This window comes from Chromobacterium sp. FG22 (assembly GCF_057809415.1).
In genome coordinates, this window is sequence record NZ_JBMDJX010000032.1 from 1 (window position 1) to 45113 (window position 45113).

General features: G+C 66.3%; 35 protein-coding genes. 32 read left to right on the forward strand and 3 right to left on the reverse strand.

Annotation, left to right across the window (positions count from 1 at the left end):
• The 6 genes from infB to ACODSD_RS21815 all read left to right on the forward strand — a co-directional run.
• The coding region (infB, locus tag ACODSD_RS21790; protein ID WP_488878314.1) for a translation initiation factor IF-2 at window positions 1-2032 on the forward strand (2032 nt) is incomplete at its 5' end.
• A 210-nt stretch (window positions 2033-2242) separates the two neighbouring features.
• Window positions 2243-2662, forward strand: a complete 420-nt coding sequence (gene rbfA, locus ACODSD_RS21795; protein ID WP_107800119.1) for a 30S ribosome-binding factor RbfA — start codon at window positions 2243-2245, stop codon at window positions 2660-2662.
• Window positions 2659-3582 carry a tRNA pseudouridine(55) synthase TruB gene (gene truB / locus ACODSD_RS21800; protein WP_235089520.1) on the forward strand — a complete coding sequence of 308 codons (924 nt, stop codon included), beginning with the start codon at window positions 2659-2661 and terminating at the stop codon, window positions 3580-3582. The genes rbfA and truB overlap by 4 nt, the downstream gene beginning before the upstream one ends.
• Window positions 3583-3703: 121 nt before the next feature.
• On the forward strand, window positions 3704-3973 hold the full coding sequence (rpsO, locus tag ACODSD_RS21805) for a 30S ribosomal protein S15 (RefSeq protein ID WP_019104449.1): 270 nt from the start codon (window positions 3704-3706) through the stop codon (window positions 3971-3973).
• A gap of 193 nt (window positions 3974-4166) precedes the next feature.
• Entirely contained in the window at window positions 4167-6311 is a 2145-nt protein-coding gene (gene pnp, locus ACODSD_RS21810) for a polyribonucleotide nucleotidyltransferase (protein WP_107800117.1), read from the forward strand.
• 85 nt (window positions 6312-6396) lie between these two features.
• Window positions 6397-6936, forward strand: a complete 540-nt coding sequence (locus tag ACODSD_RS21815; protein ID WP_488878315.1) for an STM3941 family protein — start codon at window positions 6397-6399, stop codon at window positions 6934-6936.
• Window positions 6937-7123: 187 nt separating this feature from the next.
• On the opposite strand, the gene ACODSD_RS21820 is transcribed toward ACODSD_RS21815, so the two are convergent.
• Complete coding sequence (locus tag ACODSD_RS21820; RefSeq protein WP_488878316.1) at window positions 7124-7801, reverse strand: DUF3313 domain-containing protein; 678 nt, start codon at window positions 7799-7801, stop codon at window positions 7124-7126.
• Window positions 7802-8083: 282 nt separating this feature from the next.
• On the opposite strand from ACODSD_RS21820, the gene ACODSD_RS21825 reads away from it, so the two are divergent.
• From ACODSD_RS21825 to ACODSD_RS21895, 15 genes are all read left to right on the forward strand, one after another.
• The gene (locus ACODSD_RS21825; RefSeq protein WP_488878317.1) at window positions 8084-10705 is read left to right on the forward strand and encodes a family 20 glycosylhydrolase; all 2622 of its coding nucleotides are present in this window, start codon (window positions 8084-8086) and stop codon (window positions 10703-10705) included.
• Window positions 10706-11087: 382 nt separating this feature from the next.
• The gene (locus ACODSD_RS21830) at window positions 11088-12302 is read left to right on the forward strand and encodes an aspartate aminotransferase family protein (protein ID WP_227107499.1); all 1215 of its coding nucleotides are present in this window, start codon (window positions 11088-11090) and stop codon (window positions 12300-12302) included.
• 159 nt (window positions 12303-12461) lie between these two features.
• Window positions 12462-13493 (forward strand): arginine/ornithine succinyltransferase subunit alpha, encoded by a 1032-nt coding sequence (aruF, locus tag ACODSD_RS21835; RefSeq protein ID WP_253315265.1) that lies wholly within the window; start codon window positions 12462-12464, stop codon window positions 13491-13493.
• Complete coding sequence (gene astA / locus ACODSD_RS21840) at window positions 13490-14524, forward strand: arginine N-succinyltransferase (RefSeq protein ID WP_488878318.1); 1035 nt, start codon at window positions 13490-13492, stop codon at window positions 14522-14524. Before aruF ends, astA begins: the two co-directional genes overlap by 4 nt.
• Window positions 14524-15984, forward strand: a complete 1461-nt coding sequence (gene astD, locus ACODSD_RS21845) for a succinylglutamate-semialdehyde dehydrogenase (protein ID WP_253315267.1) — start codon at window positions 14524-14526, stop codon at window positions 15982-15984. The genes astA and astD overlap by 1 nt, the downstream gene beginning before the upstream one ends.
• A 214-nt stretch (window positions 15985-16198) precedes the next feature.
• Entirely contained in the window at window positions 16199-17545 is a 1347-nt protein-coding gene (gene astB / locus ACODSD_RS21850; RefSeq protein WP_488878319.1) for an N-succinylarginine dihydrolase, read from the forward strand.
• A 600-nt stretch (window positions 17546-18145) separates the two neighbouring features.
• Complete coding sequence (locus ACODSD_RS21855) at window positions 18146-19456, forward strand: lysine N(6)-hydroxylase/L-ornithine N(5)-oxygenase family protein (protein WP_488878320.1); 1311 nt, start codon at window positions 18146-18148, stop codon at window positions 19454-19456.
• Window positions 19453-20505 (forward strand): NAD(P)/FAD-dependent oxidoreductase, encoded by a 1053-nt coding sequence (locus ACODSD_RS21860; protein WP_488878321.1) that lies wholly within the window; start codon window positions 19453-19455, stop codon window positions 20503-20505. The genes ACODSD_RS21855 and ACODSD_RS21860 overlap by 4 nt, the downstream gene beginning before the upstream one ends.
• 6 nt (window positions 20506-20511) lie before the next feature.
• The gene (locus ACODSD_RS21865) at window positions 20512-22530 is read left to right on the forward strand and encodes a class I tRNA ligase family protein (RefSeq protein WP_488878322.1); all 2019 of its coding nucleotides are present in this window, start codon (window positions 20512-20514) and stop codon (window positions 22528-22530) included.
• A complete protein-coding gene (locus tag ACODSD_RS21870) occupies window positions 22527-24149 on the forward strand; it encodes an AMP-binding protein (RefSeq protein WP_488878323.1) in 1623 nt (540 codons plus the stop codon). The genes ACODSD_RS21865 and ACODSD_RS21870 overlap by 4 nt, the downstream gene beginning before the upstream one ends.
• 36 nt (window positions 24150-24185) lie before the next feature.
• Window positions 24186-24791: a GNAT family N-acetyltransferase gene (locus ACODSD_RS21875; RefSeq protein WP_107800104.1), complete on the forward strand. Its 606-nt coding sequence runs from the start codon at window positions 24186-24188 to the stop codon at window positions 24789-24791.
• Window positions 24792-24826: 35 nt separating this feature from the next.
• Window positions 24827-25555, forward strand: coding sequence for an alpha/beta hydrolase (locus ACODSD_RS21880; protein WP_235089503.1), 729 nt, complete (start codon window positions 24827-24829; stop codon window positions 25553-25555).
• 132 nt (window positions 25556-25687) lie between these two features.
• Window positions 25688-26659, forward strand: a complete 972-nt coding sequence (locus ACODSD_RS21885; RefSeq protein WP_107800102.1) for a cupin-like domain-containing protein — start codon at window positions 25688-25690, stop codon at window positions 26657-26659.
• Between the two features lie 47 nt (window positions 26660-26706).
• Window positions 26707-27924: an ATP-grasp domain-containing protein gene (locus tag ACODSD_RS21890; RefSeq protein ID WP_488878324.1), complete on the forward strand. Its 1218-nt coding sequence runs from the start codon at window positions 26707-26709 to the stop codon at window positions 27922-27924.
• Window positions 27925-27961: 37 nt separating this feature from the next.
• Complete coding sequence (locus ACODSD_RS21895) at window positions 27962-29179, forward strand: MFS transporter (RefSeq protein ID WP_253315274.1); 1218 nt, start codon at window positions 27962-27964, stop codon at window positions 29177-29179.
• A 396-nt stretch (window positions 29180-29575) separates the two neighbouring features.
• On the opposite strand, the gene ACODSD_RS21900 is transcribed toward ACODSD_RS21895, so the two are convergent.
• Both ACODSD_RS21900 and folE read right to left on the reverse strand, forming a co-directional pair.
• On the reverse strand, window positions 29576-30001 hold the full coding sequence (locus tag ACODSD_RS21900; RefSeq protein WP_107798585.1) for a BLUF domain-containing protein: 426 nt from the start codon (window positions 29999-30001) through the stop codon (window positions 29576-29578).
• A 144-nt stretch (window positions 30002-30145) separates the two neighbouring features.
• Window positions 30146-30841, reverse strand: a complete 696-nt coding sequence (folE, locus tag ACODSD_RS21905; protein WP_227107517.1) for a GTP cyclohydrolase I — start codon at window positions 30839-30841, stop codon at window positions 30146-30148.
• 496 nt (window positions 30842-31337) lie between these two features.
• On the opposite strand from folE, the gene ACODSD_RS21910 reads away from it, so the two are divergent.
• From ACODSD_RS21910 to ACODSD_RS21960, 11 genes are all read left to right on the forward strand, one after another.
• Window positions 31338-33251 (forward strand): thiamine pyrophosphate-binding protein, encoded by a 1914-nt coding sequence (locus ACODSD_RS21910; RefSeq protein ID WP_486636832.1) that lies wholly within the window; start codon window positions 31338-31340, stop codon window positions 33249-33251.
• Window positions 33252-33282: 31 nt separating this feature from the next.
• Entirely contained in the window at window positions 33283-34878 is a 1596-nt protein-coding gene (locus ACODSD_RS21915) for a flavin monoamine oxidase family protein (protein ID WP_488878325.1), read from the forward strand.
• Between the two features lie 269 nt (window positions 34879-35147).
• Window positions 35148-36800 (forward strand): ATP-binding cassette domain-containing protein, encoded by a 1653-nt coding sequence (locus tag ACODSD_RS21920; RefSeq protein ID WP_488878326.1) that lies wholly within the window; start codon window positions 35148-35150, stop codon window positions 36798-36800.
• A 328-nt stretch (window positions 36801-37128) separates the two neighbouring features.
• Window positions 37129-37578 carry a hypothetical protein gene (locus tag ACODSD_RS21925; RefSeq protein WP_107798579.1) on the forward strand — a complete coding sequence of 150 codons (450 nt, stop codon included), beginning with the start codon at window positions 37129-37131 and terminating at the stop codon, window positions 37576-37578.
• A 92-nt stretch (window positions 37579-37670) separates the two neighbouring features.
• Window positions 37671-38666 carry a radical SAM protein gene (locus ACODSD_RS21930; protein WP_227107525.1) on the forward strand — a complete coding sequence of 332 codons (996 nt, stop codon included), beginning with the start codon at window positions 37671-37673 and terminating at the stop codon, window positions 38664-38666.
• A 27-nt stretch (window positions 38667-38693) separates the two neighbouring features.
• Complete coding sequence (locus ACODSD_RS21935; protein ID WP_227107527.1) at window positions 38694-40196, forward strand: radical SAM/SPASM domain-containing protein; 1503 nt, start codon at window positions 38694-38696, stop codon at window positions 40194-40196.
• Entirely contained in the window at window positions 40193-41089 is an 897-nt protein-coding gene (locus ACODSD_RS21940) for a hypothetical protein (RefSeq protein ID WP_107798576.1), read from the forward strand. The genes ACODSD_RS21935 and ACODSD_RS21940 overlap by 4 nt, the downstream gene beginning before the upstream one ends.
• Before the next feature lie 23 nt (window positions 41090-41112).
• On the forward strand, window positions 41113-41931 hold the full coding sequence (locus ACODSD_RS21945) for a hypothetical protein (protein ID WP_253315278.1): 819 nt from the start codon (window positions 41113-41115) through the stop codon (window positions 41929-41931).
• Window positions 41915-43066: an aKG-HExxH-type peptide beta-hydroxylase gene (locus ACODSD_RS21950; protein ID WP_488878327.1), complete on the forward strand. Its 1152-nt coding sequence runs from the start codon at window positions 41915-41917 to the stop codon at window positions 43064-43066. Before ACODSD_RS21945 ends, ACODSD_RS21950 begins: the two co-directional genes overlap by 17 nt.
• Window positions 43063-44298, forward strand: coding sequence for an aKG-HExxH-type peptide beta-hydroxylase (locus tag ACODSD_RS21955; RefSeq protein ID WP_488878328.1), 1236 nt, complete (start codon window positions 43063-43065; stop codon window positions 44296-44298). The genes ACODSD_RS21950 and ACODSD_RS21955 overlap by 4 nt, the downstream gene beginning before the upstream one ends.
• Window positions 44299-44307: 9 nt before the next feature.
• On the forward strand, window positions 44308-45113 hold an 806-nt coding region (locus ACODSD_RS21960; protein WP_488878329.1), incomplete at its 3' end, for a 2OG-Fe(II) oxygenase.

Below are 45113 nucleotides of genomic sequence, written 5' to 3' on the forward strand. Positions count from 1 at the left end.
GCGTCCGGCTGGCGATAACCGCGGTCCGCGCCCGGCTGCTGCCGGCGCGCCCGGCGCCCCGGCGGTGCCGGCCACCGTGGCCGGCCGTCCCGACGCCAAGAAAGGCGGCGGCGGCAAGAAGGGCGGCGATCGCTGGGACGAAGGCAAGAAGGGCGGCCGCGGTCTGAGGACCAAGGGCGGCGATGCCGGCAACGACTGGAAATCCCGCGGCGGCAAGAACCGTCACAAGCAGAACAATCAGCACGCCTTCCAGGCGCCGACCGAACCCATCGTGCATGAAGTGCTGGTGCCGGAAACCATTTCCGTCGCCGATCTGGCGCACAAGATGGCCGTCAAGGCCGTCGAGGTGATCAAGGCGCTGATGAAGATGGGCATGATGGTGACCATCAACCAGGTGCTGGACCAGGAAACCGCGATGATCGTGGTGGAAGAAATGGGTCACGTGCCGAAGGCGGCTCAGGCCGACGATCCGGAAGCCTACCTGGAACTGGGCGGCGCCGAGTCCGCGGTGGAAGTCGTGGAACTGCCGCGCTCCCCGGTGGTGACCGTGATGGGTCACGTCGACCACGGCAAGACCTCGCTGCTGGACTACATCCGCCGCGCCAAGGTCGCCGCGGGCGAAGCCGGCGGCATTACTCAGCACATCGGCGCTTACCACGTGGAAACCCCGCGCGGCATGATCACCTTCCTGGACACCCCGGGTCACGAAGCGTTTACCGCGATGCGTGCCCGCGGCGCCAAGGCCACCGACATCGTGGTGCTGGTGGTGGCGGCCGACGACGGCGTGATGCCGCAAACCATCGAAGCCATCCACCACGCCAAAGCGGCCAAGGTGCCGATGGTGGTGGCGGTGAACAAGATCGACAAGCAGGGCGCCAACGTCGAGCGCATCCGTCAGGAACTGGTATCGCATGAAGTGGTGCCGGAAGACTGGGGCGGCGACACTCAGTTCGTCGAAGTGTCGGCCAAAATGGGCCAGAACATCGACGCGCTGCTGGAAGCCATCCTGCTGCAAGCCGAAGTGCTGGAGCTGAAGGCTCCGGTGGAAGCGCCGGCCAAGGGCATCATCGTCGAGGCTCGCCTCGACAAGGGCCGCGGCCCGGTGGCCACCTTGCTGGTTCAATCCGGCACCCTGAAGAAGGGCGACGTGGTACTGGCCGGCACCGCCTTCGGCCGCGTCCGCGCCATGATGGACGAAAACGGCAAGGCCATCGAATCCGCCGGTCCGGCGATTCCGGTGGAGATCCTGGGTCTGTCCGACGTGCCGCAAGCCGGCGAAGACGCGATGGTGCTGACCGACGAGAAGAAGGCGCGTGAAATCGCCCTGTTCCGCGCCGGCAAGTTCCGCGACGTGCGTCTGGCCAAGCAGCAGGCGGCCAAGCTGGAGAATATGTTCGCGCAGATGGCGGAGGGCGAGGTGCAAACCCTGTCCATCATCATCAAGGCCGACATGCAAGGTTCCTACGAAGCGCTGGCCGGCAGCTTGCAAAAGCTGTCCACCGACGAAGTGCGCGTGGGCATCCTGCACTCCGGCGTGGGCGGCATCTCGGAATCCGACGTCAACCTGGCGATCGCCTCCAAGGCCATCGTGATCGGCTTCAACACCCGTGCCGACGCCGCCGCCCGCAAGCTGGCGGAGAGCGAAGGCGTGGACATCCGCTACTACAACATCATCTATGATGCGGTGGACGAAGTGAAAGCGGCGCTGTCCGGCATGCTGGCTCCGGAGAAGAAAGAGCAGATCCTGGGCACGGTGGAAATCCGTCAGGTGATCCCGGTGTCCAAGGTGGGCAATATCGCGGGTTGCATGGTGACCGACGGCATGATCAAGCGCACCGCTTCGATCCGTCTGATCCGCAATCACGTGGTGGTGCACACCGGCGAACTGGACTCCCTGAAGCGCTTCAAGGACGACGTGAAGGAAGTGAAGCAGGGCTACGAATGCGGCCTGATGCTGAAAAACTTCAACGACATCCAAGAAGGCGACCAGCTGGAAGCGTTCGAAATCGTGGAAGTGGCGCGCTCTCTGTAAGCGAGACGCCAAGGGCGGGCGCCGGTCTGACCGTGAGGTCGGCGGGCGCTCGCCTTTTTTCTTGTTTGAATTAGCCACGGAAGTACACGGAATGAATGGCGCTGAATGAGGGGGCCTGATTCGGTGGACAAGGGGGCGCGCCGCCGATGCGCGCTTTCCGTGCCGTTCCGTGTGCTTCCGTGGCTAATTAATCAATTTATTGGAAATGCTATGGCCAAAGCCAAAAAAGGTTTCTCCCGTTCCGACCGCATCGCCGAGCAGATTCAGCGCGAACTGGCGGAACTGACCCGCAAGGGCCTGAAAGATCCGCGCGCCGGTTGGATCACCATCACCCTGGTGCAAGTGACCCGCGACTATTCGCACGCCAAGGTGTTCTACACCGTGATGGACGAGAAGACGCGCGAAGCCACCCAGGAGGCGCTGGAAAGCTCGGCCGGCTATCTGCGCTCCGAGCTGGGCCGCAGCATCAAGATCTTCACCACGCCGCAGCTGCACTTCGTCTACGACGAATCGGTGGAGCGCGGCATGCATATGACCAGCCTGATCAATCAGGTGGCGCGCGAGGACGCCGAGAAGTTCGGCGGCCAGGAAGCCGCGGCCGGCGAGGACGGCGCCGAGGGCAAGGAATGAGCAAGCCGCGCAGCAATCGCCGCCTGATAGACGGCGTGCTGCTGATCGACAAGCCTTACGACATCTCCAGCAACGGCGCGCTGCAAAAGGCGCGCTGGCTGTTGAACGCCGCCAAGGCCGGCCATACCGGCGTGCTGGACCCGCTGGCCACCGGCCTGCTGCCGGTCTGCCTGGGCGAGGCCACCAAGTTTTCCTCCTATCTGCTGGACGCGGACAAGGGCTACCGCGCCACGGTGAAGTTCGGCGTGGTGACCACCACCGGCGACGTGGAGGGCGAGGTGGTGTCCGAACGTCCGGCGGCTTTCGACCGCGACGGCCTGCTGGCGGCGATGGCGGCCTTCCGCGGCGAAATTTCCCAGGTGCCGCCGATGTATTCGGCGCTCAAGCACCAGGGCAAGCCCTTGTACGAGTATGCGCGCGCCGGCATCGAAATCGAACGCGAGGCGCGGCGGGTGCATATCCGCAAGCTGGAGTTGATCAGCCTGGACGGCGACACCGCGGTGATCGAGGTGCTGTGCAGCAAGGGCACCTATATCCGCACTCTGGCCTGCGACATCGGCGAAGCCCTGGGCTGCGGCGCGCATCTGACCGGCCTGCGCCGCACCGCCACCGGCGGTTTTTCGCTGGACGAGGCCTTGCAACTGGCGGATATCGAAGCGCTGGAAATGCCGCAGCGCGAGGCCTTGCTGTTGCCGGCGGACATCCTGGTGCGCCATCTGCCCGAGGCGGAACTGGCGGCCGAGGAGGCCGGTAAATTCATGCACGGACAGCCCGTGCGTTTTACCGAAAAATGTGCGAAAATGCAGCGTTTCCGGATTTACCGCGAGGGAAGCCGGGAATTCTTGGGGCTGGGCGAGGCGCGCGACGATGGTCGCCTGCATCCGATCCGGCTCCTGGCGAGCAAGACGGCGACGTCTTGAACGCCGACGGCCGCAAGGCCGCTTTACCGGAGTGTTGATGGGTTGCGAGGGTTTCGGCCTTGGCTGCTCGCTGCACTTGTCGGGTTGAAAGACCCCTACTGATAATTTGGAGTTACCCCAAATGGCAATGACCGCCGCTCAAAAAGCAGACATCGTTAAAGACTTCCAGCGCAGCGAAGGCGACACCGGTTCGTCCGAAGTGCAAGTGGCTCTGTTGACCGCTCGCATCAACGACCTGACCCCGCACTTCAAAGCCAACACCAAGGACCACCACAGCCGTCGTGGCCTGTTGAAGCTGGTAAGCCGTCGCCGTCGTCTGCTGGATTACCTGAAGCGCACCGATGCCGATAGCTATCGCGCATTGATCGCTCGCCTGGGCCTGCGCAAGTAAGGTTGGGTTTTGGAAAAGTCGCAGCGTGCTGCGACTTTTTCATGCCGCATGCAAGATCGCGAGCATTATTGCTGTAACAACGGGGGGAGCCTCTAAAAATTCGGATCGGCGCTGTTGGTCGGAATTTTTAGGGGTTCCCGTTGTTTTTTCGGCTTGCGATTATTTGTCACACACAAAGAAATAGGGAAACCCTGTGTTCAATAAAATCACCAAGTCTTTCCAGTACGGCCGTCACACCGTCACCCTGGAAACCGGCGAAGTCGCCCGTCAGGCGTCTGGTTCCGTCATCGTCTCCGTTGAAGACACCGTCGTGCTGGTCTCCGTGGTGGGCGGCAAGAACGTCAAGCCGGGCCAGGACTTCTTCCCGCTGACCGTGGACTACCTGGAGCGCACCTACGCCGCCGGCAAGATCCCGGGCGGCTTCTTCAAGCGCGAAGGCAAGCAGTCCGAGAAGGAAGTGCTGACCAGCCGCCTGATCGACCGTCCGATCCGCCCGCTGTTCCCGGAAGGCTTCTTCCACGACGTGCAGATCGTCGCCACCGTGATGTCGCTGAATCCTGAAGTGGATTCCGACGTTCCGGCGATGATCGGCGCTTCCGCCGCTCTGGCCATTTCCGGCCTGCCGTTCGCCGGCCCGATCGGCGCCGCCCGCGTGGGCTACGCCAATGGCGAATACATCCTGAACCCGACTCGCACCGAGCTGGCCGCGTCCGAAATGGACCTGGTGGTCGCCGGCACCGAGCGCGCGGTGCTGATGGTGGAATCCGAAGCCAAGGAACTGCCGGAAGCCGTGATGCTGGGCGCCGTGGTGTTCGGTCACGAGCAGATGCAAGCCGCGATCAAGGCCATCAACGAACTGGCCGACGAAGTGAACCCGGTGATGTTCGACTGGGCCGCTCCGGTAGCCGATGAGGCGCTGATCGCCCAAGTGCGCGCCATCGCCGGCGAGCAACTGGCCAACGCCTTCCGCCTGCGTCAGAAGCAAGCCCGCACCGTGGCGATCAACGAAGCCTGGAGCGCGGTCAAAGCCGGTCTGATCGACGAAAACACCGACACCCTGAAGGCCAATGAGATCAAGGGCATCTTCAAGGGCCTGGAAGCCGAAATCGTTCGCGGCCAGATCCTGGCCGGCGATGCGCGCATCGACGGTCGCGACACCCGCACCGTGCGCCCGATCAGCATCCGCAACAACGTGCTGCCGCGCACCCACGGTTCCGCGCTGTTCACCCGCGGCGAAACCCAAGCCATGGTGGTGACCACGCTGGGCACCAAGCAGGACGAGCAGATCATCGACGCGCTGGCCGGCGAATACACCGAGCGCTTCATGCTGCATTACAACTTCCCGCCGTACTCCACCGGCGAAGCCGGCCGCATGGGCCCGCCGAAGCGCCGTGAAATCGGCCACGGCCGCCTGGCCAAGCGCGCGCTGGTTGCCGTGCTGCCGCCGGAATCGGAATTTGGCTATTCGATGCGCGTGGTGTCGGAAATCACCGAATCCAACGGCTCCTCGTCGATGGCTTCCGTGTGCGGCGGCTGCCTGTCGCTGCTGTCCGCCGGCGTGCCGCTGAAGGCGCACGTGGCCGGCATCGCCATGGGTCTGATCCTGGAAGGCAACCGCTTCGCGGTGCTGACCGACATCCTGGGCGATGAAGATCACCTGGGCGACATGGACTTCAAAGTGGCCGGTACCGCCGCAGGCGTGACCGCGCTGCAGATGGACATCAAGATCCAGGGCATCACCAAGGAAATCATGCAGGTGGCGCTGGATCAGGCCAAAGAAGGCCGCATGCACATCCTGGGTCTGATGAAGGAAGCCGTGGACGGCCCGCAAGAGCTGTCCGCTCACGCTCCGCGTCTGTACGTGATGAAGATCAACCCGGACAAGATCCGCGAAGTGATCGGCAAGGGCGGCGAAACCATCCGCTCCATCACCAAGGACACCGGCTGCGAGATCAATATCGAGGAAGACGGCACCATCACCATCGCTTCGGTCAGCAACGAAGGCGCGGAAGCCGCCAAGAAGCGCATCGAAGAGATCACCGTTGAAGTGGAAGTGGGCAAGGTGTACGAAGGCACCGTGGTCAAGATCCTCGACAACAACGTCGGCGCCATCGTGTCCATCCTGCCGGGCAAAGATGGTCTGGTCCACATTTCCCAGATCGCCAACGAGCGCATCAAGAACGTGGCCGACTATCTGAAAGAAGGCCAGGTCGTGAAGGTCAAGGCCATCGAAATGGACGACCGCGGCCGCATCCGCCTGTCCATCAAGGCCCTGCTGGAAGAAGAAGCCAAGACCGCGCAGGCGACTGCCGATTCCTTCGGTCTGAAAACCCAGTAAGCCAGCCTGAGCGCCGCTCCGATGCGGAGCGGCCGCCGGCTAGCATCACCCCCTGCCATGGCAGGGGGTTTTTTACGACTGCGAGATGAGCGCGATGGATGAGACGCGTATTGAGTTCGGCGGCGGCAAGGTGCTGTTGCTGATCGTCGCCGGCCTGGCTTTTGTCGCCGTCGGCTATGCGATGTGGACTGCGCCGGACACGGATATCAGCCTGGTCCGGCGTTATGGCGCCGGAGGCGCGGCGATGGTCTTCTTCGGCGCTTGCTGCCTGCTAGGCCTGCGTCAATGCCTGCAGCGCAAGCCGGCCCTGGTGTTCAACGCGCAGGGGCTGTCGGACCATTCCAGCCAGATCGCCGTCGGCTTGATCGCATGGACGGATATCGTGGGCTGGGAAGTCTCGGCGGGGCGCGGTCAGCAGTTTTTGATCATCAAGGTGAGAGCGCCGGGCAAGTACCTGAGCCGGCTGGGGCCGGTGGCGCGGCTATTCAGCCATTTCAATTTCATATGCTATGGCAGTCCGATCGCCATTTCCTCCACCGCCTTGCAGGCGAGTTTCGATGATTTGCTCGCGTTGCTTGGGCGCTATCATCAACGCTATGGCTCGGTGCCCGCCGGGTGGGCTTAGTCATTGCCGCGCACGCCGAGCGCTTTGCGCCTCGGCGTGTTTTGGCTTGGTTCTCAGGGGCTGTTTACGATCTCGCGAGCTAAGGCGAGACAAGGCGTAAGCGGAGTGTGCAAGTGGTGTATGAGCATTCTGAAGCCGTATACACCGTGTAAGGCTCCACGACGCGCAGTAGATCGTAAGCCGGCTCTCAGGGCTGGGCCGGCTTGATGGCCATGCCGCGCGCCAATAGCCGGGCGCTGTCGCGGCACCAGTCGTCGATCAGGCTTTCCAGGCTTTCCAGCTTGACCGCCTCGCCGCGCTGGCGGCTCTTGTCGCTTTTGCGCAGATTGACGCTGCCGGCCAGCAGCTTGCCGTTATTGGCGTCTTCCAGTTGTCCCATGCTGGCCACCTTGGTCAGATAGGGTTCCTTGCCGGCGGCCAGCCGGCCCAGATTGAACACCGCCTTAATCGGCAGGATGTCCAGCGGCTCCACGCCCGGCCGTTCCTGAGCCATGCCGGTGACGGCCACGCGCAGGCGGGCGCTGTCCGGCAGCGCCTCGCGGCTGACCGGAATGCCTACCTTGTGCAATTCCTCGGTCATCCGCCGCTGAAAATAGGCGGCGATCCGGTTTTCCTCGCCGCTTTGCAATAGTTGCCAATCGCCGTCCGGCTGGTGGCGCATGAAGTACAGCGGTTCCACCACGATGGATTTGTAAGCGCTCAGCTGCGCGTCCGGCGCCCGGTACAGCTTTTGCGAGGCGTCGCGGTCCGCGGCCTTGAAGGCGGTCAGCGGCAGGCTGAACACGGTCTGCGGGGCCGCGGCGTCCTGGGCCAGGGCGGGCAGGGCGGCGAGCAACAGCAGGCCGAAGGTGAGGGTCTTGCGCATGAGGCGTTCCTGTTTCATGGGGTATGAGGCTTGCGGCGATGCTTGCGGCAACCGCGGCTAGACCGGCGGCGCGGCGCGGGCGTTCCCCGGCTTCACACATCTTTGCATTCCGCCATCATCATGCTAGCAGCCGGCCAGGGCGATGCGCGATTTTGATCTTGAGCATTGAATACCACATTAATACCAGTTAGCCTGTGCCCACGGTGGCATGCGGATGACGATTGGGAGTCGCGGCGATAGCGTTTCGCCGAGCGGCGCGCCACGCAAATCGCAGAGGTGAGCATGAGGACGAAACAACTATTGGCGGCGGGCCTGTTGTCGGCCAGCGCGCTGGCTTGGGCGCAGCCGGATGTCGCGGCGATGGCGCGGGACCTGTCGCTGGCGGTGGCGGTGGACAGCAATAAGGGCGCGGCCGCCGGCGCGCGCTGCGTGGAACTGGGCGCGGACTGGGGCAGTTGCCTGAAAGGGCGGCTGATCCTGCAAAACCATGGCCGATCCGCGGTGCCGGCCAAGGACTGGACCTTGTATCTGCACAGCATCCGGCGGCTGTTGAAGCTGGACAGCCCTGACTTCGAACTGAGCCATCTGACCGGCGATCTGTACCGGCTGACGCCCAAGCCGGGCTTCGCCGGCATCGCCGCCGGCGCCAAGCTGGAACTGCCCTTGGTGGCCGAGTATTGGATGTTGCACAACAGCGACGTGTTGCCGCGGCCCTATCTGGTAACCGACGGCCAGGCGCCGGCGGTGCTGGCGCGCAATGACGACGACGACGCCAGCTATCTGCTGCCGCTGCCGGGCGATGAATGGAAGTCGCCGGCGGGCGAGGCGCGGCCCCTGATGGACGCCGCCGAGCGTTATCGCGAATTCGCGCGCCGCGGCCCGCAACTGGCCGCCGCCGATGTGGCGGCGCGGGTGATTCCCGCCGCGCTGCGGGTCAAGCCGGACGGCGGCAAGACGGCGGCCGCGGGGCTGAGCTGGCGGTTGCCGGCGCTGACTCCGGACGCGTGCGCGGCGCTGGCGCAACGCAGCCGCCAGCTGGGCCTGGCCGGGCAGGGCCTGCCGGTCAGCGGCGAGGTGGTCAAGGGTTTGCCGGCCGACATCGCCGTCGCCGGCGGTTACCGCTTGCGGGTGGGGCGCGGCGGCGCGCGCATAGACGCGCATGACGCCGCCGGCCTGTTCTATGGCGCGCAGACCCTGCTGGGCCTGATGCCGCAAGGCGGCGGCGAGATCCCGACGCTGACGGTGGAGGACGCGCCGCGCTACGCGCACCGCGGCTTCATGGTGGACGTGGCGCGCAATTTCCGTCAGCCGGCCACGCTCAAGCGTCTGATCGAGCAGATGGCCGCCTACAAGCTCAACAAGCTGCATCTGCATCTGTCCGACGATGAAGGCTGGCGCTTGCAGATCAACGGCCTGCCGGAATTGACCGAGGTCGGCGCGCGCCGCTGTCACGATCTGAACGAGGACCGCTGTCTGCTGCCGCAACTGGGGTCCGGTCCGGACAACCGTTCCGGCGGCGGCTATTTGAGCCGCGAGCAGTATGTGGAATTGCTGCGTTACGCCAAGGCGCGCTTCATCGAGGTGATTCCGGAAATCGACATGCCGGCGCACGCGCGCGCGGCGGTGATGGCGATGGAGCGGCGTTATCGCCACCTCAGCCAGTTGGAGCAGCCGGAAGCCGCCTCCGCCTACCGGCTGATCGATCCGCAAGACCGTTCCAACACCTTGTCGGTGCAGTTCTACGACCGTCACACCTATGTCAATCCCTGCGTGCCCGGCGTGCCGCGCTTCGTCGACAAAGTGGTGTCGGAAGTGGCCGCCATGCACCGCGAGGCCGGCGCGCCGCTGGCGGTCTGGCACTTTGGCGGCGACGAGGCCAAGAACATCTTGCTGGGCGGCGGTTTCCAGGACCTGTCCGGCCAGGACCCGGCCAAGGGCAAGATCAAGCTGGCGGAGCAGGACAAGCCCTGGGCGCGCTCGCCGGCCTGCCGCGCGTTGCTGGCGGAGCGGCCGGGGAAAACCGTCGCCGATCTGCCCTTGCAGTTCGCCGAGGACGTCAGCCGCATCCTGGCGCGGCACGGCATCGCCACGATGGGCGCCTGGCAGGACGGTTTGAAAGGCGCGAAATCGCCCAAGGACTTCGCCACCGCCAAGGTGATGGTGACCGAGTGGGACGCCTTGTTCTGGGGCGCGGCCAAGGAAGCGCACGAGTTCGCCAACAAGGGTTTTGAGACCGTGCTGGCGATGCCGGATTATTTGTACTTCGACTTCCCCTATGAGTTGAACCCCAAGGAACGCGGCTATTACTGGGCCTCGCGCGCCACCGACAGCTATAAGGTGTTCAGCTTCGCGCCGGACAATCTGCCGCAGAACGCCGAGGTGATGACGGACCGTCAGGGCAAGGCCTTCGAAGTGCCCAGCGAGGCCGGGCCGGCGCGCTTCGCCGGCATACAGGGCCAGGCCTGGAGCGAGGTGATGCGCAGCGACGCCCAGTTCGAATACATGGCCTATCCGCGCTTGCTGGCGCTGGCCGAGCGGGCCTGGCACCGCGCGGGCTGGGAACGGCCTTATCGTCAGGGCGAGCGTTATCAGCTGGGCGTCAGCCATCTGGTGGACCGCGCGGCTTTGAACCGGGATTGGCAGCAGTTCGCTGCGGTGCTGGGTTGGCGCGAGGCGGCCAAACTGGAAGGCGCCGGCATCGGCCTGCGCATCGCGCCGCCGGGCCTGGCGAGCGGGGCGGCGGCTGTGCTGACGGAGTTCCCCGGCCAGGCGCTGCAGTTCTCGCCGGACGGGCGCAACTGGACGCCGTACCGGCCGGGCCTGGGCGCGAAAGCGCCTTATTGGCGCGGCGTCAGCGGCGACGGCGCGCGCTTTAGCCGGCAGGAGGCGCGCGGCGGCGACTGAGCGCCGATGCGGGCAAGGTAAGGACGCTCGGGCCGCCGGCCCGGGCGTTTTTCATGGATGAGCGGTTTCCCGGCGTTGATAAGACAATAGAGTTGATCTATCTTGATGATCCCGCAGCGCGCCGGAGGGCGGCGTTTACAGCCGGATTGAGCACAGTTGCCCTCTGTAATGGATGTTGTCGGACAAAATTTATTGCGCTGTATCAAAGAATGTATACGCCGGTGTCGCAAACCGGATATGGATTTGCGACGGGCTTACCTTAGAATCATTGAAACTTCATGAAATCATCGATAAAGCCGGCATCACGACCGGTCCGGCCAGCCGCTTGGGATTTCATGATACGGATAAGAAACGACGATAGAGCAGGAAGGGAACCATCAAGATGAGCAATACTGTAACGCGCGCCGATTTCGACCAGGTCATGGTCCCCAATTACGGTCCGGCCGGTTTCATCCCGGTCAAGGGCCTGGGTTCCCGCGTATGGGACCAGAGCGGCCGCGAATTCATCGATTTCGCCGGCGGCATCGCCGTCAACTCGCTGGGCCATTGCCACCCGCAGCTGGTGGCGGCCTTGACCGAGCAGGCTTCCAAGCTGTGGCACGTGTCCAATGTGTTCACCAACGAGCCGGCCTTGAAGCTGGGCAAGCTGCTGACCGAGTCCACCTTCGCCGAGCGCGTGTTCTTCTGCAACTCCGGCGCGGAAGCCAATGAAGCCGCCTTCAAGCTGGCGCGCAAATACGGTTCCGATCACTTCGGCCCGGAAAAGAACCAGATCCTGGCCTGCAAGAACTCCTTCCACGGCCGCACCCTGTTCACCGTCAGCGTCGGCGGCCAGCCCAAGTACACCGAAGGCTTCGGCCCGGTGCCGGGCGGCATCGCCCACTTCGAATACAACGACATCGAATCGCTGAAAGCGGCCATCTCCGACCAGACCTGTGCGGTGGTGATCGAACCCATCCAGGGCGAGGGCGGCGTGATGCCGGCCGACAAGGCCTTCCTGGAAGCCGCGCGCCAGCTGTGCGACCAGCACAATGCGCTCTTGGTGTTCGATGAAGTGCAAAGCGGCGTCGGCCGCACCGGTTCGCTGTTCGCCTATCAGGAATATGGCGTGACCCCGGACATCCTCAGCTCCGCCAAGGGCATCGGCGGCGGCTTCCCGATCGGCGCGATGCTGACCACCGAGAAAGTGGCCAAGAGCTTCGGCATCGGCACCCATGGCTCCACCTACGGCGGCAACCCGCTGGCCTGCGCGGTGGCGCACAAGGTGCTGGAACTGGTCAAGGAGCCGGCGGTGCTGGACGGCGTGCGCGCCAAGCACCAGCGCTTCGTCGACGGCCTGAACGCGATCAACGCCAAATACCAGGTGTTCAAGACCGTGCGCGGCATGGGCCTGCTGCTGGGCTGCGTGCTGACCGACGCTTACGCCGGCCGCGCCAAGGAGTTCCTGAAAGCCGCTGAAAAGCAGGGCCTGATGTTGCTGGTGGCCGGTCTGAGCGTGGTGCGCCTGGCGCCGTCGCTGGTGATCGAGGATCAGGACATCGACGAAGGCCTGGCGCGTTTCGACGCGGCCATCGCCGAACTGGTCGCCGGTCGATAAGCGCCCGCGGCACTGATTCCGGGCGGCCGCCGGCCGCCCTTGCTCCAAGACACAATACCGTTATCCGCCCACGCTCCCGCCCCTGGCAGGCGCGCGGGTGATGCTGCGCCGCGGTCCCGCCGCGGCCCGGCCGGATTTCAGCGATAGGGGAGATGTCCCATGCTTACCGTGCGTCCCGTCCGCACCTCCGATCTGCCCGCCATCGAACGCATGGCGGTGGCCAGCGGCATCGGCGTCACCAGCTTGCCCAATAACCGGGAAAAGCTGTTCGAGCGCATCCAGCAGTCCGTGTCCGCCTTCGAGCACGAGGCCACCGGCGACTCCGGCTGCGAATACTATATGTTTGTGCTGGAGGAGGGCGGCCAGGTGCTGGGCACCGCGTCCATCAACGCTTCCGCCGGCTTCGACGAGCCCTTCTACAGCTACCGCAGCGAAATCTTCGTGCACGCCTCGCGCGCGCTGAAGGTCAACAACCGCGTGCACGTGCTGAATATGTGTCACGACCTGACCGGCATGGTGCAGCTGTGCGGCTTCTACGTGGACGGCCATCTGGAGCCCTTGGCCGCCGAGCTGCTGTCGCGCGCCCGGCTGCTGTTCATCGCCAGCAAGCGCGAGCGCTTCGGCCGCCGCGTGATCGCGGAGATGCAGGGCATTCACGACGACGCCGGCCAGTCGCCGTTCTGGAACGCCATCGGCCGCCGCTTCTTCAATATGGATTTCCTGCAGGTGGAACAGGCCTTCGTCAGCCACAGCAAGACCTTCATCGCCGAGCTGATGCCCAGCTATCCGATCTACGTGCCCTTGCTGCCGGACGAGGCGCAGCACGCCATCGGCCAGATCCACGCCAGCTTCGAGCGCTCCTGCCAGCTGCTGTGCAACGAGGGCTTCGAAGCCGACAACTATATCGACATCTTCGACGGCGGCGCGGTGCTGACCGCCGAGGTGGACCGGCTGAAAACGCTGGAAAACAGCCGCTGCTACCCGGTGGAAGTGCTGGCCAGCCTGCCGGAGCAGGCGCAGCCGCAGTTGTTGAGCAATCTGGAGTCCAGCGAGTTCGCCGCCGCGGTGTGCCGCGTGGCGGTGGTGGACGGCGTGGCCTTCATCAATCCCGACGCCGCCCGCGCGCTGGGCCTCGCCAGCGGCGGCCAGGTTCAAGTGGCCGGTTTGCAGCAGAAGGAGTCCGCAGCATGATGTTCATCCGCCCCGTAGCCCACAAGGACCTGGACGGCCTGATGAATCTGGCGCGCAGCGCCGGCGTCGGCCTGACCTCGCTGCCGGTCAACGAAGAGCGGCTGTCGCGCCGCATCGCCCGCTCGGTGCTGTCTTTCGCCGGCGAACTGGACAAGGCCGACCAAGGCTATGTCTTCGTGATGGAAGACGGCGCCACCGGCGCCATCGCCGGCATCTGCGCGCTGGAAGCCGCGGTGGGCCTGAAGGAGCCGTGGTACAACTACCGCGTCGGCACCATCGTCCACGCCTCGGAGGAGTTGGGCGTCTACTCGCGTCACGACACCTTGTTCCTGTCCAACGACCACACCGGCTATTCCGAGCTGTGCACGCTGTTCCTGCACCCTGACTACCGCGCCAACCGCAACGGCGGCCTGCTGTCCAAGAGCCGCTTCCTGTTCCTGGCCCAGTTCCCGCAACTGTTCGGCAAGCTGGTGGTGGCCGAGATGCGCGGCGTGTCCGACGAGGCCGGCCGCTCGCCGTTCTGGGAAGGACTGGGCCGTCATTTCTTCTCCATAGACTTCGCCCACGCCGACTATCTGACCGGCGTCGGCCAGAAAGCCTTCGTCGCCGAGCTGATGCCCAAGCACCCGGTCTACATCGACTTCCTGCCGCCGGAGGCGCAGGCGGTGATCGGCCAGACCCATGAAAACACCCGCCCGGCGGTGGCGATGCTGGAATCCGAAGGCTTCCGCTACGAGGGCTATGTCGACATCTTCGACGCCGGCCCGACGGTGCAGACCTATACCAGCGAAATCCGCGCGGTGAAGGAAAGCGCGACGGTCGCGGCGCGGCTGGCGGACCCGCTGCCGGAAGGCGACAAGAACTTCTACCTGGTGTCCAACGACTCGCTGGCCGGCTTCCGCGTCGTCCTGGCCGAGACGCTGGCGCCCACCCATGAAATCCTGCTGACGCCGGAACAGGCGCAGGCGCTGAACGTGGAAGAGGGCGGCCATCTGCGCTGCGTCGCGCTCTACCCCAAGGAGAATGCATAGTGAGCAGCTTATTCATCAACGGTCAGTGGCAGGAAGGCGCCGGCGCGGCGCTGAGCAAAACCAATCCGGCCGACAATAGCCCGCTATGGCAGGGCCGCGCGGCCGACGCCGCCCAGGTGGACGCCGCCGTGGCCGCCGGCCGCGCCGCGTTCAAGCACTGGGCGCGCACGCCGCTGGACGCGCGGGTTGCGGTGGCCAAGCGCTTCGGCGAACTCCTGAGCGCCAATAAGGACGCGCTGGCCCGCGTCATCGCCCAGGAAACCGGCAAGCCGCTGTGGGAGGCGCAGACCGAAGTGACCACCATGGTCAACAAGGTGGATATTTCGCTGAAGTCCTACCACGAGCGCACCGGTGAACGCGCCGCCGCCATGGGCGACGCCCAGGCGGTGCTGCGCCACAAGCCGCACGGCGTGGTGGCGGTGTTCGGCCCCTACAACTTCCCCGGCCACCTGCCCAACGGCCATATCGTGCCGGCGCTCTTGGCCGGCAACGCGGTGATCTTCAAACCGTCCGAACTGACGCCGTGGACGGCGCAGGAAACGGTGCGTTTGTGGGCCGAAGCCGGCCTGCCGGCTGGCGTGATCGCGCTGCTGCAAGGCGCGCGCGACACCGGCGCGGCCCTGGCCGGCCATGCCGGCATCGACGGCCTGTTCTTCACCGGCAGCTCCGCCACCGGCGCGCTGCTGCACAAGAACTTCGCCGGCCATCCGGACAAGATCCTGGCGCTGGAAATGGGCGGCAACAATCCGCTGATCGTGGAAGGGGTTCAGGATATCGACGCCGCCGTCCACCACATCGTCCAGTCCGCCTTCGTCTCCGCCGGCCAGCGCTGCACTTGTGCGCGCCGGCTGCTGCTGCCGCAAGGCGCCTGGGGCGACGCGCTGCTGGCGCGGCTGGTGGAGGTGGCGGCCAAGCTGCGCGTCGGCAAATACGACGCCGAGCCGGCGCCCTTCATGGGCGCGGTGATCTCCAGCGCCGCCGCCGAGGCGTTGCTGCAAGCCCAGGCCGCGATGCTGGCCGCCGGCGGCAAGGCGCTGCTGGAAATGCGCCGCTTGACGCCGGACGCGGCGCTGTTGAGCCCGGGCATCATCGACACCACCGCCGCCGCGCGGCCGGACGAGGAATACTTCGGCCCGCTGCTGCAAGTGATACGCTACGCCGATTTCGATCAGGCCATCGCCATCGCCAACGACACCCGCTTCGGCCTGGCCGGCGGCGTGCTGTCCGACGAGCGCGCGCTGTACGAACGCTATCTGCTGGAAAGCCGCGCCGGCGTGGTGAACTGGAACAAGCCCTTGACCGGCGCGTCCAGCGCCGCGCCCTTCGGCGGCGTCGGCGCCTCCGGCAACCATCGCGCCAGCGCCTATTACGCCGCCGACTACTGCGCCTATCCGGTGGCCTCGCTGGAATGCGACAGCCTGGCCGTGCCGGCGCAGCTGTCTCCCGGCATGGTGTTTTAAGAGCGCCCCCTCTCCCCAACCCCTCTCCCGCAAGGGGAGAGGGACTGAAGGCTGAGTGCGACGCCCGTTCATTCGTGCAGTCAGCGCGGGCGGTGCGGTTTTCTCCCCTCGGGGAGAGGGGGCGTGTAGTCAACGCAAAAGAGTTAGGTGGCGAGAAGGGGCCAGATGGCCGTCCCGCCATTCAGATGGATTGAGGCAAGGGAGCATTCTCCAAATGAACGCCTATGAAGTGAATTTCGACGGCCTGGTGGGCCCGACCCACAATTACAGCGGCCTGTCCTTCGGCAATGTGGCGTCCACCAGCAATGTCAGCGCCGCGTCCAATCCCAAGCTGGCCGCCAAGCAGGGGCTGGCCAAGATGAAGGCCTTGCACGACCTGGGCTTCAAGCAGGGCGTGCTGGCCCCGCACGAGCGTCCGGACGTGGCCAGCCTGCGTCTGCTGGGCTTTGGCGGCAGCGACGCCGAGGTGGTGGCGCGCGCCGCCAGGGAAGCGCCGGCCATCCTGGCGGCGGCCTGCTCGGCCTCCTGCATGTGGACCGCCAACGCCGCCACCGTCAGCCCGTCCGGCGACACCGCCGACGGCCGCGTGCATTTCACCCCGGCCAATCTGAACAATAAATTCCACCGTTCGATCGAGCATCCGACCACGGGCCGGCTGCTGCGGGCGATGTTCGCCGACGAGTCCCGCTTCGCCGTGCATCCGGCGCTGCCGGCGCAGATGCATTTTGGCGACGAGGGCGCGGCCAACCACACCCGTTTCTGCGCCGAGTACGACGGCGCGGGGGTGGAGTTCTTCGTGTTCGGCGCGGCGGCTTTCGACGCCCGCTATCCCAAGCCGGCCAAGTTCCCGGCGCGCCAGACCCTGGAAGCCTGCCAGGCGGTGGCGCGCTTGCACGGCCTGAGCGCGGAGCGCGTGGTCTACGCGCAGCAGGACCCGGACACCATAGACGCCGGCGTGTTCCACAACGACGTGATCTCGGTGGGCAACCGCCAGGTGCTGTTCCACCACGAGAAATCCTTTGTCGACCAGCACAAGGTGCTGGCCGAGCTGAGCGCCAAGCTGGCGGCGGTCGGCGGCCGCTTCGTGTCGGTGGAGGTGCCGGCGGCGGAGGTCAGCGTCGAGGAGGCGGTGAAGAGCTATCTGTTCAACAGCCAGCTGCTGTCCAAGCCGGACGGCAAGATGATCATCGTGGTGCCGGAAGAGTGCCGCAATCAGCCGCGCGTCTGGGCCTACCTCGGCAAGCTGGTCGCCAGCGGCGGTCCCATCGACGAGGTCAAGGTGTTCGATCTCAAGCAAAGCATGCAGAACGGCGGCGGCCCCGCCTGCCTGCGGCTGCGCGTGGCGCTGTCGGCGGCGGAAATCGCCGCGCTCAATCCCAAGGTGCTGATGAGCGACGCGCTGTTCGCCACGCTCAACGGCTGGGTGGATCGCCATTATCGCGACCGCCTGAGCAGCGAAGACCTGGCCGATCCGCAGCTGCTGATCGAAAGCCGCACCGCGCTGGACGAGTTGAGCGGCATCCTGGGCCTGGGTTCGGTGTACCCCTTCCAGCGGGTTTGAGCCAGCGATACCCACGCCTGATTTCGAGTCAGGCGCTCTAGCGAAACAGGCCGGGATTCCCGGCCTGTTTTGCGTTTGAAGCGGCGGCGTCCGCCCGGATGCGCCGCTCTTGTCGTCGGGATGATGACAGCCTTTCTTTCACCGAAAACTGTCCTGATTAATGGTATCTATTTGACGAATATCATCTATTTTTGGTTTTTAATGTTGTTTGACATGACAAAAGTCATGTGATAGCTTGAATGACATTGGAATATATTGATCGATACGGCTTGGGGATTTCGGCCTCCTAGCCACGGAGGACGCGGGTTTGCGGCGCGGCCGTCCGCGGCGGCGCAGCGGATTGGCGTTTGGCGAGGGCGGAGACGAAACGAGGCCTGAGGCGTTTCTACAACGGGATACGGCCTGGCCTTTGGTACTGGTCTGGACGAAATAGCGGAGGTTCATGCCGGAGCGGGCGGCGTTTCGCCCCCGGCGATGTTTTGGCGGTTTTGCGGTTGTTGTTGATTGCGAATGAGAGTGCCGGTTGGATTTTCCGCCGCTGCGATACGCAGTTCATCGCGGCTCCTTTTGTCTTGCATACACTTCAAGTGCCAATACACCATGAAATATCACTGCATCGGCATCGGCAGCGGGCCGTCCAATCTGAGCGTGGCTTCGCTCTTGCATGGCCAGCACGACATCAAGAGCATCTTCTTTGAACAGAAAGCGGCGTTCACCTGGCACGACGGCATGATGATTCCCGGCGCGGGGCTGCAAGTCTCCCTGTTCAAGGATCTGGTCACGCTGGCGGACCCGACCAACCGCTTTTCCTTTGTGTCCTATCTGCACCAGCACGGCAGATTGCTGCAGTTTCTCAATGCGCGTTTCGATCAGGTGTCGCGGCTGGAGTTTCGCGATTACCTGAAATGGGCGGCGGAGAGCAACGGCAATATCTGCTTTGGCGAGCGGGTGCTGGAGGTCGATTTCGACGGCGGCGCCTTCGTGGTGCAGACCACGAAGCGGAGGGTGCAGGGCGACAATGTGGTCGTCGGCGTCGGCATTGTGCCGGAGGTGCCGGACTTCGCGCGCTCCTGTCTCGACGACAGCACGCATTTCCACGTCAATGAGTTCGCCGCCAAGGCCGGCGTCGCGGCGGGCAAGCGCGTGCTGGTGATAGGCGGCGGCCAGTCCGGCGCCGAGGTGGTGCTGGATTTGCTGCGCCGCGGCGGCGGCCAGGCGCCGGCGGCGCTGAGCTGGCTGTCGCGGCGGGAGAATTACTTCCCGCTCGACGATTCCCCGTTCACCAACGATCTGTATACGCCCACCCATTCCAATTATTTTTACGAGCAGGACGAAATCTTCCGCAGCGCCTTCATCAAGCGCAATCTGCTCAGCAGCGACGGCATTTCCGAATGCACCTTGCGCAGCCTCTACCAACAGATCTACTCGCTGCGCTTCATCGAACGCTCGCCTATCGACATCCGCCTGCTGCCCTTCCGCGAGGTGCGCGCCATCGGCCGGAACGGCGAGCGCTGGTCCATCGCCGCCCGCCATCTGGGCGCCAACGCGCCGGAAACGCTGGAAGCGGACGTGGTGATCTGGGCCAGCGGCTTCAAGCCGGCGCCCACGCCCTTCCTGCAGCCCCTGCGGGAGCGCCTGGAGCGCGAGGGCGAGGAAATCGCCGTCGACCGCGATTACGCGGCGCTGGGCAAGCTGCCGCGCAATCGCAGCCTGTTCATCCTGAACGCCATCCGCCAGCAGCGCGGCCTGGCCGATCCCAATCTCAGCCTGACCGCCTGGCGCAGTCAGATCGTCATCAACCGCATGCTGGACGCGCCGCGCGCCGGCGATGTCGACGCCGCCTTCGTGTCCTGGGCGCCGCTGGCCTCGGCGCGCGCGGACGAGCGCAAGAACAAGAGGGAATGGGCATGACGGCGCCCCGCATCGTCGTCGTCGGCGGCGGCATCCTCGGCTGCACGATAGCCGCGCGCCTGCTGGAGCGCGAGCCGCGGGTCCGGCTCACCCTGGTGGACCGCGGCCTGGTCGGCGCGGGAGCGTCGATGTATTCCGCCGGCGTCCATTTCCCGGTGGGACGCTCCGAGCGCGTGCGCCAACTGAGCGCGGCCAGCGCGGATTACTACCAGACCTTGCGCGCCCGCCATCCGCAGTTGCCCATGCACGGTTTCGACTTTTTCGTCGCGGCCGGCGCGGCCGACGCCGATGAGGTCCGCGCCCGCTGCGCCGGCCTGCTGCCCTTGTCGGCGGAGGAACAGGCGCGCGTCGCGCCGGATCTGCCGGCCGGCCGCGAGCTGTGGCGGATGCCGGATTGCCATGTGACGGATGTGCAGGGGCTGGCCTTATGGCACGCGCAGCGTCTGCGCGGCCGCGCCGAGGTGTTGGAGGGGATTGGGGTCGAGGCGCTGGACGAGAGCGCCGACGGCGTCCGCCTGACCCTGTCCAGCGGCCGGGAGCTGGCCGCCGACGCCGTGGTGCTGGCCCCCGGGCCGTGGGTCAACGAGGGCTGCTGGAGCGGGTTGACCGCCGGGCTGGGGGTTCGCGTCAAGAAGGTGGTGGCCCTGCATCTTCAGCGGCCGGCGGAGGAGGGGGCCGCGCTGTTCTTCCCCGCCGAGGACGCTTTTCTGGCGCCGCTGCCGCACCGCGGGCACTGGCTGTTCAGCTACACCTGCCAGCAATGGGACGTGTCGCCGGAACAGTGCCGGCAGGCCGGGGTGGAGGCCCGCGAGATCGCCGAGGCGCGCGAGGCGCTGCGGGGCGTTGCGCCGGCGCTGGCGCCGCTGCTGAGCTCGGGCCGGGTGTTCTGCGACGCCTACAGCCCAAGCCGCGAGCCGCTGGCGCAATACCTGGGCCGTCATCGACGCGTTCTGTTTGTCGGAGCGTGCAACGGCTCCGGTTACCGGCTGGCGCCCGGCGTCGCCGCGGAAGCCGTCGCCCTGCTCAATCACACTCTCACCAAGGGATAGCCGATCATGCACATCATAGAATTGAACGAAGCGCAGCGGTCGCCGGCTTTCGGCATCGAGATGGCGTCCATCGCCGGCCTGGGCGAGCAGGAGCAGGTGCGGCTGGCCTACGGCGTCGTCGAGCCCGGCGGGGAAAGCCAGCCGCACAAGCACGACGAGCTGGAAGCCTTTCTGATTCTGAGCGGCGAGGGCGTCATCGACGCCGACGGCCGCTCCCAGCCGGTGCGCGCCGGCAGCCTGGTGCTGTTCAAACCGTTTGAAAAACACGTGTTGCGCAATACCGGCGGGCAGCCGCTGCGCTTCTGCGACTTCTACTGGCGGGACGCGGCCAAACGCGAGGCCGCCGCGCAGGACAACGGCGCCGCGCGCCTGAAAGGGCGGCCGGTATTCGTGTTTTCCACGCCGCCCACGCCCAACGGCGACCTGCACCTTGGCCATCTGTCCGGTCCCTATCTGGGCGCCGACGTCTATGTGCGCTTCCTGCGCGCCAGCGGACACGAGGCCTACCACCTGACCGGCAGCGACGATTACCAGAGCTATGTGGTGGGCCGCGCCCGCCAGGAAAACAGCAGTCCCCAGCAAGTGGCCAGCCATTATTCGGCGGCGATCCAGTCCACGCTGGATCTGATGGACATCCATCTCGATCAATACACCGTCACCACCCGCGACCCGGCTTACGCGGCCGGCCTGCGCGATTTCTTCTCGCGCCTGGTGCGGGGCGGCGCGCAGCTGCGTTCCGACGCGGCGCTGTTCGACGCCGAAACCGGCGATTATCTGTACGAGGTGGACGTTTCCGCCAAGTGTCCAAGCTGCGGCTCGCCCTGCGGCGGCAATATCTGCGAGGAGTGCGGCGAGCCCAACAACTGCGTGGATCTGGACGCGCCGCGCTCGCGGCTGTCGGACGCGACGCCGGTCACCGGCGCCATCCGCCGCTACATGATCAATCTGTCCGCCTTCAAGGAGGCGGTGGAGCAGCATCAGCGCCTGGGCAAGGTGTCGCCGCGCTTGCAGCAATTGGCTGAGCGGGTGCTGGCGCGCAAGGACTATTGGGTGCCCATCACCCATCCGGCGCAATGGGGCGTGCCGCCGGCGGAGGAGGTCGAGGGCGAGCAGGTGATCTGGGTGTGGCCGGAAATGGCTTACGGCTTCCTGTACGGCATCGCCGAACTGGGCGGCCGGCTGGGCAAGCCCTGGCAGGCCGACCGGCCGCAGCCGGACTGGAAGATCGTCCACTTCTTCGGCTACGACAACAGCTATTACCACTCCATCCTGTACCCGGCCTTGTACCGGATGGCCTTCCCGGATTGGCAGTGCGACATCGACTACAACGAGAACGAGTTCTACCTGCTCGACGGTCTGAAGTTCTCCACCAGCCGCCGGCACGCGGTATGGGGCAAGGACATCCTGAGCCCTGACAGCGTGGACGCGGTGCGCTATTACCTGGCGCGCACGCGCGGCGAGCAGGAGCGGACCAATTTCACGCTGGAGGATTTCCATGCGTGCGTGGAGCGGACGCTCTTGGGCCAGTGGCAGGCCTGGCTGAGCGGCCTGGGCGAGCGCTTGCGGCAGGATTTCCAGCAGCGCGCGCCCGACGCCGGCAACTGGACCGCCGCTCACACCGCCTATTTCGACGCGCTGAGCAACCGGCTGACCAGCCTGAGCACCCATTACGGCGCAGACGGTTTCACGCTCAACCGCGTGACGGAAGAGCTGGACGGGCTGGTGGCCGGCGCGCTGCGCTTCGCCAAATCGAACGAGCGCATCCGTCGGAATCCGGCGCTGCGCGACGAATACCGGACCGCGGTCGCGCTGGAGCTGGCCACGGCCCGCCTGCTGGCTCAGGCCGCCGGCCCGCTGATGCCGCGCTTCGCCCAGCGCCTGGGCCGCGCCCTGGGCATGGAAGGCGTCGACGTCTGGCCGGAAAGCGTGGAGCTGTCGCCGCCGGGCGCGGCTCTGGACTTGGCGGAGCAGCGCTTTTTCACGCCGCTGCGCCGGGCGGGCGCGGCGGAGGAAGGGCGGTCATGAGCGGGCTGGGGTCTCAAGCGCCGCGCGGCCCGGACGTCGATCTGGTCAACGCCATCGCGCTGCGCGGATGCGATGACGAGCGACATGTGATCCGCTTCCGGCAAGACGGCGCCGTGCAGGCCTGGACGCTGGCCGAGCTGGACCGCAAGGCGGCGCGCGTGGCCCGGCGCTTGCATGCGCTGGGCTTGCGTCCGCGCGACCGGGTGGGCATTTTGTCCCGCAACCGGATCGAATTCGTGCTGCTGGATCTGGCCGTCCTGAAACTGGGGGCGGTGACCGCGGGCTTCGAGGCCGGGCGTTTCGAGCCGGCGCGTATTGTGGACAGCTACGGCTTGAAAGCCTTGTTCGCCGAGGGCGTGGACCGTTCGGGCGCGGTGTTCGACATCGCCGAAGTCCAGGCCTGGGCCGAGCGCGCCGAGGCGGACGCGGCGGAGCGACCCCTGCACGCAGGCTACGACCCGGCCGACGTGCTGGCGATCAAGTTCACCTCGGGCAGCACCGGCGCGCCCAAGGGCCTGGAAGCCACCGTCGCCAGCGTCAACAGTTCCATCAATGAAGTGCAGGCGATGTTCGGGCATGGGGACGGCGACAATCTGCTGGTGTTCCTGCGGCTGGCTTTGCTGCAGCAACGCTATTGGATTTATTCGGCGCTGGCGTTTGGACACGACCTCACGCTTTCCGATCTGGATCAGGCGCTGGACATGGCCAAGGCCTGCCAGCCCACCGTCGTCATGGGGGTGCCGGGCTTTTACGAAGCCTTGCGCGCCAACCTGTCGCAGCGGCACGGGGACGCCGATCCCGCCGCCCGCGGCGCGCAGATACAGGCCGCGCTCGGCGGGCGCGTCCGTTATCTGTGGACCGGCTCCGCTCCGGCCAGCCGGACGGTGCTGGAATTCTTCAACCATGCCGGCGTGCCGTTGTACGAGGGATACGGCAGCAACGAGGCCTGCATCGTCGCCAAGAACCATCCCGGCGCCTTCCGCCTGGGCAGCGTGGGCAAGGTGCTGCCCAACAAGTCCATCCGTTTCGACCAGGACGGCGTCTTGATCGTGGCCAGCCGCCATCCGGTCAACTGCCGCTATACCTGGTGCGATCCCGGCGTCAGCGAAAAAAGCTTCCTGCCCAGCGCCGAGGTCAAGACCTGGGATCTGGGCCATGTGGACGAGGACGGTTTCCTGTACATCCACGGTCGCGTGGACGACGTCTTGACCATGGCCAGCGGCCGCAATGTGCTGGCGAGGCCGCTGGAAGAGGGCTTGCGCCGGCATCCGGACGTGCACGAATGCGTGTTGTACGGCACCGGCAAGCCCTTCATCACGGCCATCCTGTCCCCGGCCTTGGCCGGGGCGGACGCCGAGGCTTTGCGCCGGCATATCCGGGCGCTGAACGAGGATGTTTTCCAGGAGGCGCGCATCCTGGCGGCGCTCATCGTCGACGAGCCGTTTTCCATCGAGAACGGCCTGCTGACTTCTCAATTCAAGCCCAAGCGCAAAATGATTCATCAGCGCTATATGGCGCAGCTGGACGACATCTATGCGCGCCACGCGCGGACGCCGGAAGCGTTTTCGGCGGACGCGGCGTATGTGCGGGATGGCCGGGCGCCGCAGCCCTCTTTCTGATACGCGGCCCGCTTAAACCTATGCAAGGAGCGATACATGACTTGGCGTAATTTGAAGGACCTCACCCTGGAAAACGAACGCGTGCGCTTGCGCCGGATTCAGATCGGCGATTACGCGGCGTTCGAGCGCATCGTGTTCGAGCCCGCCATCTGGGAGTACTTCGTCGCCCGCATCCAGACGCCGGACGATCTGGGCCGCTTCGTCGAGCAGGCGATACAGGACACGCTCAACGGCAGCCGCATCGTGTTCGCCATCATCGACCGCCAAACGGACCGCATCGTCGGCAGCACCGCTTACGGCAATCTCGCCGAGGGCGAGCGCCGCCTGGAGATAGGCTGGTCCTGGCTGTGCCGGGACGCGCGGCGCACCGGCATCAACCGCGCGGTCAAGTTCGAACTGCTCAAGCACGCGTTCGAAGCGCTGGAATGCGAGCGCGTGGAGTTCAAGACCGATGTGCTGAACGCCGGCGCGCGCGCGGGCCTGGCCGGCATCGGCGCGACGGAGGAAGGCGTGCTGCGCAGCTTCAACTTCATGCCCGGCGGCCGTCGCCGCGATGTGATCTATTACAGCGTGCTGCGCCAGGAATGGGAGCGGGTCCGCGCCGAACGCTTCCCGGCGCTGGCCGCCGCGGCAAGCCGTTGAGCGGCCGGGCCGGCATCAAGATGGACGCCCCCGACATGTCCGCGAGCCCGCAGATGAAAACCGAAGACTTCGTCTTTAGCGCCGGCGAGCACTGGCTGGCCGCCACCCGCGTGCAGCCGGACGCCGGCGCGGCAAGCAGCGTCCTCACCCTGCACGGGCTGGGCCAGACCGCGAACCGGCACACCATACGCTATGTGCTGGACCACCTGGCCGGGCACGGCCTGGGCTCGGTGTGCTTTGAATTCTCCGGCAACGGCGACAGCAGCGGGGCGCTGGAAGAGGCCTGCCTGCGGCGTCGTTACGAGGAAACGCTGGCCGCCGCGGAACACCTGGACAAGCGCGAGCCGCTGACCCTGATCGGCACCAGCATGGGCGGCCATCTCGCCGCCTGGGTCGCGCCGGTGCTGAAGCCCGCCTGCCTGGTGCTGTTCTGCCCGGCAAGCTATCCGGCCGACGCCGCCGAATCCCGTTTCGACGGCGGCCTGGCCCGTCCCGGCCCCTATCCGGACTCCCCGGCCTATGCCGGCCTGCGCGAATTCAGCGGCGACTTGCTGATCATCGGCGCCGGCAAGGACGCGGTGGTGCCCGCCGAGACGCTGGACGGCTATCTGGCCGCGGCCATGAACGCCCGCAGCAAGAAGATGGTCTGGCTGGACGACTGCGAGCATTTCATCCATCGCTGGCTGCCGCATCAGGACGCTTTGCGGCCGCAAGTGCTGACGACGATAAGGGACACCATTCTGCGGGCGCGCGCCCGCCAATAAGACCCACTAACAAAACCCCTGATCCCGCGTTGCGCGGCCTTGTCGTACGACTTGTACTGTCCGCGTCGGCGCGCCTTGGCTCAGGTTCTCTGCGAGGTTTTGTTAGCGGCTCTAAGTCTATTGGAGGAATCCATGCAACACGCTCCCGTTCTGATCGAAGCGAATATCCTGAAGCGGCGCGATGTCGCCAGCCTGGAGATCGTTGAAAACGCGTTCTCCAGCGGCCCCGTCGCCGAGGCCCTGCGCCGGGCGCCGGGCATCGAGCGCCGCCGGGGCTTGAGCAAGGAGGCGTTCGACCGCGAATACCGCCACCAGCAGCGGCCGGTGATTCTGGAAGGCTACGCCGCCGACTGGCCGGCGGTGCGCCATTGGAGTTTCGAGCATCTGGCCAAGCGCTGCGGCGCGACGCCGGTGGTGGTCAACAGCTATAGCAGCCAGCGTTCCGCCCAGGCCAGCTTCGCCGAGTTCGTCGACATGCTGATGCGCAACGAGGGGCCGGAGGCGACGCCCATCTATCTGCAGGAATGGTATTACCAGGCCTCCTGCCCCGAGCTGGCCGCGGACATGCCGGAACTGGACATCGCCCAATACGATTTCCGCCGCGATCTGTACGGCGAGGTGATTTCCACCAATCACCAGCTCTGGCTGGGCCAGCGCGGCGGCGTCACCCGGCTGCATCAGGACTCCTACACCATCGACGTCATGCATGTGCAGCTGGTGGGGGAAAAACACTGGACCGTCTTGGGGCCGCAGGCGATGTTGCCGGAAACGGAGACGGGGGGCGCCGATCTGCAAGCGCTGGCCGACGATCCCGCCGCCCAGCTGATGCAATGCACGCTGAAGCCCGGCGACGTGCTCTATCTGCCGGCGCTGTGGTTCCACCGCATCAAATTGCTGAGCAACTCCATCGGCCTGGGCCGGAAGTGCCTGGACCAGGCCAATCTGCAAACCCATATCCGGCAACGGATGGCGGAGCTGCTGGCGCTCGCCCTCAATCCGGAAGAGGTCAAGCTCACCCATCCCGAACTGTTCAATGTGGTGATGATGCGCAACCGGGTCTGGGCCAAGCGCATGGGCATCGATTTGTCGAAACTGCGCCCATGATCCGGCTTTCGCCCCGCGGTGCGGGACACCTCATCAGGAGAAAATAAATGAAGCAAGCGCATGTATTGGTTGTCGGGGGATTGAACCACACGCTGGACAGGCTGGAGCAATTGGGCGCCCGCTATTCGATGATGCAGATCCCGGAGCGCGTCAATGAGCGCCAGTACGGCGCGGCGGTGCGCTACGCGGTGATGGATTACGAAGACATGGAGGAGGTCTTGCTGCTGGCGCGCGCCTGGCACGCCAAGGACCCGTTCGACGCGGTGGTGTCCTTCACCGAATACGGCCTGCATCCGGCGTCGCAATGCGCGATCGAGCTCGGCGTCGCCGGCGACAATCTGGAAGCGGTGCTGAACACGCGCGACAAGATCAAGATGCGGGAGCTGCTGGGCCGCCACGGCCTGAGCCCGGTGCGATACCAGGTCTGTCAAAGCCTGGACGACGCGAGAAGCTTTTTCCGCTCGCTCAACGGCGAGGCCATGGTGCTGAAGCCGTATGCCGGCGGCCTGAGCGAGGGCGTGTTCTTCGTGGATGAGGACGCGCATCTGGAGGCGCGCTGGAACGGCTCCCGCGCGGTGATGGACGGGCCGCTTCTGGCGGAGGAGTTTCTGCACGGCCCGGAGTACAGCGTGGAATCGCTGTCCATCAACGGCCGGCATGAGATCGCGATGATCACCGAGAAAGAGGTCACGGCGCTGCCGCGCTTCATCGAGCTGGGCCACCAGGTGCCGGCGCGGCTGGACGAGGCGCAGCAGGCGGCGGTCAAGGCCTTGGTCAGCCGTTTTCTGGACGTCATCGGCCAGAAAACCGGGCCCGCGCACACCGAGATCCGCCTGACGCCGTCCGGGCCCAGGATCATCGAATCGCAAACCCGGATAGGCGGCGATCAAATCTGGGAAATGTGCGAGCTGGTCAGCGGCGTCAACCTCACCGGCGAGACCATCGCGGCGCTCACCGATCTGCCGCGGCCCGAACGCAAGCCGGCGGCCAAGGCCGCCGCCATCCGCTTCTTCTCCTACGAAAACGCCCGCATTCTGGACGTGAGCGGCGTCGAGCAGGCGAAAAGCGCCCAGGGCGTGGTCCGGGTGGAGTGCCAGCTGCACGCCGGCCTGCGCTGCGAGACGCTTAAATCGTCCAATTCCCGCCAGGGCTACGCGCTGTGCGTGGGCGACACGATAGAGCGGGCCGTCTCCAACGCGGAGGCCGCGCGCGACGCGGTGCGGGTGGAGTGGGAGCCGCTGAGCGCGGAGCAGGGCGGACTTTGAACCGTTTCTTGGACAACTCGAATAAAGACAGGCAAGCATGAACTCGCATCCGGTCCGGCGCAGCGTGTTGTACATCACCGCGCATTACATCATGACCTATCTCGGCTACTACGGCCTGGTCTCCACCCTGGTGGTCACGCTCAACAAGGCCGGGTTCAGCGCCGAACGGATCGCCATGCTGGTCATCCTGTTCACCTTGACGACCAAGGCGGCGAAGATACCGCTGGCGCCGTGGCTGGACCGGATGGCGGCGACGAAGTCCGTGCTGATAGGCTGCGTCATGGCCGCGGTCGGTTTCTTGCTATTGTATTCGGCCAAGGATTTTTATTTGACCGCCTGTGCGCTGGCCCTGTCCGGCACCGGCATTTCCATCAACGCGCTGGCGAGCAAGCAGCTGGCCGCGGCGACCAGCGATATGATGGACAACCGCGCCAAGCTGTTCTCCATCACCTATATCGGCATCAATATCGCGGCGGCGGCGGCGGCGCCGCTGGCTCTGTACCTGGCGGCCAAGGGGCAGTACCAGCTGGTGTTGATCGGCATCGCCGTCTCTTACTGTGTGGCCGGGGTGGTGACCTTCCTGAACTTCGGCAAGCTGGGCATGAAGCGCCCCGGCGGCGGCGCGCCGTCGTTTCTGGCTTATTGGAAGCTGCTCTACGTGCCCGGCATTCCCCCCTTCCTGCTGATCAATTTCTTTTGCTGGCTGCTGTACGGCCAGCTGTTCAACGTGCTCGCGCTCTATGTCTCGGAAACGCTGGCCCAGCCGGGCAAGCTGGGCTGGCTGTACACCCTGAACGCCTTGCTGGTGATCGGGCTTCAGCTCTTGGTCACCCATCTGGCCCACCGCTGGAGCGGCGGTAAGCCGCTGGGCATTGTCCGTTCTTCCTACGCCACCTTCGCGCTGGCCTTCATCATGCCCTTCATGCTTCCGGGCTATACCGGCGCGCTGGCCTTCGTGCTGCTGTTCACCTTCGCCGAGATGATGTTCGCGCCCAGCATGGACGTGCTGCTGCTGTCCTTGATCGGCAAGGAGAGCCGGGCGGTCGCTTACAGCGTGCTGTCCATCAGCACCGCGCTGGGGGAGTCGCTGGGCGGGGGCATGGGCGTCGCGGTTTACCGCTGGATGGCGGATTACGGCCATGCCGGCCAATTCTGGCTGGCGCTCGCCGGCTTGTCGCTGCTGTGCATCGCCGTCGCCTATGTGTTGCAGGAGTCGAGCGCCGGCTTGCGCGCGCAGGCGGCGGGCGCGGTTTAGCGAAGCGGAGCAGAGCGTAAACCGCTGCTTAGAACCTGTTCACGATCTTTCCGAGAGATGGCTCCAAGACATGGAATCCGCTGCGCGGATGGTGATTTTCATTGCCGGGGCTGCCCGGCGAGCAGGGAGGAGATATTTGCTTGGCCAAATATCCCCTCCACCCCTAAAGGCCACCCTGCAAGCCAGGCCTACGGCTTCCCGCCGGTTCCCGTCAGGTCCGAGGCGCGGCTGAACTCGCAGCGCGCTACCGTCGCGCTGCTCGAACAGGCAGCCGCTTAAGACCTCGGACCTGCCACCCGACGGCAGGCTTGAAGGGACCCGGGGCGCGTCGGATACGCGGCCTCCTGTGCAGCAAACCGTGTTTCAAAGCACAGACAAAAGATCGTGAATAGGTTCTCAGTGGCGGATCTGGGTGCTGCCGGCCTCGGCCAGCGCCTCCAGCAATAGGGCGGTGCTGGCGCCGGGCAGGCTGAACGGGTCCAGGCGCGCCTGGGCGGAATAGCGCAGCAGCAGCGAGGCGTTGAGTTTTTCCATCATCACCTCCGCCATGCTCCAGTTGGCGAAGCGGCGTTGCTCCATTTCCTGGTAGTCCAGCAGCGTCAGGCATTGATGGCGCGGATCATGGGCCAGTTTCTGGTACAGCAGATTGACCTCGGCGCGGCCGCCTTCCAGCGATTGCACGAATACGTCCTTGCTGTAGCACAGCACCCCGGTGATGCCCTGGGCCGGATTGTATTTGCGCGCGGCGATCATGATGTCGTCCACCAGATCGCTGTCTATGGATTTGTGCGCGCGGCTGCAGTAGGTCAGGCGTACCAGCATGATGTGCCCCTTGGATGCGAAGAAGCCGCGCCAGACCGGCGCGGCCTCGTTTCATCTTAGTCGCTGCGCGCCGTCTTGCCGCTGACCTTAAAACCTGTTCAAGACCTTGTCCCGAGCTTGCCCGAGAGACGGTGAACGGGCTCTTTATTTATGCATCAGGGACAGGAATTCGCGGCGCAGATTGGCGTCGCTGAGGAAGGAGCCGCGCATCACGCTATTGGTCATCTTGCTATTGCTGTCCTTGACCCCGCGCCAGTGCATGCAGAAGTGGTCGGCCTCCATCACGATGGCCAGGCCGTCCGGCTGCAGCTTCTTCATCAGCAGGTCCGCGATCTGGGACACCGCCTCTTCCTGGATTTGCGGGCGGGTCATCACCCAGTCTATCAGCCGCGCGTACTTGGACAGGCCGATCAGATTGGAATGTTCGTTGGGCATCACCCCCACCCAGACGCGGCCGATGATGGGGCACAGATGGTGGGAGCAGGCGCTGCGCACCGTGATCGGACCCACGATCATCAACTCGTTGAGCTTCTCCACATTGGGGAACTCGGTGCTGGCCGGCATCTGCACATAGCGGCCGCGGAAGACTTCCTTGATGAACATCTTGGCCACGCGCTTGGCGGTGTCCTGGGTGTTGTGGTCGTGCTCGGTGTCGATGACCAGGCTTTCCAGCACGGCTTTCAGTTTCTCCTGAACCTCGGATTGCAGCAGGTCCAACTCGCCGTCTTCGATGTGGGCGGCGATATTGTCGTTGGCGTGGAAACGGACGCCGGCTTGCTGCAGGCGGCTGCGGATGCGTTGTGAGACCGGCAGATGGTCAACGGTATTGGTCTTGTTCATTGTGTTGGCAGTCTCGGATGCTTATTTATCATTTTGGCGCCGCCATGGCCGGCGGCTCTATCCATTGCGCATGACTTGGGGCAGGGCAGGCGGTGGGCGCCTCCCTGAAAGGCGGCGTGCTTGGAGCCTGGCCGATGCGACAGGAACGCTCCATGTTAGCACAAGCAAACGAAGCGCATCCGCAGCCGATGCGCCTAGTAGAAACCCTTAGCCCGTCAGGGCTTGACGCGGGAAGCCCTTAATTTGGCGGGCATGCAAAGTCAATGCCGGCGGCTGGCCATACAGGATATTGCTGTCCTTTTGGACGGGGTTGGGCGCGTGGCGGCGCCTCTCGCCGCGCCGGCGCAAGCCTTGTTGGCCGGAAGCGGGCGCGCGGCGCGGCGCAGCAGCCGTCCGCATTGGCGTTTTCGACACAGAAATTATCCGGATTGAATTTTCCTCCGCCTGGATTACCACTCACATAAGAACGAAAACTTATGGAGAGAGGCGGGACGGAATGAATAGCCAACAGCAAAACAGCCGGCAGCGCTGGGCCCGGGACTATGTGTTCGACGCATTGAGCCAATTGGGCATCCATCGCATTTTCGGCGTGCCCGGCACCAATGAGATTCCCATCATCGACGGCACGTCCTACCCGGAAAACCAGGTGGAGTATATCGAGTGCCTGCACGAGAACATCGCCATGGGCGCGGCCATGGGCTCGGCGCGGATGACGGGCAAGCCCGGCGTGGTGGTGGTGCACGTCACCCCGGGCATCGCCCACGGCATCGGCAATCTGTTCAACGCCTGGCGCTCGCAGGCGCCGCTGGTGATTCTGTGTTGCCAGCAGCAGAACGAGCTGGTCACGCAGGAGCCGCTGCTGGCCTCCAATCTGGTGGACCTGGCGCGGCAATACACCAAGTGGGCGCATGAGGTGCGCACCGAGCAAGAACTGCCGATGGTGTTGCAGCGCGCCTTCAAGGAGGCGATGGCGCCGCCCAACGGGCCGGTGTTCGTCGCCATTCCCTGGGAGTTCACCATGCGGCGCATCGGCGACGGCGACCGCCTGCCGGGCATTACCCGGATCTCCCCGCATTTCATCGCCGACGCCGACGCCATCCGTCAGGCGGCCGTCATGCTGCGCGAGGCGGTCAACCCGCTGATCGTGGTGGGCGACGCCGCCGGCTACGCGGAGGCCTGGCCGGAATTGCAGGCGCTGGCGGAGTTGATCGGCGCGCCGGTGTCGCTGCAAACCTTCAGCAGCCTGGCCAACTTCCCCAATGGGGATTACCACTGGCAGGGCGAACTGCCCGGCGGGCAAAAAGATCTGCAGCAAGTGTTCGCCGGCCACGACGTCGCCTTTTTATGCGGCTTCAGCAACCAGGCTCAGGTCACGGTGTTCAAGTACAGCGACGGGCCCTTGATCCCGCCCTCGGTGCGCCAGGTGTATCTGAGCAACAACAGCTGGGACATCGGCAAGAACTACTACGGCGAATGCGCGCTGTTCGGCGACATCAAGGCCACCTTGCCGCTGCTGAACCGGGAGATCGGCGAGCAGCCGTCGGCGGCCGCGCGGCAGCGCAATGAGCTGTTGCGGCAAAAAGCCGAAGCGAGGCGCTTGCAATGGGACGTCTATCTGCGCGAGGCGATGCAACAGCAGGAAATCTGGGCGGTGGTGATCGCCGACGCGCTGCGTCTGGAAATCAGCGAACGCCGGCTGGAAAAGCAGTTCGTCTACGTGCACGAAGCGGTGTCGGACCCGGCGCCGTTCCAGTACCTGCTGCCCTTCACCGAAGAGGCCGCGGCGCCCATCAGCTACTACTGCGTCGGCGGCGGCTCCCTGGGCTGGTCCATGCCCGCCACCCTGGGCATCAAGCTGGAAGCGCAAGGCTGCCAGGGCATAGACACCCGTTTCGTGGTGGCGGCCACCGGCGACGGCTCCTCCTTGTTCTATCCGCAAACCTGGTGGACTGCTCAGCATCGCCAGCTGGGGGTGCTCTACATCATCACCAACAACCACGAATACCACACCCTGCAAATGGGCCTGCAACAAGTGGAGGCGATGTACGGCGACGCGCCGGGCTACGGCTGGCAGGCGCGCACCCAGGACCCGGAATACCTGCGCATCCACCGGCCCAAGCCGGATTTCGTCGCCTTGGCCCAGGCTTTCGGCGGCATGGAGGGCGAGGTGGTGGTCCATCCCGAGGCGGTGCGCGCCGCGGTGCGGCGCGGGCTGGACCACGCGCTGGCCGGCCGCGCCTATGTGCTGGACATGCAGACCGTGGGCCTGGATCAGCCGCCGCCCACGCCGCAGCAGGCCAACGCCCGCTACCGCCATCAGCCGAGGCTGGATTGCTTCCATGTCCCGGACGGGGACGGCCAGCGCAATACGGACAACGGCCAGCCGGCCAATGTGCCGGTGATTTTCTGATCCCGGCTCCACATAGCGAGGACGAGCAAACATGGCTAGCGAAAACATAGACATCGCCATTGTCGGCGGCGGCGTGTCCGGCGTGTACAGCGCCTGGCGGCTGCAACAACACTATCCCCAGAGCAAGATCGCGGTGTTCGAGGCCAGCGATCACATCGGCGGACGTCTGCTGTCGGTGCGGCCGCCGGACATTCCGGACATGGTGGCGGAACTGGGCGGCATGCGCATCCTGCCGGAGGTGCAGCCGCTGATTTACGACCTGATTCAGGAATTGAATACGCTGTTGCCGGCGCCGGAACAGATCGAGCTTTACCGCTTTCCGGTGGACGAGCCGCAAAACATCGCCTATCTGCGCGGCGTCTATCTGCGGCTGCAAGACTTCACCACCCAGCCGGACAAAGTGCCGTACCGGCTCAATTTCCTGGACCGCGGCCAGACCGGCGGCGCCGTCATCATCGACGCCATCGAGCAGATCGTGCCCGGCATCACCAATAAATCGCTGACCGAGGAAGAGCGCCGGCAGATGGCGCAGAACGCCAGCTTCGGCGGCGTGCCGCTATACCAGCAAGGCTTCTGGAACGTGCTGTTCCGCGTGATCACCGGCGAAGCCTATCAATACGCCGAAGACACCGGCGGCTACGACACCACCTTGTGCAACTGGAACGCCGCCGACGCCATTCCCTGGTTTCTGTCGGACTTCGGCGTATCGGCCCAGTACATGGGCTTTTGCAACGGCTTTCAGCAAGTGCCGCTGGTGTTGGCGCAATTGTTCGAACAGGCCGGCGGCGAGGTGCGGCTGGAGGCCCCGGTCAGCGGCGTGACGCGCAGCGAGTCGGGCTTCCAGTTCCAGGCCCAGGGCCGGACGATATCCGCCAAAACGCTGATTCTGGCGATGCCGCGCCGCGCGCTGGAGCTCTTGTCCGCCACCAGCCCCTGGCTGCAGGAGGCCGCGCGCTTCCAGCAACTGGCCGCCAGCGTCACGCCGCGGCCGCTGTTCAAACTGTTCACCACCTACAACAGCCCCTGGTGGCTGAATACGGGTTACAGCACGGCCGACGGCGACTACGTGCCGGTCAAATCCGGCCGCTCCGTCACCGATTTGCCGGTGCGCCAGACCTATTACTGGCCGCGCAGCAACGGCCTGCCCGCCTTGCACGGCCACGCCATGTTGCTGGCCAGCTACGACGACGGCGACAACACCGGCTTTTGGGACGGTCTGCGCGGCCGCCGTCACAGCGCCTGGAAGAAGGGGCTGGAGGTGGCCGAGCTGGCGGACCCCTTCATCGGCGCGGACGACCAGGTGCGCGCCAAGGAGCTGAGCTGGCACCGCTACAAGGCTCCGCGGATGATGACCGAGGAAGTCACCCGCCAACTGACGGTGATGCACAGCCTGTCCTACACGCCCAAAGTGCGCAACGCCGCCTTCCGCGACTGGGGCGACGACCCGTACGGCGGCGGCTGGAACAGCTGGAACATCGGGGTGAAAAGCTGGGAAGTGAAACGGCAGATCATCCAGCCGCTGGACGGCCAGCCGCTATACGTGTGCGGCGAGGCCTATTCCGACGCCCAAGGCTGGGTGGAGGGAGCTTTGCAGACCGCGGACATGATGTTGGCCAAGCTGGTCTGAGAACCTGTTTTTGGCCTGCCGCGCGCCGGCGGGACCATCAGACGGGAGGCGGAAGCGTTTCCGGGAGCGGGACAGGCAGGCCTGTCCCGCTTGGCGCGCGGCCCGGCGCGCGCTACCATGACGGTTTTCCGCCGCGCCGGCCCCTTGCGCGGCCCCATTCTTTCCCGAGGTCTTCGTCCGATGCGCCATTGATGCCGCCGTCCTCCTGGACGGCCACGTTCTCCGCCCCCTGCGCGCAGGGGAATGTTCGGCATCCTTTGGAAAGCTTCATGACGCCTATCCATCTCACTTTGGACGACGTGTCCTATCAACTGCCCGACGGCAGGATTCTGTTCAGTCATCTCAATATGGCGTTTCACGCTCAGCGCATCGGCCTGGTGGGCCGCAACGGCGTGGGCAAGACCGTGCTGGCGCGTTTGTTGGCCGGAGAACTGCGGCCCAGCGCCGGCCGCTGTCTGCGCGGCGGAACGGCGCATTACTTGGCTCAGAGGGCAGGCGCGCCGCGGGGCGACACCGCCGCCGGCCTTGCCGGACTGCAAGGCGCGCTGGACGCGCTGGCGCGCATCGAGGCCGGCAGCGTCGACGCGCGGGATTTCGAACGGCTGGCCGAGCGCTGGGATCTGCGCCAACGCTTGGAGCGGGAATGGCGGCGTTTCGGCCTGGGCCATCTGCGCCCGGAAACGCCGGCCGACGCGCTCAGCGGCGGCGAAGCCGCGCGAGCGGCGCTGTGCGGGGCCATGCTGTCCGACGCCGACTTCCTGATCCTGGACGAACCCAGCAATCATCTGGACCGGAGCCAGCGGCAAGCACTGATCGAACAACTGTCCCTCTGGCCGCGCGGCCTGCTGGTGATCAGCCACGACCGCCGCTTGCTGGCCGGCATGGAGCGCATCGTTGAACTGTCGCCGCAGGGCCTGGCCGGCTACGGCGGCGCTTACGATTTTTACGCTGAACACAAGGAGCGGGAACAGGCGAGGGCGCTGCAAACGCTGGAGCAGCGCAAACAGGAGCGCTTGCGCGGCCAGCGGGCGCTGCGCGAACAGCAGGAGCGGCAAGAGCGGCGCCAGGCCCGCGGCGAACGGCGCGGCCGCGAGGCCAACCAGGCCCGCATCCTGTTGGACCGACAGCAGCAGCGCAGCGAGGACAGCGCCGGCAAGCTGCGGCGGCAACAGGCCGCGGCGCGGGAAGCGCTGGACCAGGCGGTGCGCGAGGCCGCCCGGCGGGCGGAGGACGACGCGGCGGTCGTCGTGCACGCCTTGCCGCAGGGGCCGGCGCTGCCGCGCGTCGCCGTCGCGCTGGACGAGGTGGTGCTGCCGTTCGCGCCCGAGGCCACGCGCCGGATTCACCTCAGCCTGGGCGGCGGGCGCCGCATCGGCGTCGTCGGCGCCAACGGCTGCGGCAAGTCCACCTTGCTCAAGGTGTTGGCCGGACGATTGCGTCCGCTCGCCGGACAGGCGCGGGCGCCGGCCGCCTGCGCCTATCTGGCTCAGGATCTGGACGGACTGGACCCCGGGCGCGGCGCGATCGAGCAATTGCTGGCAGCCAATCCCGCGGCGGGGGAAAGCCGGCTGCGCATGTTGCTGGCCCAATTGGGCCTGGACGCCGAGCGGGCGACCCGGCCCTGCGGCCGGCTCAGCGGCGGGGAACGGCTGAAGGCGGCGCTGGCCTGCGCGCTCTACGCCGATCCGCCGCCGACGCTGCTGCTGCTGGACGAGCCCAGCAATCATCTGGATCTGCCGTCGCTGCAAGCGTTGGAGGCGATGTTGCGCGCTTACCGCGGCGGCCTGCTGGTGGTGTCGCACGACGACGCCTTTCTGGACGCGCTGGATCTGGACGGCTGGCTGACGGCGGACGAGGACGGCTGGCGGCTGCTGGACGGAAGGGAGCGGCCGGAGCGCGCCATCGATAAAAGTTCGTTTTAGGTAATTTAACGTACAGATATACTAAAAACGCATGAATATAGTTAAAGCGCTGACGAAAACCGTCGGCGCTTTTTCATTCCAGTGATACGCAGGCCGGCTGGATGACGAGGCGGATGGGCGAGGCATTTGGGTGGGTGCGGAGATTCCCCTGGGGCGCGGCGGCCGCTTTGCGGCTCAGCGGCAATAGCCCTTTGCCGGCAAGAAGCCGATTGGGAGCGCGGACCGCATAGTGCCTCCAGTCGCAGCACGCGCCGCCGCTTTCCGCTCCATCCAGACGAGGGCGCCGCCAAGCAGGCCTCGGTCACAGAGCTCAAGCCAGGAGGACACCATGGCCCAACCGGAAGTGAACAAACTGCTGATGCGCGCGGTGAGCGATAACGATTTCCGCGTCAAGTTCTTGTCGGACCCCATCGCCGCGGCGAAGGACGCCGGCGCCAACAGCGCAACGGTCGCCGAATTGAAAAAGATCGACGTCGCGCGCTTGCGCGCCCAATTCGACCACCTGACCCGGGTGTCCGGCGATTTGCTGGCCGGCTCGGTGGTGGCGGCCGGGCATAGCCGCGACTGGAGCGACCGCAGCAATATCCACGACAACGACGGCCATATCCACGACAAGGCGGCCAGCGTGTTTTCCCCGGGCGATCTGGTCACCAATCCGGCGGTGTCCACCACGCTGAACCCGGCGGCGGTGCGCGACGCGCTCAAGGACCCGCTGGTGCTCAAGGAAATTGAAAACAACCCCCAGATCAAGGCGGCCTTGAAACGCGGCGTCAAATAGCCCGCGCGGCGGAGCGGACCCCGGCGCGGCCAGCCGCGTCGGGACGGATTTCCTGGCGGCCCGCTTGCGGGCCTCTTCGTGGGGCGACGGCGATGATCATCCGGCTGACGGCTTCCTGCAACAATAAGTGCTTCTTCTGCATCGTGGACGACGAGATCGCCCAGCGCGCCTTCCGGCCGCTGGCGGAGATCGTGGCCGAGCTGGACCAGGCGGCGCCGGACGAGGAGGTGGACATCTTTGGCGGCGAGCCCACCATAGACCCGGTGTTCTGGGAGGTGCTGCGCGAGGCCTTGAAAACCGGCCGCCGCGTCAGCCTGGCCTCCAACGTACGGCTGTTCTCCCACCGCCCGTCAGCGGAGCGGCTGGCGGCCATGGCCGACGGCCGGCTGGAAGTGCGCACCAGCCTGATGGGCCACAGCGCGGAATTGCACGACAAGCTCAACGGCGTGCGGGAGGGCGCGTTCCGGCAAACCCTGCAAGGCATCCGCCGCCTCAGCGAACTGGGCTTCGACATCCAGACCAATATCGTGATCCTGGCGGAAAATGTGGAACACCTGCTCGCCACCGGCGTGACCGCGGTGGAGGCCGGCTCGTCGCGCCTCAAGTTCAGCGGCACCGTGCGCACCGGCAAATTCATCGACTCCATCGCCGATCCGGCGCTGGTGCGCGAACGGCTGCGCACCATCGTGCCGCTGTTCCGCGCGCTGGGCGTGCCGGTGACGCTGGAGAAACTGGCGCCCTGTCTGATACCGGATTTCCTCGATCTCTTGATCCGGGACTCCGATCCGGCGGTGGACACCCATCCCTGGTACGAGAAAACCCGCGCCTGCCGCGCCTGCCGGCTGGCCGACGCCTGTCCGGGCGCCGAGCGCGGCGCGCTGATCCGCCACGGCCGGGACTGGGTGCGGCCCCTGGCCGAGATCCCGGCGGAATTGATAGACGAGGTGCGCGTCGCCGCGCTGGAGCGTTATCAGCCGCGGCGCGACAAGCCCTTCTTGCGCGTGCTGTTCGATCACCAGGACCTGTCCTCACTGGGCGTCATCGCCAGTTTCTCGCGCCAGCATCCGCAACTTTATCTGATCGCCTGAACCCGCCACCCGTTTGCGAGGCCCGCCATGAACCACGTCGTCACCCCGATCCGCCCGATTGAAGCGCGCGCGCCGCGCGCCGCGCCCGCCCAGCCGGACCGGGCCGGCATGGAGGACATCTTCGCCGACTTCCGGCTGCGCGACCGCTGGAAACCCAATTACCGCGCCCGGGACGTGGGCGACGGCGTCTTCCTGTCCAGCGACCAGGGCAGCTGGGCGCTGTTGAGCCGGGAGGAGTACCGCGCGCTGCGCAGCATCGCCCTGCCCGCGGCGCTGCACGATCTGCTGGAAGAGCGCGGCCTGATCCTCACCGCGCGCAACGCCGGCAGCGTGATGCGGGCCTATGAAGACTGGTCCGCCAATTATTTTCCCGGCACCGCCTTGCACATCATCGGCATGACGCGGCGCTGCAATCTGCGCTGCGCCTACTGTCACGCCGCCGTGGTGCGCGACAGCTCGGACCCGGCCCGCTACGACCTGGACGAAGCCACCGCCCGCGCCATCGTCGACTTCGCCTACCAATCGCCGTCCTCGCGCATCCATTTCGAATTCCAGGGCGGCGAAGCCACGCTCAACTTCGGCGCGGTGCGCTATCTGCACGCCTACGCGATGATCAAGAATCTGGCGCACAAGCGCGCCTTGTCCTTCTCCATCGTCAGCAACGGCGTGGAACTGCCGGACGAGGTGCTGGACTATCTGGCGGCCAGCCGCATCAACATCACCACCTCTATCGAGTTCGACGCCGCCGAACACCCGTCGCTGCGCGTGGATTGGGAAGGTCGCGGCCATTGGGACGATATCCGCCGCAACCGCGCCCGCATGCGCGAACGCGGCTTGGACGTGCCCTCGCTGATCGTGGTGGGGCGCAACAATCTGCACAAGCTGCGTGAATACGTCGATTTCGCGGTGGCGGAAGGACAGTCCTCCATCTTCTTCTCCCCGGTGCAGAAAATGGGTTTCGCCAAGGGGAAGTGGGACAGCGTGGGCATGGGGATGGACGAGTTCTTCGACGCCTGGCGCGACGCGCTGGACTACATCTTTTCGCTGTGGGACCAGGGCATCCTGCTGGAAGAACGCTATTTTTCGCTGGCGCTGGAAAAGCTGTTCAACAACCGCGACGTCAAATACGTGGACTTCCGCAACCCCAGCGGCATGGTGCTGGGCAATCTGGCCTACGATCATCTGGGCAATGTCTACGGCTGCGACGAAGGCCGCGGCCACGCCGATTTCCGCATCGGCAATGTGCACACCGACAGCTACGCCGACGCGGTCACCTCCGACAAGGCGCGCCAGCTGGTGTCCTACTCGCTGCGCGAGCACGACGCCTGCCAGGTGTGCGCCTACCGGCCTTATTGCGGCGTGTCCCCCATCGTCAGCAAGGGCGAGACCCACTCGCTGGACCCGCAGCCCTTGACCAGCTCCTGCTGTCAGCGCACCCGGCATCTGTTCGACTTCGTGGTGAAGCTGATGCGCGAACGACCGCAGCGCATCGACCAGGCGCTGACCATCATCCGGATGAGCACCCAATGAGCGCCCGGGACCGGATCGCCGGCGAACTGCAAGCCGGCGGAGAAGGCGCCCGCATCGCGGTGGAGGCGCTGGCGGTGCTGGCCGGCCTCAAGCCGCTGGCGCGCTTCACCGCCGGCCGCGACAGCGCCGCGCGGCTGTGCGCGCTGCTGGACGCCTGCGGCCTGCGCCACGGCCGATACGTGCCGCCGCCGGACGACTGGGGCTACCGCCACGCCACCGCAGAGGAACGCGCCGCCTTCAGCCGCAACGACGCGCGCGTCTATTACGCGCTGGACGCGGAGGCCCTGGAGCGGGGGCTGGACGCCCAGCGGCGGCAAGACAATGTGGCGCTGGGGCGGGCGCTGGGCTACCCGGCCTGCTGCATCGCCGCCAACGAATACTTCGGCGCCGCGCCGATGACGGATCTGCTGCGGGTGGCGCGCACTCCGGGCGGGCGCGACTGGCGGCTCAATGTCTTCCTGACCGAGATGGAAGTGGGGCGCGGTTCGCCGTACTACCTGATTTCCCACTTTCCCTGCCACTTGGGCTGCCGCGCCAGCGTCGACTACGCCGCGGCGCTGCTGGAGGTCCTGCGCGACGCCGCCCCGGCCTTCGCCGCGCAACTGGAGCGCCTGCTGCCGCTGCCGCTGCTGCTGCGCGACGAGGAAGAGCCGCCGGAGGCGCGGCGTTACGGCAATTTCGGCGCCCAGCTCTACGGCGGCGCCGTGGGCGACGCGGTGTTTTATCAGGGCTGGCGGCCGCTGCGTTCCAGCGACCGTCTGCCGGAGGCCCGGCTGGATCAGGGCGATTGCATTGCATGGCAGGAGGAGGACTTATGCGTGCTCAGCGCGCGGAACGGGCGCGAAGTGGCGAGACTGCCCACGGAACGCTGGCATCTGGTGGCGTTTCAATAAGGGCGTCCGCCTCGCCTGAACGCTTGCGCGCCGCCTTGCCGCAGCTGACCCAGGCGGCGCGGGTGGACCTGGCGCTGACCCTGGCCGGCGCCAAGCCGCTGGCGCGGGTGTCCTGCGCCTACCGCGAGGCGGAGTCGGTGATCGGCGCGCTGCGGCGGCTGGGCTTGCACGCCCGGCGCTGGGAGCGGGCCTTGCGGCCGGCGGTGGCAGACGCCGACGACTACGTGGTGTCCGCCGTGGCCAGCGACGAGACGGCCGCGCCGGACGCGCGCGCCTTCGTCTTCGCCGCCCGCGACGGCGAACTGGCGGAGCTGGCCGCGCGCTTCACCGACAACGACGTCATCGCCGGCCGCCTGCTGGGCTATCCGGATTGCTGCGTGCAAGCCTATCTGGCGCATCGCGATCATCATCACGCCCGCCTGGAGCCGGCTTTCGCCGGCGACGGCGGCGCGCAGCCCTACTGGACCAACACCATGCTGGACGTGTTCGGCTGGCATCTGCTCAGCCACTTCCCCTGCCGCGCCGACTGCGCGGCCAGCCGCGATCAGGCGATGCGCCATTGGGAGGCGCTGTGCCGGCTCGACCCCGGCTTCGGCCTGGCGACGGCGCGCCATCTGCGCAGCCTGGTGCTGCGCCATCCGCGGCTGGGGCTGGTTTACGGCCAGCCGCTGGCGGACGGCGGCTTGCGGCTGCTGGGCGGCTCCGCCGCCTTCCGCGCCGCGCTGGGCGGCGCCGAGCGGGTGAGCCGCCGGCCTGGCGGGCTGGCTGCCGGCGATTTTGCCGTGAGCGGGCTGGAAACCTTCGACTTCACCGCGGGCAGCGACGATGTCCACCCCGTTTGACGATCTCGCCGCCAGCGCCGCCTGCCCGGGCGATCCGGACGGGCTGGCGCTGCTGGAAAGCTGCGCGGCCCGGGCCTGGCGGCAAAGCCTGAGCGTTTTCCTCGAGCGCGTCGCGCCGGCCATCGCCTTGCCCGGCGGCGCGGCGCGGGCGCTGCGCGAGCTGGCAGAAGCGGAGCCGGATTTCGAATGGCTATGGCACCCGGCGCTGGGCGCGCTGGCCCAGGCCGAGCGCCAGCCTCGCGCCGGCTTTCTGTTGGCCTGCGCCCTGGAAATCGCCTGGCACGCCCACCTGAGTGGGATCGCCGGCGAATGGCGCGCGCGCTGGAGCCCGCCGCGCACCCTGGCGCTGCCGGATCGGATCGCTGACGTCCGCGCGCTCAGCGTCGTCGCGGACGGGCGGACGCTGACGCTGAAGGCCGCCGGCGCGGACGGTTCGCGGCTGGCGCTGAGCGCCGCGGCGGCGCCATGGGGCGGGGCGGGCAGAAGCCCCGTTCTGGCCGCCTATCCGGTGCGCACCCCGGACGATCGCGAGCAGGCCGCCGGCGAGCCGGACGCGGCGGCCGGGCGGGCGCTGGCCGCCGGGCTGGCCTTGATCGAGCAGGGCGCGCCGGCCTACGGCCCCTGGGTGCGCCGCCTGGTGCGCCAGGTCCGGCCGCTGAGGCAAAGCGGCGGCCTGGTGTCCAGCTGGAGCAGCCTGCACTATCCGGGGCTGGTGTCGATGACGCTGTTCGCCTCGCCGCTGGACATGGCGGAAACCCTGGTTCACGAAGCCAGCCATCAGCACTTCCACTTGCTGGACCGGTTGTTCCCCTTGAGCGAGCGCGGGGCGGAAGAATGGCTGTACTCCCCGGTCAAGCGCTGTCGGCGTCCGGCCCTCATGCTGCTGCTGGCCTACCACGCCTTCGGCAATGTGGCGCTGTTTTTCGACGCCTTGCGCCGCAACGGCCGCTTGGCGGACGCCGACTGGCGTCATCACATGGCGGACTTGCGCGACTGGCTGCCGCGCATGGCCGCGGAACTGGAGCGGGCGCGCAGTCTGAGCCCGGCAGGGCGGCGCTTCCTGGACGCCTTGCAGTTGCCATTGCGGCCGCTGCTGAAGCCGGCGGCGAGCCCGATCGAGGAGATCGCGCGATGACCCCTGAAATCGCTCGCGCTTATTCCAGCCCCTTCGAAGCCTTCGACGAGGACTGGCACGCCGGCTGGACGCGGCAGTTGCGCGGCCGGCAGTTGAACGCCTTTCTCGAGCATTGGCGGCCCTTGCTGCAGCGCCACGCGCCCGGCATCGCCCCGGCCTTGTCGGAGATGGCCGCCGCCATGCTGTCCGCGGGCGACGCCGACGCGGCCGAGACCGCGCGGCTGACCGAGCTGGCCGCGCATCCGTTTTGCAATCTGCAAGCGCTGCGAGACGAAGAGGCCCGCCAGCCGGACCTGTTGCTGTCGCGCGCCCTGCAATGCGCGCTGCACTGGACCGCGCACCGGCCCGGCCGCGAATTCCACCTGCGGCTGTCCCGGCCGCTGGCGCTGGGCTTCGCCGGCTACGCGCTGCCGGCCGCCGTCGCCTACCGCGTCAGCGGCGACGCGCAAAGGCTGGAAATCCGGCTGGACACCGCCGCGCACACGCAGCGCGGTTGCGCTTTCGAGCGCGAGGGCGAGAGCTGGCGCAGCGTGACGGGACCGGCGCGCAAACTGCCGGCCGTCGCCCTGGGCGAGGCGGGGCCGGACATCGTGCTGCGGCCCTTGCCGCGCAGCCTGCTGAACCCGGACCCGGAGGTCGTCCCGGCCGGCCCGGGCTGCGCCGCCACCTTGAACCGGGCGATGACGCTGATCGCCTGTTATTCCCCGGCCTACCACCGCTGGATCGCCCGTCTGCTGCGCGTGGTGTCCCCGCTGCGGCTGGAACCGGGCAAGTTCAACAGCGAAAGCTATTCCATGCTCAACGGCGCGCTGTACATGACCATCCATCCGGACCCCTTGCGCTGCGCCGAAACCCTGGTGCATGAGGTCAGCCACGATTATCTGCACCAGCTCGCCGCCATGGGCGCGCTGAGCGATCCCTCGCTGGGCGAAACCTTCCATTCCCCGGCGCGCGGCGCGCAGCGGCCGACGCTGGGCATCCTCAAGGCCCACCACGCCTTCGTCAACGTGCTGATTTTCTACTACCGGCTGATCATGGCCGGCGTCGCGGTGCACAGCGAGCTGGCGCGCAATGTGTCGGAGCTGGAAGACTGGCGCGCCCAGATGGAAGAATCTCTGGCCCGGGCGCGGGCGCTGACCCCGCTGGGACAGGCTTTGTGGCGGCCGCTGGCGCTGAGGGCGGACCAGTTCCGCGCCTTGGCCGGCCGCGACGCCGCGGCACATTGCGCATAGGGGGCGATCATGTTGGAAAACGTGCTGTTCTTCGAGCAACCGTACCGCCACTTCCTCTGCTTCGACACCTTCGACGAGACGGTGGCCCAACAGGCGGACGCGGTGCTCAGAGGCCCGCTGCCCTGGGAGGAGCGGGTGGGGGATTTCTTCGTCACCTACCGGCTGGATCTGCGCCGGCTCTATCAGCTGCGGCCGGACGCGCCGGCCTTTGTGCGCGAGGAGTTCCTGGACGCCTTGCGCGAGCAGATGCAAATCCTGTTCGAGGTGCCGCTGTCCGCGGACGACATTCAGGTGCTGGGGCACCGCATGGTGCCGGGCCAGCGCATCGGCGTGCATAACGACAATCCCGGCCTGGGCTACGAAGGCTACCGCGTGGTGGTGCAATTCACCCGCGACCACCGGCCGGAAGACGGCGGCTTGCTCAATATCCACGCCGGCGACGAGCCGGAGGCCGTCTACCAGAGCATCCGGCCCTATCCCAATATGGCCTTCGGCTTTGAGATGAGCGCGCATTCCTATCACTCGGTGTCGGCGTTGACGCGACAGCCGCGCGACGCGCTGATCTTCAATTTCTGGCACCAGGGCAATACCCCGGCGGTGGAGCGCCGGGTGCGGCAAACCCTGGCGCAGCTGTTTCCGGACGCGGCGCTGGCCGCATCCGATCCCGGCGAGCGCGGCCTGCACCGCGACGGCGACGTTTCGGATGCGCCCGATTGGCCGGCGCCGAGCGCGGCGCAAGCGCTGTTGGCGGAGTGGGGGCTGGGCGGCGCGGCGCAGGCGGCCGGCCTGCTGCTGGCCGCCGCCCGTTCCGGCGC

What these genes read in the sequence shown, in the direction of transcription:
- truB (WP_235089520.1), top strand. Translation starts at nt 2,659, where the DNA reads ATGAGCAAGCCGCGCAGCAATCGCCGCCTGATAGACGGCGTGCTGCTG.
- ACODSD_RS21935 (WP_227107527.1), top strand. Translation starts at nt 38,694, where the DNA reads ATGAACCACGTCGTCACCCCGATCCGCCCGATTGAAGCGCGCGCGCCG.
- ACODSD_RS21870 (WP_488878323.1), top strand. Translation starts at nt 22,527, where the DNA reads ATGAGCGGGCTGGGGTCTCAAGCGCCGCGCGGCCCGGACGTCGATCTG.
- folE (WP_227107517.1), bottom strand. Translation starts at nt 30,841, where the DNA reads ATGAACAAGACCAATACCGTTGACCATCTGCCGGTCTCACAACGCATC.
- ACODSD_RS21880 (WP_235089503.1), top strand. Translation starts at nt 24,827, where the DNA reads ATGTCCGCGAGCCCGCAGATGAAAACCGAAGACTTCGTCTTTAGCGCC.
- ACODSD_RS21875 (WP_107800104.1), top strand. Translation starts at nt 24,186, where the DNA reads ATGACTTGGCGTAATTTGAAGGACCTCACCCTGGAAAACGAACGCGTG.
- ACODSD_RS21860 (WP_488878321.1), top strand. Translation starts at nt 19,453, where the DNA reads ATGACGGCGCCCCGCATCGTCGTCGTCGGCGGCGGCATCCTCGGCTGC.
- rbfA (WP_107800119.1), top strand. Translation starts at nt 2,243, where the DNA reads ATGGCCAAAGCCAAAAAAGGTTTCTCCCGTTCCGACCGCATCGCCGAG.
- ACODSD_RS21815 (WP_488878315.1), top strand. Translation starts at nt 6,397, where the DNA reads ATGAGCGCGATGGATGAGACGCGTATTGAGTTCGGCGGCGGCAAGGTG.
- ACODSD_RS21855 (WP_488878320.1), top strand. Translation starts at nt 18,146, where the DNA reads ATGAAATATCACTGCATCGGCATCGGCAGCGGGCCGTCCAATCTGAGC.
- ACODSD_RS21920 (WP_488878326.1), top strand. Translation starts at nt 35,148, where the DNA reads ATGACGCCTATCCATCTCACTTTGGACGACGTGTCCTATCAACTGCCC.
- ACODSD_RS21825 (WP_488878317.1), top strand. Translation starts at nt 8,084, where the DNA reads ATGAGGACGAAACAACTATTGGCGGCGGGCCTGTTGTCGGCCAGCGCG.
- rpsO (WP_019104449.1), top strand. Translation starts at nt 3,704, where the DNA reads ATGGCAATGACCGCCGCTCAAAAAGCAGACATCGTTAAAGACTTCCAG.
- ACODSD_RS21940 (WP_107798576.1), top strand. Translation starts at nt 40,193, where the DNA reads ATGAGCGCCCGGGACCGGATCGCCGGCGAACTGCAAGCCGGCGGAGAA.
- ACODSD_RS21895 (WP_253315274.1), top strand. Translation starts at nt 27,962, where the DNA reads ATGAACTCGCATCCGGTCCGGCGCAGCGTGTTGTACATCACCGCGCAT.
- ACODSD_RS21955 (WP_488878328.1), top strand. Translation starts at nt 43,063, where the DNA reads ATGACCCCTGAAATCGCTCGCGCTTATTCCAGCCCCTTCGAAGCCTTC.
- ACODSD_RS21830 (WP_227107499.1), top strand. Translation starts at nt 11,088, where the DNA reads ATGAGCAATACTGTAACGCGCGCCGATTTCGACCAGGTCATGGTCCCC.
- ACODSD_RS21900 (WP_107798585.1), bottom strand. Translation starts at nt 30,001, where the DNA reads ATGCTGGTACGCCTGACCTACTGCAGCCGCGCGCACAAATCCATAGAC.
- ACODSD_RS21925 (WP_107798579.1), top strand. Translation starts at nt 37,129, where the DNA reads ATGGCCCAACCGGAAGTGAACAAACTGCTGATGCGCGCGGTGAGCGAT.
- ACODSD_RS21930 (WP_227107525.1), top strand. Translation starts at nt 37,671, where the DNA reads ATGATCATCCGGCTGACGGCTTCCTGCAACAATAAGTGCTTCTTCTGC.
- astB (WP_488878319.1), top strand. Translation starts at nt 16,199, where the DNA reads ATGAACGCCTATGAAGTGAATTTCGACGGCCTGGTGGGCCCGACCCAC.
- aruF (WP_253315265.1), top strand. Translation starts at nt 12,462, where the DNA reads ATGCTTACCGTGCGTCCCGTCCGCACCTCCGATCTGCCCGCCATCGAA.
- astA (WP_488878318.1), top strand. Translation starts at nt 13,490, where the DNA reads ATGATGTTCATCCGCCCCGTAGCCCACAAGGACCTGGACGGCCTGATG.
- ACODSD_RS21890 (WP_488878324.1), top strand. Translation starts at nt 26,707, where the DNA reads ATGAAGCAAGCGCATGTATTGGTTGTCGGGGGATTGAACCACACGCTG.
- ACODSD_RS21910 (WP_486636832.1), top strand. Translation starts at nt 31,338, where the DNA reads ATGAATAGCCAACAGCAAAACAGCCGGCAGCGCTGGGCCCGGGACTAT.
- ACODSD_RS21820 (WP_488878316.1), bottom strand. Translation starts at nt 7,801, where the DNA reads ATGCGCAAGACCCTCACCTTCGGCCTGCTGTTGCTCGCCGCCCTGCCC.
- ACODSD_RS21915 (WP_488878325.1), top strand. Translation starts at nt 33,283, where the DNA reads ATGGCTAGCGAAAACATAGACATCGCCATTGTCGGCGGCGGCGTGTCC.
- ACODSD_RS21865 (WP_488878322.1), top strand. Translation starts at nt 20,512, where the DNA reads ATGCACATCATAGAATTGAACGAAGCGCAGCGGTCGCCGGCTTTCGGC.
- ACODSD_RS21950 (WP_488878327.1), top strand. Translation starts at nt 41,915, where the DNA reads ATGTCCACCCCGTTTGACGATCTCGCCGCCAGCGCCGCCTGCCCGGGC.
- ACODSD_RS21885 (WP_107800102.1), top strand. Translation starts at nt 25,688, where the DNA reads ATGCAACACGCTCCCGTTCTGATCGAAGCGAATATCCTGAAGCGGCGC.